Origin of the sequence: Arthrobacter sp. STN4, assembly GCF_024539665.1 — a bacterium.
Lineage (GTDB): Bacteria > Actinomycetota > Actinomycetes > Actinomycetales > Micrococcaceae > Specibacter.
The window spans coordinates 1-54,751 of sequence record NZ_JAKZGX010000024.1 but is presented as its reverse complement, the minus strand read 5'-3'; the positions used below and the strand labels follow the sequence as shown (position 1 = coordinate 54,751).

Below are 54,751 nucleotides of genomic sequence, written 5' to 3'. Positions count from 1 at the left end.
GTCGTCGGCGGGGTGCCCACACCGGCACGGCCCAGCGGCATCACCGCGGCCTCCGGTCAGCGGCCTGACCGATGGCTCAGGGGCCCGGGGCGGGCGCCGCTTCTTAGGCCGCGGCGGCCGGAGCGAAAACTTTTGCCTTCCCGCGGCCCGGCTAAACTGGGCCTGTGAATTACGACGACGAACCCGCCCTTTCCGAGCTGTCCGCCGCTGCGCAGGTGGCCGACGCCCACCCTGTCCTTGACCTGTCCGGCGACGTGGCCGCCCTGACGGCCGCCGTCATGGACATTGAAAGCGTCTCCGGCAATGAGGGTGCGCTCGCGGATGCCGTGGAGGCTGCCCTGCGCGCCCTGCCGCACCTTGAGGTGGTCCGCAACGGCGACGCCGTTGTTGCCCGGACGTCGCTGGGGCGTGCCGAGCGCGTCATCCTGGCCGGGCACATCGACACGGTCCCGTTGCCCACCGTGCCCGGTTCGCGCGGCACCGTGCCCAGTTCCTGGGACGGGGAGGCGTTGTACGGCCGTGGCGCCACGGACATGAAGGGCGGCGTTGCAGTCCAGCTGGCCCTGGCGGCGGCCGTGCGGGAACCCAGCAAGGACATCACCTTCATCTTTTACGACCACGAGGAAGTGGCGGCGGCCAAGAGCGGGCTGGGACGGCTGGTCCGCGAGAACCGCGAACTGCTCGACGCCGACTTCGGCATCCTGCTGGAACCCACCAACGGCACGGTGGAGGGCGGCTGCAACGGCACCATCCGTTTCGAGGCCACCACGCACGGGCTGGCCGCACATTCGGCGCGGGCCTGGATGGGGGAGAACGCCATCCACGCAGCGGCGCCCATCCTGTCCCGGCTGGCCGCCTACGAGCCCGCCACGGTCACCGTGGACGGACTGGACTACCGGGAGTCCATGAACGCCGTGAAGATCCACGGCGGCACGGCCGGCAACGTGATCCCGGATGCCTGCGTGGTCGAAATCAACTACCGCTTCGCCCCGGACAAGACCCCGGATGAGGCGGAGGCCCACGTGCGCGAGCTGCTCTCCGGCTTTGAGCTGGTGCGCACTGACTCCTCCGCCGGCGCCCGGCCGGGGCTCAATGCGCCCGCGGCGGCGTCGTTTGTGGCGGCCGTGGGCCGCGAACCGCTGCCCAAATACGGCTGGACCGATGTGGCGCGGCTGGGCGAGATCGGCATCCCGGCCGTCAACTTTGGCCCGGGCGATCCACTCCTGGCCCACAGCGACAACGAACACGTCGCCGCCGCCGACATCCGCGCCTGCCTGGCCGCACTCGCCCGCTGGCTGGGATAGAAGGCCGGCATGCACAAAGTAGGTCGCAGTTGTTGCGGTGGCAACCGGTTTCCCGGTGCCGAATTCTGCAACTACTGCGACCTACTTGGGGTTTGGGGCGTGGAGCGGGGTGTCAGCCGGCCATGCCGACCTTGGTCTTGACGACCCTGACGCGTGAGGACATCTTGGATTCGACCAGTTTGGCAATGCCGGACAGGATCAGGCACAGGCCCACGTAGACGACGGCCGTGACCATGAGCGCCGGGACCACGGGGGAGCCGTACTGGCCCTGGGAGCCCAGGAAGTTCGCGTAGTACAGGACCTCGTTGTACGTGATCAGGAAGCCGAGCGCGGTGTCCTTGAGGATGACCACCAGCTGCGAGATGATCACCGGCAGCATGGAACGGACAGCCTGCGGCAGCAGGATGATCCACTGCACCTGTCCCTTGGACAGGCCGACGGCGAGCCCCGCCTCGCGCTGGCCCTTGGGCAGCGATTCGATGCCGGCGCGGAACACCTCGGCCAGGACCGAGCCGTTGTACAGGATCAGCCCCACCACGACGGCGATGAACGGCGTGATGCCCTTGACGCCGGCGGACGGCAGGCCGTAGTACATGATCATCATCAGGATCAGGACGGGTATGGCGCGGAACAGCTCGGTGAACCAGTACGCCGGGAGCCGGACCCACGAGGAGTCCGCCAGGCGGCCAAAGGCGAGCACGATGCCCAGGACCAGGCTGCCGACCGCGGCCCAGGCAAACGCAACCAGGGTTGCCCCGATGGCGTTGAGGAATTGCTCCTGGACCCGGGGGAAGGTGAAGATTTCCCACTTCTTGGCCGTGAACTGGCCGGACTCGTAGAACCGGAACAGGATGAAGGCAATGATGCCGACCACCACGATGACGGTGGCGATGTTGAGGTAGGAATTGCGGGTGCGGGCCTTGGGGCCGGGCACGTCAAAGAGCACCGAACTCATCGGGCCACCCTCCACTTCTTCTCGAGGTAGCGTTGCAGCGGTGTCAGGATGCCCAGCACCAGCACCACAAAGATCAGGGCCACCCACAGCAGGCCCGGCAGCAGCGGCTCGCCGCGTTCACTGAGGTAGGCGCGGATGGCGCCGGCCTCAAGCACGGAAAAACCGGCGGCCACGGTTGTGTTTTTCAGCAGGGCGATGAACACGCTGAAAAGGGGCGGGACAACCGAGCGGAAGGCCTGCGGCAGCACGATCAGGGTCAGGGTCTGCATGAACGGCAGGCCGATGGCGCGGGCCGCCTCGGACTGGCCCACCGAGACGGTGTTGATGCCCGAGCGGATGGCCTCGGACACGTATGTTGCCGTATAGAGGGAGAGGCCGATGATGGCGGCGTTCATGAAGCTGATTTCCGGCAGGTCCAGCTTCGGGTAGCCGAGCGCAAAGAAGGCCAGGATCAGCGTCAGCGGCGTATTGCGGACCACGTTGACGTAAAACGTGCCGGCAGCGCGCATCGCAGGCGCGGGGGAAACCCTCATGCCGGCCACAACGGTGCCCAGGATCAGGGCAAAAAACGCCGAGATGGCAAAGAGGATCCCGGTGTTCTTGAACCCCGTCAGGAAGAGGTCGCTGTTGTCAATAATTACATTCACGGTGCGGGATCGCTTTCAGTGAATTGTCGAAAGGAAAAGGGACGGTGGCGGCTCCCCGGCACGGCCGTCAAGGCCCTGCCGGGGCGCCGCCACCGGGACAAGGACGGTTAGGACTGCTCAACCTTCGGCTGCTCAACCTTGGTGCCGGACTTGCCCAGGGTGTCGTCGTAGATCTTCGTCCACGTCGCGCCGCCGTCGGTCAGCGTCTTGTCCAGGAAGGTGCGCATCGCGGTGTCGCCCAGCGGCAGGCCGACGCCGTACTTCTCAACCGTGAAGGGCTTGCCCACGACTTTCAGGCCGTCCTGTGATGAGGCAAAGCCGAGCAGGATCGCCTGGTCCGTGGTGACGGCGTCAACGCTGCCGCTCTTGAGCGCATCGACACACTTGGAATAGATGTCAAACTCCACCGGGATGGCCTTGGGGAAGTTCTGGCGGATGTTCTGGATGGGCGTGGAACCGGTGGCGGAGCACACCTTCTTCCCGTCCAGGTCCTTCTCGCTCTTGATGGACGTGTTGTCCTTCGTCACCAGCAGGCCCTGGCCCGTGATGAAGTAGGGGCCGGCAAAGTCGACCAGCTTCTTGCGCTTGTCCGTGATGGAGTAGGTGCCCACGTAGAGGTCCACGTCGCCGTTGGCCAGGGCCGACTCACGGTTGGCGGAGGGAATGGCCTTGAACTGGATCTTGTCCTTGGGGATGCCGAGCGAGGCCGCCATCCAGGTGGCAATCTCAATGTCGAAGCCGCTGCGCTCGCCCGTTGCGGCATCCAGGTAGCCCAGGCCCGGCTGGTCTTCCTTGACGCCGATGCGGATGCTGCCGGCAGACTTGATCTTGTCATACGTGGGGCTGCCGGTCAGGGCGACGGTCTTGGCGACGTCAAAGTTGGGGCCGGCTGCGGCGTCACTGCTGCTGCCGCCGGCGCCGCCGCCGCCACAGGCGGAGAGGGCCAGGGCCGCAGCTGCGGCAATCGCCGCAACGCTGAGGCTTTTTCGAATGAAGAAGTTCTTCATGGGGTTCCTTTCATAAACGGCCGTCGGGCCGCTGGTGCGAGTGGAATATTGAGTGTGGTGGAACTACCCAAGGGGGAGGGGGCTCAGCCGTTGGTCAGGATCTTGGAGAGGAAGTCCTTGGCACGGGAGCTCTGCGGGTTGGTGAAGAATTCGTCGGGTGTCGCTTCCTCCACGATTTGGCCGTCGGCCATGAACACGACCCGGTCCGCGGCCTTGCGCGCAAACCCCATCTCGTGGGTGACCACCACCATGGTCATGCCTTCCCGGGCCAGTTCCACCATGACGTCCAGGACCTCGTTGATCATTTCCGGGTCCAGGGCGCTGGTGGGCTCGTCAAAGAGCATCACCTTGGGCTTCATGGCCAAGGCACGCGCAATGGCCACGCGCTGCTGCTGCCCGCCGGAAAGCTGGGCGGGCAGCTTGGCCGCCTGGTGGCCCACGCCAACGCGCTCCAACAGCGCAAGGGCCTGCTTCTCGGCGTCGGCCTTGGAAACGCCCTTGACCTTGATGGGGCCCAGGGTCACGTTTTCCAGGATCGTCTTGTGCGCAAACAGGTTGAAGGACTGGAAGACCATGCCGACGTCGGCGCGCAACGCGGCCAAGGCCTTGCCCTCCTTCGGCAGTTCCTCACCTTCAATGGTGATGGAACCGTCGTCGATGGTCTCGAGGCGGTTGATGGTGCGGCAGAGCGTGGATTTTCCCGAGCCGGAAGGCCCAATGACCACCACGACCTCTCCCTTGGTGACCTGCAAGTTGATGTCCTGCAGGACGTGGAGCGGGCCGTAGTGCTTGTTGACGGCCTTAAGCTCCACGAGGGCAGGTGCCTGTACGGGATTAGTCATGAAGTGAATCTATCCAAGATTCCGCGCGCAGGTAAAACTTTTCCACGGTTCGGCGCTGATCGTAACGCGTTTGATACCTGCCTCACATTTTTCCTGCCTGCGCGGGCGCCGGTTTCACGTAGCCTTATGGCATGAGTGCACCCACCGGATCCAGCAGGCCCTCCCGTCCCCTGAAGAAGCGCTTCGGCGCCTGGACGAAAGGCGCGCCCGCAGGGTCCACGGCGGATTCGAGGCTGCTGGCCACCCCGCCAAGCGGCGACTTCACGCACACCGACCCGTGGCGGGTCATGCGGATCCAAAGCGAATTCGTCCAGGGCTTCGACTCCCTGGCGGACATCGGACCGGCCATCAGCGTGTTTGGCTCCGCCCGCACCAAGCCCGACCACCGCCACTACCAGACCGGCGTGGAAGTGGGCCGTCTCCTGGTGGAAGCCGGCGTTGCCGTGATCACCGGCGGCGGACCCGGCTCCATGGAGGCGGCCAACCGCGGTGCCAGCGAGGCCGGCGGGCTGTCCATCGGGCTGGGGATCGAGCTGCCCTTCGAGCAGGGGATGAACCAGTGGGTGGGGCTGGGCGTGGACTTCCGCTACTTTTTCGCCCGCAAGACCATGTTCGTCAAGTACGCGCAGGGGTTCGTGGTCCTGCCCGGCGGCCTGGGCACCCTGGATGAGCTCTTTGAAGCCATGGTCCTGGTGCAGACCAACAAGGTCACCCAGTTTCCGATCGTCCTGGTGGACACGGCCTTCTGGTCGCCGCTGCTGGACTGGATCCGCGACACCATGGTGGCCGAGGGCCTGGTTTCCCCGGGCGACATGGACATCATCCAGCTGGCCGACACCCCCGAGCAGGCCGTGGCCCTGGTCATGGCCGGCGACGCCGGCACGAAGGTCGCCGCGGGCTGAGCCGGCACTGCTGTCCCGGCACTGCTGATCTGGCACTGCTGATCTGGCACCATGGAGGGGTGAGCTATTTCCTGATCTTCCTCGCCGTCATGCTCGCCGCAGCGGTGGCCGTGTATGTGGTGGGGCTCAAGCGGCCGGCCGGTGACATTTACGCGGACGGGCTGGAAGCGCCCGTGTCCGGCCTGCCGCCGGTGCTGCTGCCCGCCGTCCCGGCCCCCGCCGACGTGGACCACGTCCGCTTTGGCCTTGGCCTGCGCGGCTACCGCATGGACCAGGTGGACGAGGTCCTGGACCGGCTGCGGGACGAACTGGCCGCAAGGGACGCGCGGATCGCCGAGCTGGAGGCGGCCGTGCCCGCCGTACAGCACGACGCCGCCGACGGCGGGAACCCCGCCGATGCCCCTTCCGGGGCACCCGCCGACGGCGGCCGGGCCGCCCCGGGGGACGCGTCCGGCGTCGAGCCTGGGAAGGAATCCTGAGCATGGCCAACGTGGTGGTGGGGACGGACGGGAAGGCGCGGTGCGCCTGGGCCGGCATCGAATCCGACGAGCTGTACCAGCGCTACCACGACGAGGAGTGGGGCCGGCCGGTCGCCGGGGAGCGCGAGCTTTTTGAACGGCTCAGCCTGGAGGCCTTCCAGTCGGGCCTGAGCTGGATCACCATCCTGCGCAAGCGTGGCGCCTTCCGGGCAGCCTTTGCCAACTTTGAACCGGCGGCCGTGGCGGGGTTCGGGCCGGCGGACATCGAGCGGCTCATGGCCGACGCGGGCATTGTGCGCAACCTGATGAAGATCAAGGCCACCATCGGCAACGCGCAGGCCATTTTGGCGCTGCCGGACGGCACCACCCTCGGCTCGCTGCTGCAGGCGCACGCCCCGGCCCCGCGGCCGGCGGGCGGGCCGGTTCCGGCGAAAACGGCCGAATCGGCGGCGCTGGCCAAGGCCCTGAAAAAATTGGGCTTTGCCTTCGTGGGGCCCACCACCGCCTACGCCATGATGCAGGCCGTGGGCCTGGCCAACGACCACCAGCCCGGCTGTTGGGTGGCCGAAGCCCTGACGCGGCCGTGACGGCAGGTGCCGGCCGGGCGCTGGTGCAGGGGCGGGGCGGTTCCACGGTCAACGGGCTGATCCACGCCGCGCTGCGCCGGTGGCTGGCACCCCTGCGCCGGGCGCCGTGGTGGGTGAAGGTTTCCCTGCTGTACGGCGCAGCCAGGCTGGTCTCCTTCGGCATCCTGGCCGGGGCCGGATACCACGCCGCGGAATCGCCCTGGTCCGGTGCCCGTCCGGACTACCTCACCTTCATCGACCGCTGGGACGCCGGCTGGTACGAGCGCATCTTCGACGGCGGGTACCCGTCCGGCATCCCGCGCAACCCGGACGGCACGGCCCAGCCCAACCAATGGGCCTTCTACCCCCTGTTCCCCCTGCTGGTGCGCGGGCTCAATGCCGTGACCGCGCTGCCGTGGGCGGTGGCGGGCCCGCTGGTGGCCACCGCCGCCGGGTTCGCCGCGGCCCTGGTCATCTACCGGCTGTTCCGCCGCGTTGCCGCGCCGGCCACGTCCCTGTGGGGCGTGGGGTTCTTTGCCGTGTTCCCGGCGTCGCCTGTTCTGCAGGTGGCCTATGCGGAGTCGCTGGGCACCTTCCTGCTCGCCGCCGCACTTCTGATGCTCACCGGTCGCCGCTACCGTGCGGCCGTGCCCGTGGTGGTGCTGCTGTGCCTGGCGCGGCCGGCAGGGGTGCCGTTTGCCGCCGTCGTCGGTGCCCACCTGGCCCTGCGCTGGGTGCGGCGGCGCCGGGACCCGTTCCCGCCGCGCGAAGCGGCCGCCGGCGTGGTGCTGCTGGCGGTCAGCACGTTCATGGCTTTCGCCTGGATGCTGGCCGCGTGGTGGGCAACGGGGGAGCCCAGCGCCTACACGGACACCGAAACGGCGTGGCGTGGCACCCACCTGGTGCTGTTCAAGCCCTGGTTCGACGCAGGTGTCCAGCTGGCGGGCCCGTTCTGGGGTCCGCTGCTGCCGGTCCTTTTCGTGGCGCTGGCCGCCCTGTACCTTAACTCGCAGGCCGTGCGGCGCCTCGGCACCGAGCTGCGTGTGTGGTGTGCCGTGTACCTGGCCTATCTGCTGGCCGTCCTGGACCCGCAGTCCAGCTCGTTCCGGATGATGCTTCCGCTGTTCCCCCTGGCGCTCGCCGCCGCGTTCATTTCCCGCGCCAGGGCGTACCGCTGGGCCGTGGTGGTGATGTTCACGGCGCTGCAACTTGTGTGGGTTGTGTGGCTGTGGCAGTATTCGGCCGTCAGCAACGGGCAGGCCTGGCCGCCGTGACGAACCATGGCTTTTGCGCGCCGCCCGGGGGACCGCCGATTAGGACCCGGCACCGGAAATACGGAATAATGGGTTGTGAGCGATACAACACGAACCTGCATGTGGGGAATGCCCCGCAGGCCTGTGGGTTCGAACTATGAAAAGGGGAAGTCCTGATGGCGGCCATGAAACCCAGAACCGGCGACGGTCCGATGGAAGTGACCAAGGAAGGGCGAAGCCTGATCCTGCGGCTCCCGCTGGAAGGCGGCGGACGCCTTGTGGTGGAAATGAACGCAGACGAGGCCAGCAGCCTCAAGGAGTGCCTGGTGGGCGTGACCGAATAACGGTGTCAACCACCAACGATTTACCTGCGGGGCGGCCAAGCTGCCCCGCTTGGCGTTTAATGGGGGCGCCGGTCCCGGGTCCCTAGCGTTTGACGGCGAGCAGCAGCCCGTCGCCGGTGGGCAACATTGCCGAGACCAGCCCGTCGTGCTCGCGGACCATCTTGCCGACCTTGCGCAGCACCACGGTGTTGCTTTCGCGGATGGCGGGGTCGGAGACGCGGTCCTTGTCCAGGGCGTCGTTGACCACCAGCAGCCCGCCGGACTTCAGCAGCCGGATGGCCTGCTCGACGTAGTTGGGGAAGCTGGGCTTGTCGGCGTCGATGAAGACCAGGTCGTACGCGGCGTCGGTCAGCCGGGGCAGCACATCCTGGCCGCGGCCCGAGATGGTGCGCGTCCGGTTGGCGGGGGAGCCGGATTCGATGAACGCCTCGCGGGCGGCCTTGAGGTGGTCGACGTCGGGGTCGATCGTGGTCAGCACGGCACGGGGCCCCAGCCCGCGCAGCAGTGAGACGCCCGAAACCCCGGCGCCCGTGCCGACCTCCACGGCCGTCTGCGCCTTGGACGTCGCGGCCAGGACCGTCAGTGCCGCTGCCACGCCGTGGGTGACGGGAAACAAGCCCAGCTCATGCGAGCGTTCGCGGGCGCGGCGCAGGACGTCGTCTTCCACGGGGAGGCCCTCCGCGTAGGACCAACTGGTGGACTTGTCGGCGCTCATGGGTGCTGTTTTCCTAAACTGTTGCGGTGGATTCCTCTAGCCTACTGCCTGCGCCGTGGGCTGAATTTCCCTTTTGCACAGCAAATAGCCAGATTCTTTTGGCACAATATGGTAACCCGGTGGCAATTCGCCGGGGAGGTTTACACAAGCCGCAAGGATAGAGGTGCAGACATGGGTTCCGCCCCCAGCCCCGCCGTTTCTGCTGCCGACCCGCAGTGGACCCCACCGTCGTGGGACGAAGTGGTCACCAACCACTCGGCCAAGGTGTTCCGCCTCGCCTACCGCCTGACCGGCAACAAGTTCGACGCCGAGGACCTCACCCAGGAGGTGTTTGTCCGGGCGTTCCGTTCACTGTCAAAGTTCAAGCCCGGCACCCTGGACGGCTGGCTGCACCGCATCACCACCAACCTGTTCCTGGACCAGGCGCGCCGCAAGCAGCGGATCCGCTTCGACCCCCTGGCCGACGATGCCGAGTCGCGGTTGGCCGGCTCCGACCCGGGGCCCGAACGCACCTTTGAATTCAACAACCTCGACGTGGACATCGCCGCCGCGCTGGAGGCGCTGCCGCCGGACTTCCGCGCCGCCGTCGTGCTGTGCGACATGGAAGGCCTCTCCTACGACGAGGTGGCCCACGCCCTGGACATCAAGCTGGGCACCGTCCGTTCCCGCATCCACCGGGGGCGGGCCATGCTGCGCGAGTCGCTGGCGGATTTGGCGCCGGGACGGGGGCGGGATGTCCGGCAGCCGAAGAAGCCGCTGCTGAAGCTGCCCCGGATCGCCGGTGTCCACTAGGCGCCGTCCCGGGCGCAGGCCGAACGGCGCCCGGGCCACGGGGTGTTCGGAATCGTTGCTTTTAGTCCGGAGAGGGTAATCTTCCTAACGTGTTTGGTATCAATACCCCCGAGCTGCTCCTGATTGTCATTGTGGCAGTCCTAGTGATCGGGCCTAAGCGTCTTCCCGGGTATGTGGAGAAACTGAAGAACCTCATCCGCGAGGTCCGCAGGATGGCTTCCGGCGCGCGTGAAACCATCAAGGAAGAGTCCGGGCTGGACATCGACGAGATTGACTGGAAGAAGCTGGATCCCCGCCAGTACGATCCCCGGCGCATCATCCGCGAGGCGCTCCTGGACGACGACGACATTGATGCCTTCAATTCATTCAAGGCGGCCCCCGGTGCCGCCATTGCCTCGATGATGGGCAAGGACAGCGACGAAAAGCCCGTGGAAGCATCGGCGCCCGCCCGGGTGGTGGAGCGCCTGGCCGAAGGCCAGCGGGCCCCCTTCGACCTGGAAGCCACCTGACCCCACCGACGCTCGGTTGCAACCGGGGGTCTTTTCCCCGGCCCTCCCGCACGATCGGGGGTCTTTTTTCCAACGCTCCCGCACCCGTGGGGCATTTCGTGGGCCGTGCTGCGTGAGGTGGTGTTTCACCTGCCACCTGCCGGACAGCGCTCCCGACGTGGTGCCGTGGCGGACCTGTTTGATTCCCCTGTGGCGGGGGCATTGGCGGTCGAGCGCCGGCGTAGTTCCTGATGGAAGCTGAGGGAGCGCAGGGGCTGGAGCGCTGAACCGGCCATGTGGCGCAATCGTTTCCGGGGCGTCCCGTCGCAGGCTGGGGCATGGAAACGGAACTGCTGGAGGGCCGGGGAAAACACCCCCGGTTGCAACCGGGGGTTGGGGTTAGCGCGGGGTGACGCCCAGGTGCAGGCCGGACAGGCCGCGGGGTCGGACGGCCAGTTTGCCGGCAATGTCCAGCAGTGCCGCGGCGGACGGTGATTCCGGGTTGGCCAGCACGATCGGCGCGCCGATGTCCCCGCCTTCCCGCAGCGCAACATCCAGCGGAATCTGGCCCAGCAGCTCCACCGTGGCGTTGACGGTCTGGCTGAGCCGCGTGGCCAGCACCTCGCCGCCGCCGGAGCCGAACAGTTCCATGGTGCTGCCGTCGGGGAGTGTCAAAAATGACATGTTCTCAACCACGCCGGCCACTTTTTGGCCTGTCTGCACGGCGATCGCCCCGGCCCGCTCGGCGACGTCCGCGGCGGCTGCCTGCGGGGTCGTCACCACCAGGATCTCCGCCCTGGGCAGCAGTTGTGCCACGGAGATTGCCACGTCCCCGGTGCCGGGCGGCAGGTCAAGGAACAGGACGTCGAGGTCACCAAAATAAACGTCGGTCAGGAACTGCTCCAGCGCCCGGTGCAGCATGGGCCCGCGCCAGGCGACGGGCTGGTTGCCGGTGACGAACATGCCGATGGAAATGACCTTGACGTCGTGCGCGACGGGAGGCAGGATCATTTCGTCCACCCGCGTGGGTGCCTGCGTGATGCCCATGAGCGCCGGCACGGAAAAGCCGTAAATGTCCGCATCCACGATGCCCACGCGCAGCCCCTTGGCGGCCAGGGCGCAGGCCAGGTTGACCGTCACCGAGGACTTGCCGACTCCGCCCTTGCCGCTGGCCACGGCATAGACCCGCGTCAGCGACGACTCCTCGTTGAACGGGATGCCGCGCTTGGGGTTGGTGCCCTGGAGCATTTCCTTCAGCCCGGCACGCTGTTCGGCCGTCATGACCGTCAGGTCCACGTCCACGTCCGTGACGCCGTCCACCGCCATCAAGGCGGCGGCCGCGTCCCGGGTGATGGTCCCGCGCAGCGGGCACCCCGCAACGGTGAGCCGGACGACGGCGCGTACCCGGCCGCCGTCGTCCGCCGCCACCGATTCGACCATGCCCAGCTCCGTGATGGGCCGGCGCAGCTCGGGGTCGATGACCGTGGCGAGGGCGGCCTGGAGGGATTCGGGGGACGGGGCGGACATGCGGTGGCGGCCTTAGTTGTTGGTGGTGCGCTTGGCGGGGACGGTCTTGATGGCCTGGGTGGCGGGATTTCGGAAGACGCGGGGCTCGCGGCCCGGCTCCGCGTCGTCGTCGGAGAAGCTGATCAGTTCCTCCAGGAGGCTGCGCAGCTCGGAGCGGACGAAGTCGCGGGTGGCGACCTCGCGCAGGGAGATGCGCAACGCGGCCACCTCCCGGGTCAGGTACTCGGTGTCCGCCAGGTTGCGCTCGTTGCGGGTGCGGTCCTGCTCGATCTGGACGCGGTCCCGGTCATCCTGGCGGTTCTGGGCCAGCAGGATCAGTGGTGCCGCATAGGAGGCCTGGGTGGAGAAAAACAGGTTGAGCAGGATGAACGGGTACGGGTCCCACTTGAGGCCAAACAGCCCCACGACATTCAGCGCAATCCACACCACCACCACGATGGTCATGTACAGCAGGAAATTCGCCGTGCCCATGTAGCGGGCAAAGCGCTCGGCAAAGCGGCCGAAGAGGTCCGGGTCGCCGGCGAGGTTGGGCAGGAGCCGGGACCGCAGCTCCAGGGGCGTGTCGAGGCCGCCGCCCTTGGCGTGGTGCTTTTCAGCCAATGCGGCCTCCCAGCTTTCTGATCGGGGCGCTGTCGTCGTGCGTGCGCCAGTCCTCGGGGAGCAGGTGGTCCAGCAGGTCGTCCACGGTCACGGCGCCCACCAGCCGGCCCTCCTTGCTGACCACCGGCAGGGAGTTGAGGTTGTAGGAGGCCATGGTGTGGCTGACCACGCTGATGTCGTCCTGGTCGGAAACGGGCTCCAGGTTCTTGTCCACGAGCGTGCCCAACTGTTCCGGCGGGGCGCTGCGCAGCAGCTGCTGGATGTGCACCACGCCCAGGAAACGGCCCGTGGGCGTCTCCAGCGGCGGGCGGCAGATGAAGATGGCGGAGGCCAGCGCCGGGGAGAGGTCTTCGCTGCGCACGTGCGCCAGCGCCTCGGCAACCGTGGCCTCAGGGGGAAGGATCACCGGCACCGACGTCATGAGCGCGCCGGCCGTGCCCTCCTCGTACTGCAGCAGGCGCCGGACATCCTTGGCCTCGTCCGGTTCCATCAGCAGCAGCAGTTCCTCCGCCTTGGCCTGGGGGAGGTCGGCCAGGAGGTCGGCGGCGTCGTCGGGGTCCATCTCTTCCAGGACGTCCGCGGCGCGTTCGTTGTCGAGGGCGGAGAGCAGGGTGACCTGGTCTTCCTCCGGCAGTTCGGACATGACGTCAGCGAGCCGTTCGTCCTGCAGCTCGCTGGCCACCTCGACGCGGCGTTTGTCGCTCATTTCCTGCAGGGCGTCGGCGAAGTCTGCCGCCTTGAGGTCTTCATGGGTGGCCACAAAGTGCGTGGCGCCCTGCGGCTCCAGGGCGTCGTCGGGGTGGGCGTCCGCCCAGTCGATGAGCAGGGTGTGCCCGCGCCTCAGGCCGCGCAGCCGGGAGGTCGAGCCGCCCCGGCGCACAAACAGCTTCGTGACCACCCAGTCGCCGTTGCGCTGCTGGTCCATGGCAATGTCTTCAATGACGGCATCGCCGCTGCCGTCCACCAGGGACACCTTGCGGTCGAAGATCCCGCCCACCACCAGCTGTTCGGCGCCGCGCTGTTCAAAGCGGCGCAGGTTGACCAGGCCGGTGCAGATGATCTGGGACTGGTCCATGGACGTCAGGCGGGTCATCGGCACGAACACGCGTTTCTTGCCCGGGACTTCAACCACGATGCCGACGGCGTGCGGGGCCGTGTGCGGCTGGCCGAGGCCCAGCACCACCACATCGCGCAATTTGCCCAGACGGTCGCCCAACGGGTCAAAGACGTCCAGGCCGAGGAGTCGCGCCACAAAGATGCGCGTGGGTTGAGTGCTCACACCTACAGGCTACTTCCCACGCGTGGAATTGACGTAACCTTGGCGCGCCCGGCAGTGCGGGCGCATTTCACTGCCAGCGATACTCCAGCCAATGTGCAGGTAGATGGTGAAGAATGGTTGTATGGCAAACCTCTTTGGACGTACCCGACCAATGGATGAGGCCCGCGTTCTTCCCACCGGGGAGACGATCGGTTCCTACACCTCATATTTGGACGCCCAAAAGGCGGTCGACTACCTGGCGGACGAGAAATTCCCGGTCCAGCACGTCTCGATTGTGGGCAACGACCTGAAGATGGTGGAACGCGTCACCGGCAAGCTCAGCTATCCGCGCGTGGCCCTGTCCGGTGCCATGACCGGTGCCTGGTTTGGCCTGTTCATCGGGGTCCTTCTTTCCTTCTTCGACGGCAATGCCGGTGCGGGCGGGCCCTACCTGAACGTCATGACGGCGGTACTGATGGGCGCCGCGTTCTGGATGCTGTTCGCCATCATCGGCTACGCCGCCCAGCGCGGCAAGCGTGACTTCACCTCCACGAACCAGGTGCTGGCCAGCAACTACGACGTCATTGTTTCCCCGGACCTGGCCATGGACGCGCGCCGCATTCTCGCCCAGCTGCCCATGAAATCCGCCGCGCCCCGCCCCTTCCAGGGGCAGGGCTACCGGCCGCCGGTCCAGCCCCCCGCGCAGCCGCCGGCGCGCCCCGAAGGCTGGCACGACCCCTACGGCACGCCCAAGCAGCCCGTCCCCGACTCGCCCGAGGCCGAGGAAAGCCACGACCGTCCGGGCCAGGCACCCCTGAGCGGGCCGCGCCGCGGGCAGTTCCCCGACCTCCCGGACGGCCGCCCCCAGTACGGCATCCGCGTGGACAACCCGCCGCAGCGGGCCCCCGAGAAGCCCGAAGAGGGCGCGTCGGGGCAGTAGCCCTTTCACCTTTCGTGCCCGACGCCGGTCCCGCCCACCTGCCCCGACCAGGCAGGACGGGGCGGCCGAAGACGCCGATGGGGACTTGTGGGCCTGGATGATCCAGGCCCACAAGTCCCCATCGGCATTCTGCGCAGTGCCGCGGCGCCGGTCAGGGGAGGGCGCCCTCGCCGGCTGCAAAAATCCGGACCCGGACGTGTTCTTCGTTAAGGTCGTGGAGGCGTGCCTTGAGCAGGTCGGATGCCGTGATGGTGCCCACCGGTTCCACGGCGCCGTCGGCCCCGGTCCGGACCACCAGGGCACTGCCCCGCCCGTCCTCCGCGAGGAGGTAGGCCACGTGCCGGGTGGTGGCGCCGTCGTCGACCACCAGGCTGTCCCCGGGGGCGGGGGCCGGCCGGCCCGGGTCCAGGGGCGCCATCACCTGGCGGGCGAAGAAAGTTTCCAGCGGGTCGGTGGAATACTCGCGGGTCAGGTGGAGCCCTCGCCGTGCGATTTTCTCGGTCAGCACGGAGCGCTTGAGCACCAGACTGGACAGCGCGTGGGCCGCCGTGGCCGCGATCAGCAGTGGAAGGATGGCGCTGTAGACGTGGGTCAGCTCCACGGTGAAGATGACGCCGGTCAGGGGCGCGCGCATGACACCGCCCACGACCGCGGCCAGGCCGACCATCGCCCAGAACCCGGGGAAGACGTGGGGGAAGAACAGACCCTCGAGGGCGCCCAGCGCGCCGCCGATCATGAAGATCGGTGCCAGCACGCCGCCGGAGGTCCCGGAACCGAGGGACAGGGACCAGATCAGCGTCTTGACCACCAGGATCCCCACGATCAGGCCCATGGTCGCCCGGCCCGTGAGCAACTGGTCGATCACGTCGTAACCGACGCCCAGCGCGCGGGGCTCGATCAGCCCGCCGGCGCCGATGACCAGCCCGCCGATCGCCGGCCACCACATCCAGTGGACAGGCAGCTTGTGGAACGCATCCTCCGCGCGGTACACCAGCCAGGTGGCCACCACGGCCAACAGGCCGCCCACCACGCCGCCAACCACGGCCAGCGCGTTCACGGAAATCGGGTAGTGCAGGTCCGCGGGGACCGTGACCGGAAAGATCGGGGCCGTGCCCAGGAGCAGGCCGCGGCCGTAAATGGCGACGGCGACGGCGGCCACCACCGGGATGAAGCTGCGCGGGCGCCACTCGAAGAGCAGCAGTTCCACAGCCAGCAGCACGGCTGCCAGCGGCGAGTTGAACGTCGCTGCCATGCCGGCCGCGGCGCCGGCCACCATGAGCGCCTTCCGTTCGTCGGCGCTGAACTTCAGCCCCTGCGCCAGGATGGAGCCCAGGGCGCCGCCGGTCATGATGATGGGGCCCTCGGCACCGAACGGGCCGCCCGTGCCGATGCTGATGGCCGCGGAGATTGGTTTCAGCAGGGCCACCTTCGGGGCCACCACGCTGCCCTGGGTAAGGATGGCCTCGATGGCCTCGGGCATGCCGTGCCCGCGGATCTTCTCCGAGCCAAACCGGGCCATCACGCCGATGACAAGGCCGCCCACCGTCGGGGCGAACAGGACCAGCCACCAGGGATGGTGTGCCCCCGGGGCCACGAGGTCCGTGGCCAGGCGCTGGTAAAAGACCAAGTTGGTGACAAGGCCGATCAGCTTCAGCAGCACGAACGCGGCGGCGGCGCCGGCGGCGCCCACCAGCAGGGCCCAGGCCGTGATCACCAGCACGCGCGGGGTGAGCGTGAAGTCACCCAGCTCCAGCTTCCGCCGCATTCCCGTGCGCCCGCCGGGTGCCAGGGCGCCGATCCCGGCGCTCACAGGGCCACCCGGTTCCAGGCCATCGCGTCGGCGAGGGCGTCGTCGTCGGCGTTGGCCACCGAGGTGTAGAGCAGTTCCAGGGCGTCCACCACGCCGGCCTGGCGGTCCGCGGGGACCGCCGCCAGCATGCGTGCCAGCTGCTGCTTGCGCCACCCGGTCACGCGCTCCACCACCGCCTTGCCAAGCGCGCTCAGCTCCAGGGTCACCACGCTGCGGTGGTGGGTGTCCGAGCCGCGTTCGATGTGCCCGGACGCGGCCAGCCGCTCAGCCAGCCGGGACACGGACGACGGCGCCACCCCCATGGCGGCGGCGGCGCGGGAGGACTGCACCGTGCCCAGCGTGTCCAGGGTCAGGAGCAGCCGGAACTGTGGCCCGGTGAGCGGACCTTCGAGCTCGTTCAGGCTGTGCAGGGTCATGCCGACAACGTCGCGGGCCAGCATTTCAAGGGCGTGCACCCCGCGATCGTGCATGGAGGTGTTGGGTGGGACTGCGGTGGGCCCGGGATCGGGCAAAGGATGTTTCACTTCCAAAGTGTTGCACACCGCAAGAGTTTTACCGAATGGCCCGTAACGTTAAACCGCAACTGGGTCGCACTTGTTACCAATAATCCCCGAAAAATCGGGCGAAAACGGTAACAAGTGCGACCCAGTTGGGAGGGGCGGCGGAGTGCTAGGCGGAGAGGCGGGCCATCCAGGCTTCGACGTCGTCCGGGGTGCGGGGGAGTGCCGCGCTGAGGTTGACGGGTCCGCCGGCGGTGATGAGGATGTCGTCCTCGATCCGCACGCCGTTGCCGCGGTACTCGGCCGGGATGCCCAGGTCCTCGGCCTTGAAGTACAGGCCCGGTTCGATGGTGAAGACCATGCCCTCGGTGATGATGCCGTCCAGGTACAGCTCGGCACGGGCCTGCGCGCAGTCGTGCACGTCAAGGCCCAGGTGGTGGCTCGTGCCGTGTGGCATCCAGCGGCGGTGCTGCTGGCCCTCCGGCGACAGCGCGACGGCGGCCGCGACGGGCAGCAGGCCCCATTCCTCCAGGCGCGCGGCCAGCACCTCCATGGCGGCGTTGTGCACCTCGCGGAACCGGCGGCCCGGGACGGCGACGGCGAACGCAGCGTCCGCCGCGTCAAGCACCGCCTGGTAGATCCGGCGCTGGACCTCGGAGTACCGGCCGTTGACCGGGATGGTGCGCGTGACGTCCGCCGTGTACAGTGAATCCGCCTCGACGCCGGCGTCCACCAGCAGCATTTCGCCGTCGTTCACGGTGCCGGTGTTGTGCGTCCAGTGCAGGATGGTGGCATTGTTCCCGCCGGCGGCGATGGTGTCGTAGCCAAGCTCGTTGCCGTCCTCGCGGGCGCGGGCGAAGAACGCCCCTTCCACCACGCGTTCGCCGCGGCGGTGGGTCACGGCGCGCGGCAGGGCCTTGACGATCTCCTCGAAGCCGGCGGCCGTGGCGGCAATGGCGATCTTCATCTGCTCAATTTCCCACCCGTCCTTGAGGAGGCGCAGCTCGGACAGGGCCTCGGCCAGTTTCGCATCGAGTTCGTCCAGCGCGGCAAAGTCCATGTTCTCCGGGTCGACGGCGGTGTTGTAGCGGGCCGTGTCCACCAGGGCGTCGATGTTCTCGTCAACCTTGCGCACCAGCCGGACGGACACGCCGCCCACGCTGGGTTCGCCCACATTCTTGGTGATGGCCACCTCCAGCTCGGAAATGTCCACGGTGTCCAGGCCCAGCAGCGCCCTGAACTCGGCCAGTGTGGGCCGCGGGCCGATCCAGAACTCGCCGCTGCGGGAGTCGGCGTAGAACTGCTTCATGTCCCGGCCGGCCAGCGGCCGGAAGTACAGCGTCGCGTGGTGGTGGCCGCCGTCGTCCCCCTCGCCGTCGGCAACGGGTTCCAGGACCAGCACGGCGTCCGGCTCGTGGTCGACGCCCAGGCCCGTCAGGTGGGCAAACGCGGAGTGCGGGCGGAAGCGGTAGTCGCAGTCGTTGGAGCGGACCTTCAGGGCGCCGGCCGGGATGACCAGGCGCTCGCCCTTGAACTGTTCGGAAATGGCACAACGGCGGCGCGCGGCATGGTCCGCGACCTCGGCCCGGGCGGGCAGCTGCGTGGACGCGGGAGCCCAATTGGCGGCCATGAAGGCGCGGAACGCGTCCGAGTCGGGGCGGTGCGAACGGTTGTTCACGCGTTCCTCGAGCGGCTGCTGGATGGATTCAGGATGCTGGGTGGGCTGTTCCGTCTGGTTCATCCCCCCAGTCTCTCACCGGGGCTGCGCGCGGACAAAGGCAGGGAGCGCGGTGCCTGGCCCGGCCGGGACGTAGGCTGGGGGAGTGAGGATCGATCTGCACGCGCATTCAAACGTTTCCGACGGCACACAGGCCCCCGCGGGACTCGTGTCCGCGGCCGCTGCGGCGGGGCTGGACGTCCTTGCCCTGACCGACCACGACTCCACCGCCGGCTGGGCCGAGGCGTTGGCGGCGGCCCGCGGGCAGGGGATCGGGCTGGTCCCGGGCATGGAGGTGTCCTGCAAGACGTCCCGCGGGATCAGCGTCCACCTGCTGTGCTACCTGCACGACCCGGCCGACCCCGGGCTGCTGGAGGAAATCACCAAGGCCAAGGACGCCCGCCTGTCCCGCGCCGAACGCATGGTGGAGCGCCTGGCCGAGGACTACCCGCTGAACTGGGACGACGTCAGCGCGCACGTGGCCCCCGGCGCCACGGTCGGCCGGCCGCACATTGCCGACGCCCTGGTGGCGGCCGGGATCGTGGCCGACCGCAACGAGGCCTTTGCCAACATCCTTACCTCACATTCGCGCTACTTTGTCAGCCACTACGCACCGGACCCGGTGCTGGCCGTGGAATTGGTGCGGGCCGCCGGCGGGGTGCCCGTGTTTGCCCACCCGCTCGCGTCCGCCCGGGGGCGGGTGGTGGAGCCGGAAACCTTCCATGACATGATCGACGCCGGACTGCTCGGCCTGGAGGTCGACCACCGGGACAACCCGCCGGAAAACCGCGTCTGGCTGCGCAAGCTGGCGCGCCGGGAAGGGCTGATCGTGACCGGTTCCTCGGACTACCACGGCACCGGGAAACCGAACCTGCTCGGCGAAAACACCACGGCGCCGGAGATGCTCGAACGGATCGTTGACGCCGCGAAGGGTTCGCAGGCGTACCTGCCCTGACCACGGCCGGTGCAGCAATGGTTGTGCCATCATTACCTGCCCGCTCGGTCCATTCGGGCGCGCGGCGGGAGGGCGGCTGGTCGCTTTTTATGGCGGAACCCTCTTGCTGACCTGTTTATTGGGAAAAGGAATGAAAACGCCGACTACGACATGACCGCCGGAAACAAGGTCGGCTTTGGAATTTCCGCCGGCAGCATGACCGCCACGTGGATTTGGGCGTCGTCGATGGACGCCTCGGCCACCTCCGGCTATGCCTACGGCATTTCCGGGCCGATCCACTACGGCCTGTGGGGCGCGTTGATGATTTTGTTCATCCACCCCTTTGGCAAGCGGATCCGCTCCGTGGCGCCCAAGGCCCACACCCTGGCCGAGGCCCTGTACGCCCGGCACGGAAAACCCAGCCAGCTCATGCTGGCCGGCTCCAACATCGCCGGCTCCCTCATCAGCATCACCTCCAACTTCATTGCCGGTGGCATCCTGCTGTACTCCCCGTGGTCCGGTTTCCGTGCCTCCGTGCTGACGGATGCCGCGCAGGTGTTTGCCATGCTGGGCGCCGTGCATTGCCGCGGTGCTGGCCTACGCCATTGGCAACCAGAGCGTTGCCCAGCGCCTGTTTGCCGTGCGTGGGGACCTGATCAAGAAGACCTTCGTGACGGCAACCGGGGGCTATGGCGCCACCATCATCGGCATCGGCATGCTCGGCGTGATGGCGCCGTACACCGGCATTGTGCCGCTGGGCGGGGACACGAACAACCTGATCCCGCAAATGGCCGCGACGTACCCGGGCCCGGTGCTGCTGGGCATCTTCCTGATCATGATCATCGGGGCCCTGTCCTCGACAGCAGACTCGGACCTGTCGGCGCTGTCCGCCATCGTCATGGCCGACATCCATGGGCAGAACATTGCCAGGAAGGGCCAGGGGAACCCGAAGACCATGCTGTTCATCGGGCGCATCACCATGGTGGTTGCCACCGGCGCCGGCCTGTACTTTGCCAGCGGGAAGCTGAACATCCTTGACCTGCTGGTGTTTGTCGGCGCCCTCTGGGGTGCGCTCGTGTTCCCCGTCATCGCCAGCTTCTACTGGGAGAAGGTCACCAACAGGGCCTTCACCGACTCGGTGTTGGCGGCCCCGGCCGCGTTCATCCCCGTCCGCTTCGGCTGGCTGCCGCTGGGCGGCGCCGCCGGAATCGCCGTGGCCATCCTGGCCGTCATTGGAATCGGCGTGGTCCTTGGCCTGATGGCGTTCGGCTTCCTCGGGCTGAAGGTGGCCAAGACCGTGGCAGTGGCGGCGATCATTGCCGCAGCACCGTTTGCCCCCGGCCACCGCCGCGCTGGCACTTGACGAGAAAGCGTAGGACGAATCCATGGACGTTGTGTTCCTGACACTGTACATGCGGGTGTGGCCCGTGATCGTTGCCGTGGTCCTTTAGGTCCTGGGCAAGGCCTTCATCCAGGAAATCCTGACGGCGCGGCGTCAGGGCCGGCCCCTGGTTTAGGGCCCTCCCGGGCACCCAGCGGCAGGCGGCCTTAAGGTCCCGGCACCGTCATGGTTCCAGCACCGTCGTCATGGTTCCAGCACCGTCGCGACGTGGCCCAGCCGTGCCGTCATGACGGCAATCGCCTGGGGGTTGGCGTCAACGCACACAAAACGGCGCCCCAGCTTCGCCGCAACGGCGCCGAGCGTGCCGGAACCGGCGAAGAAGTCCAGCACCCAGTCGCCCTCCCGGGAGGAGGCCGCCACGGCCCGGCGCAGCAGCCCCTCGGGCTTCTGCGTCGGGTAGCCGGTCTTCTCCTTGCCCGTGGGCGAGACGATGGTGTGCCACCAGACATCCGTGGGCAGCTTGCCGCGCTCACGCTTTTCCGGCGTGACCAGGCCGGGGGCCATGTACGGTTCGCGGTCCACCTCGGCGTTGTCGAAGTGGTACTTCTTCGGGTCCTTGACATACACCAGGATGTTGTCGTGCTTGGTGGGCCAGCGGCTTTTGGCCCGCGCACCATAGTCATAGGCCCAGATGATCTCGTTCAGGAAGCATTCCCGGCCAAAGATCGCATCCAGCATGACCTTGGCGTAGTGGACCTCCCGGTAATCGAGGTGCAGGTACAGGGTGCCGTCCTCGGCGAGCAGCCGCCAGGCCTCCACCAGCCGCGGCTCCAGAAACTGCCAGTAGTCCGTGAAGGCGTCGTCATAGCTGTGCAGCGCGCCCTTGACGGTGTCGTAGCTGCGCCCGCCAAAGCCGATGCGGTCGCCGCCGCCGCCGGAATTGCGCACCATGGTGGTCTGCTGCCGGCTCTGCACCCTTCCGGTGTTGAAGGGCGGGTCCACATAAATCAGGGTGAAGGAACCATCCGGGAGGGTGGGGAGGAACTCGGCGTTGTCCGCATGGACCACCAGGTTCGGCCCCGCCCCGTCCGGCTGCCAGGCAGTCGTCGTCATCTGTTGTTGGCTATTCGCCGGCGTCGGGCTTGCCCACGACCTCGCCATTGCGGCGGCGGGTGCGGGTGCGCGTACGCCGCGGACGGGCCGCCGTGCCCTCGCCGGCGGTCTCGGCCGGCCCGTTGTCCCGGGCCTCGTCCCGCTCGCCAGAGGAGGCCCGACGGCGGTTGCGCCCGCCGTCGTTCCGCTCGCCGGCGTGCTTCTCGCCGTGGCGGGCGCCGCTTCGGTTTCCGCCGCGGTTGCCGCCCCGGCCACCCTCACGGCTGTCCTGCTTCGGGGTGTGGCGCTTGCCGGTCTCGCCCAGGTCCTCCAGGACTTCGGCCCCGATCCCGGCGTGGGTGCGCTGGTTGCGCGGCAGGCGGCCCTTGGTGCCTTCCGGGATGTCCAGGTCGGTGTAGAGGTGCGGGGAGGAGGAGTAGGTCTCGACGGGTTCGGGCACGTTCAGGCCCAGGGCCTTGTTGATCAGCGCCCACCGGGGCATGTCGTCCCAGTCCACGAACGTGACGGCCGTGCCCTTGTTGCCGGCGCGGCCCGTGCGGCCCACGCGGTGCAGGTAGATCTTCTCGTCCTCGACGCACTGGTAGTTGACCACGTGCGTGACGTCGTCCACGTCGATGCCGCGGGCGGCGACGTCGGTGGCCACCAGCACGTCGACCTTGTTGTTGCGGAAGGCGCGCAGGGCCTGCTCGCGGGCGCCCTGGCCGAGGTCGCCGTGGATGGCGGCGGCGGCAAAGCCGCGGTCCACGAGTTCCTCGGAGACCTTGGCGGCGGTGCGCTTGGTCTTGGTGAAGATGATGGAGCGGCCGCGGCCGCGCGACTGCAGGATGCGGGCCAGGACCTCGATCTTGTCCAGGTTGTGCGTGCGGTAGATGACCTGGCGGATGTCGCGCTTGGTCAGGCCCTCGTCGTCGGGGTCGGCGGCACGGATGTGCGTGGGCTGCGTCATGTACCGCCGGGCCATGGCGACGACGGGGCCGGGCATGGTGGCGGAGAACAGCATGGTCTGGCGCACGGCCGGGGTGCCGGCGATCAGGGTCTCGACGTCGGGCAGGAAGCCCAGGTCCAGCATCTCGTCGGCCTCGTCGAGGATGACGATCTTGACGTTCTTCAGGTTCAGGTGGCGCTGGCGCAGCAGGTCAATCAGGCGGCCGGGGGTGCCGACCACCACTTCAACGCCCTTTTGCAGGGACTCGATCTGGGGCTCGTAGGCACGGCCGCCGTAAATCGTGGCGATGCGCACGCCGCGGTGCTTGGAGGCCGTGGTGAGGTCGCCGGCGACCTGGACGGCCAGTTCGCGCGTCGGCACGATGACCAGGGCCTGCGGGGCGCCGGGCACGGGCAGCTTGTCATAGCCGTCGTCCTTCGGGCCCACCACGCGCTGCAGCGCGGGGATGCCGAAGCCGAGCGTCTTGCCGGTGCCGGTCTTGGCCTGGCCGATGATGTCGTGCCCGCCGAGTGCGATGGGCAGGGTCATGGCCTGGATCGGGAAGGGATGGGTGATGCCGGCCTCGTTCAGCGACAGCACGATGTCCGCGTGCACGCCGAAGCTGGCGAAGGTGGCCTTCTCTTCCTGGCGGGGAGGCTCGTTGCTGGTCAGGCTGCCGTCAATTTCGACCTTCTCGCTGCTGTCTTCTGCCTGCAGGAGGGAATCTGCTTCAATGCTCAAATTCGTACCGTTCAATTCGTCTATACAGGTGCGCACCCGGTGGCGGCTCAACGCCGGCTTGTCATTGCCGTACGGAACCTGGCGGGGCGCACAAACGGGGGGAAGCCGATCGCGGGCTTACAAAAACGTGGCCTCCCTCCGCCAGGGCGGCGGGCGGGGCGGACCAAAAGAAAGACTCGCGTAGGGGCGGGCTTGTTGAATCAAAAACATCAATCAACGACCGGGCATCCATGTCTACACCCCAAGTCTAGCCGGTCACACCCAATTCCCCTCCGCGGGCCGTCATTTAACGGGGGTGTCGGTGCGCGGCATCCCCGTCTAGCTGCCGTCCTTGCGGGGGGCTGCGGGGACAAACTGGATGGTCCGCCTGGCGATGTCCGCCGTCACGAGCTTCACCCGCACCACGGTGCCCGGTTCCAGCGCGCCTTCGCAGTACCCGGTGACGGCCGGGTCCGCGATCTGGATGGTGCTGCGGGCGGCACCGGCCTTGGTGGTGTGGCCGTTCTGCCGCGGGCCGGCCAGGACGACGGCGTCAAATTCCGTCCCGACCCTGTGGCTGAGCAGCGCCGCCTCCACCGTGTCGATCGCGGCCTTGTCCACCTTGCTGGCGAGCTGGTTGGACGCGGACATGATCTCCGGAAGCCCGTCCAGGGCCTGGACCGCCCAGTCCGGCGCCTCGGAGCCGGAACACAGGGCCGCGCAGATGGCCAGCACAAACCGGTCCACCAGACGGCGCAGCGGCGCGGTGGCGTGGGCGTACGGGGCGGCGACGGCGGCCTGGACCACCTCCTCGGGCACCTCACCGTTAAAGGGTGTGTAGCCGGCGCCGCGGAACAGCGTGGCCGCGGCGTGCATGAGGGCCAGCTGCCTGGGGTCCGAGGTGTCCAGGGTGCGCAGGTAGGCCCCGTACTCCATGCCCTCCTCCCAGGGCTTGCCCAAGGCCACGGTCTGCATCCGGTAGGCGGCCACGGCGCCGTCGTCAGGGGCCGGCATGGTGCGCAGGATGCCCACCTTGCCCTCGAGCATCACCTGGGCGGCGGCCATGCCGGTCAAGAGGGAAATCTGTGCGTTCCAGTCTTCCAGCGGCAGGGCGGGCCGGAACTGCAGGACGTAGCGGCCGTCCACAAACTCCACTTCCTGGGCCGGGACGTTCAGGCTGGCGCCGCCGCGGGCGCGTTCCAGCCCGATCCGCTTCGTCCCGATCTCCCGCAGCAGCTCCAGGGTGCCGGCATAGTCGGCCGGGGCGGTGCCGGCGTCGAGCATGTCCTGGGCCTCGGCATAGCCCAGCTTGGCGATGCTCCGGACGGTGGCGCGGCGGACGCGGGCCGAAAGCTGCGAACCGTCGGCGGCCAGTTCAATCTCCCAGACGAAGGCGGAACGGGGATTGTTGGCGAACAGGCTGGCGGCACCCTCGCTGAGCGGGACAGGGTGCAGGGGGATGCGGTTGCCGGGGGTGTAGAAGGTCTGGCCGCGGCGGCGGGTTTCCGTGTCGAGCGCGCCGCCCGCGGGGACGAAGGAGGGGACGTCGGCGATGGCGTAGTGGACCACGTAGCCGGAGCCCTTGCGCTCCAGGTACATGGCCTGGTCAAGGTCCAGGGAGCCGGGCGGGTCGATGGTGATGAAGGGCAGGGCGGTCAGGTCCGGCTCCGGGAGCGTGTGGCCGGCAATGACCGTCTCCACTTCCGCCAGCACGTCCGGGCCAAATCCGTCGGGCAGGTCAAACTCCACCGACAGGGCTGCCAGGGCCTCGGCCAGTGCCTGCTGCGCGGCGCTGCCTTTGACGCCAATGTGAGAGTACGGCACGCAATCAGCGTAAACGATTCGCCCCGCTACGCAAGGGCGGCGCGGCCCGGCTACGCTGGAGCCTATGAGTACTCCGCCCCCCGCAGCCGAAGAGCCCATTTCCGCCGGAGAGCTGAGCGCACGGTACGACAAATTTGTGGTGGACCTGCTCGGCGGCATTGCCTACGGGGAGCTTTCCGGGTTTGAGCGGCTGTCCTCCGACGCCCGCTACTCGCCAACGCTCAATGACCGCGCCGTGCTGGGCAAGATGGCGGTGGCCGAGTTTGGGCACTACGAGATGGTGTGCGCCAGGCTGCACGCCATGGGCATGGACCCGGAGCTGGCCATGCTGCCGTTCCAGCGCACGATTGACTCCTTCCACGAGCGGACGCGGCCTGCCGACTGGCATGAATCGCTCATGAAGGCCTACGTGGTGGATGCCATCACCGAGGACTTTTATGCAGCCATTGCCGAACGGCTGGACGGCGAAACGCGCGGCATCATTGCCCGGGTGCGCACCAGCAAGGCCCAGACGGAGCTGCTGGAACAGCTGCTGCACAAGATGCTCGCCGAGGACCCCCGGCTGTCCTCACGCCTGGCGTTGTGGGGCCGGCGGCTGGTGGGTGAGGCGCTGACCCAGGCGCAGCAGATCGGCGCACGGCACAGTTTCCTGGTGGGCCTGGGCCCGGACGGCAGGCAGGAGGAGGCCGCCTCGGAGGTGGGAACCATCCTGGCCCAGCTGACGCGCGGGCACTCAAAGCGCATGAGCCGGCTGGGCCTGACGGCCTGAGCCATGCTGCGCAGTTACGGGTGCTGCGCGGCCCGGACATCGGCCACGATCCGGCGGACGGCATCCGCCACGCTGTCCCCGGCCAGGATCGGTCGTTCGGCCACGCCCTCCAGTGCGTTCCAGCCGTGGTACCAGCCCCGCATCTGCTTTTCGCCAAAGTCCGCCAGCTTGTGCGGCCGGGTCTGGTGGCGGCGCAGCGTCTCCTCAAGCGTGAGGTCCCAGGCGTAGAACAGGCTGGGCCCGGCATGCCCGTTGCGCAGCCGGATGAACGTCGCGCTGTACGCCGAGGCGTTGAACATGCCGTCCATGATGACATCCCGCCCGTGCCGCAGTGCCAGCTGGGCCGCGTGTTCAATGAGTTCCACGCTCAAAAGCGAGTAGTTGCCCGTTTCGCCGAGGATGCCGCGGCGGAAGTAGTCCTGTTCAATCCACACCGCACCCAGTTCGTGCTGCAGCGCGCGGGCCACCGTGCTCTTGCCGGAGCCGGAATTGCCGCGCAGCACGATCAAGGTGGACATGCTTCCATCCAAGCACAGGCGCCGCCGCGGCCCCAGCAGCCCTACATGGGCCTGCTTGCTTCGGTGTCACAGGGAGTGGGCCACCAGTTCCTTCATGATCTCGTTCGTGCCGCCGTAAATTTTTTGGACGCGTGCGGCGGCGTAGCGGCGGGCAATGGGGTACTCGGTCATGTAGCCGTATCCGCCAAAGACCTGCAGGCACCGGTCGGTGACCTTGCTTTGCACATCGGTGCACCAGAATTTTGCGAGCGAGGCCGTAGGCGCATCGAGGGCGCCGGCGACGTGCAGGGCAATGCAGTGGTCGACGAGCGTGCGGGCCGCGAGGCTGTCTGCTGCCGACTCCGCGAGCACGAACCGGGTGTTTTGGAAGGACATCAGCTTTTGGCCAAAGGCGTCCCTGTCCTTCGCATACGCCGTTGCCTCGCGAACCGCGTACTCCGACTCCGCGGCAGAGGCCACTGCGATGGCCAGGCGTTCCTGGGGCAGCTGCTGCATGAGTTGGATGAAGCCCCGGCCCTCGATGCCGCCCAGGACGTTTTCGGCCGGAACCCTCATGTCAACGAAGGAGAGTTCGCGGGTGTCCTGCCCGTGCATGCCGATCTTCTCCAGGATGCGGCCGCGTTCGAATCCGGCAAGGCCGGCGGTCTCGGCCACAATGAGTGACAATCCCTTGCCGCCCTTGTCCGCACCCGTCCGGGCGGCGATAATCAGCAGGTCGCAGTCGGTGGCGTTGGAGATGAAGGTCTTGGAGCCGTTGACCACGTACGCGTCGCCGTCGCGCCTGGCCTGGGTGCGGACACTTTGGAGGTCCGAACCTGTCGAGGGTTCGGTCATGGCGATGGCGCCGACAAGGCTGCCGTCCGCCATGCCGGGGAGCCAGCGCTGTTTCTGTGCTTCCGTGCCGAAGGCGGCGATGTAGTGGGCGACAATGGCACTGTGGACGACGTTGGCCCAGGCGGAGTCGGCGATGCGTGCCTGCTCTTCGATGATGACGGCCTCGTGGGCGAAGGTGCCGCCGCCTCCGCCGTATTCCTCGGGGATGCTGATGCACAAAAGGCCTGCCGCGCCGGCCTGACGCCAGAATTCCCTGTCCACGCAGTGCTGTTGGGCCCACCGGGCATGGTGCGGGCGGGAATTCTGGTCCAGGAACGTGCGGGCCAGGTCCCTGAGGTCGTCAAGTTCCTCCGTCAGCCAGGGGGAACGGTGGTTGTCCATGATCACGGTGGTGCTCCTAGTGTCCGGTGAAGTGCGATGTGTGCCGCCCGGTGGCTGCGGCAACGCCTTGGCGGGCATCGGGGGTGCCGACGCCGGGACGGGCCACGGCGGCCAGGGGCAGGTCGTGCGCCAGGCCAAGGGCCGTCCAATACTCCGTGGTGCGGGCCGCGAACCCGCGCGCCAGTTCGTCGCGCGTCCGTCCCACCAATGCGGAGAGCCGGTTGACAAAGTGCGGCTCGAGCGCGGCGACGGCGATGTACCCGTCGGCAGTTTCGTAGATGCCGTACGACGGCGTTGCGCCGCCAAGGACGGACCCGGGGGACGTGAGGCCGTGCCGGACACCGGCGGCCGCGGAGTGGGCCGCGTCATCCAGGGACACCCGCTCGTGGACGTTCCGGGCGCCGTGGTCCCGTTGGCGCAGGGCCGCGAAGGTGGCGGACACGGCCCGCTCGGCGCCCAACAGGTCTGCGACCGGCACGAGCGGCAGGGCCGGGGGAAGAAGTGTGCCGTGAGCGGCCTGGTAGGTGAGGTCATGGCCGGGCTGCTCGGCCAGGGGGCCGTCGTGCCCGACGATCTCGACGAGGGCGGTGTTGTGGAACTGGAGGTCCGCGAGGAGCCGGAGCCGGGCGAAGGCCGAGGGGCGCATGGCCGTGAGCAGCACGTCGGCCTGGGCCAGGCGGGCCAGGAACCCGGACCGTCCCGCCGGGTCCTTCAGGTCGAGCCGGATGACTTCCTGGCCCGTGACGAGTTCGGAATACCATGACGGGGCAGCGCCTTGGAGCGGATCGCCCTGCGGCGGCTCAACCTTGATGACCTTGGCACCCAGCATCGCCAGCCTGGACGCAGCCACGGGTCCGGGAAGGTTGATTGCAAGGGTGACTATGACAACGCCGGCAAGCGGGCTGGACATGGGCTCTCCTCGTGGTGGCGTCTCTGCCGTAATTTGTACAGTTGTACTGTATCCAAAACGTATATTCAATAGTTTGTAGGTTAGTATGGCGGGATGAACGGAAGGGGCGGCGGCGTGGAGAACGCCGGGGGGCAAAAAACGGCGGCACCTCTGGCGCCCTGGTCAGCCGGCGACCTCACGTCCAAGGCGCGAATTCGCAATGCAGCCCTCCGCTTGTTCGCCCAGTACGGCGAGGGCGGCACCTCGATGCGGATGATCGCTGCCGAAGCCGAAGTGACCGTCGGGCTCGTAGCCCACCACTACGGGACCAAGGACCGGCTGCGGGAGGCCGTGGACGAGGCCATCGTCAATCTTTTCGCCGAAACCCTTGCCTCGACCCCGGTGACTGGCACCCCGCACGAGGTTGTCGGCCGCCGGGACGCCGCCGTGGCACAGATGCTGGGGAGCAACCCGGTGGTCCTGGACTACCTGCGCCGTGCCCTGCTTACCGGCCAGGGGCGGCCCGGTGACGTGCTGAGCCAATTGGCGGTGCTGACGGCCAACCAGGTGCGCGCCCTGCGCGAGTCGGGACTGGCCTCAACGGGCCGCAGCGTCACCGAGCAAACAGTGACAACCATCGTCCGCCAGCTTGGACGCCTGCTGCTGCAACCCATGGCCAACCGCATTTTCGAGGAGTTCGGGGAACCGGGCGAGGAAGCCCCCGAACTCGTCGTGGGAGTCAGGACGTAAGGCCGACCGCCGTCGCCCTTTACCCGGTCCCTTGGCGCCTCGTCGTGCGCCCTCCCGCAGGACGTGCGTTCGCTCACAACCGGAATAGCCGCTGCAGCGCGCCCGTTCCCACCATTAACGACTTCAGAGGAGAAGAATGCTGGACGTGGTGATCATCGGTGCCGGACAGGCAGGCCTTTCCGCCGCCTATTACCTGGCCCGTCACGGGCTCATTCCGGAGCGCGACTTTGTGGTCCTCGACGCCAACAGCGGTCCCGGCGGGGCCTGGCGCCACCGCTGGCCGTCCCTCACCCTCGGTGCCGCGCACGCCGTCCACGACCTGCCCGGCATGAAGCTTGGTCCGGCCGATCCCGGTGAACCGGCTTCCGCCGTCGTGGAACGCTACTATGCCCGCTACGAAAAGACCTTTGAGCTGCCCGTGCACCGGCCCGTCAACGTCCTGGCCGTCCGCCACCAGGACACGGACGACGACGGCGTTCCCGGGACCGTGCCCGGCGCCCCCCTGACGGTGGAAACCGACCGCGGCCGGTACGTGACGCGCCTGGTCATCAACGCCACGGGCACCTGGGACAAGCCGCACTGGCCGCACTATCCCGGCCAGGAAACATTCACCGGCCGCCAGCTGCACACCCATGACTTCCAGTCCGCTGCGGACTTTGCCGGGCACCGTGTGATGGTGGTGGGCGGGGGCACCTCCGCGGTGCAGTTCCTGCTGCAGCTGTCCGCGGAAGGCGTGGAAACCGCGTGGTCCACGCGCCGCCCGCCGGAATTCACCACCCGCGGGTTCGACCCGGACTGGGGCCGGGACGTGGAACGGCGCGTCAACGAGCGCACGGCCGCCGGGCTGCCGCCGCTGAGCGTGGTGGGCGTGACCGGACTGCCATTAACACAGCAGTACCAAAACGGGATTGCCGCCGGAACACTGGTCTCCCGCGGCCCGTTGCAGCGGCTCACCCCCATGGGCGCCGAGTTTGAAGACGGCTCCGGCTTCCAGGCCGACACCATACTCTGGGCCACCGGCTTCCGCGCCGCCCTGGACCACCTGGCCCCGCTGAAGCTGCGGGAACCCGGCGGCGGCATCGTCATGGACGGGGTCAAGGTGGCGCGCGAACCGCGGCTGCTGCTGGTGGGGTACGGCGCCTCGGCCTCGACCCTGGGTGCCAACCGGGCCGGCCGGGCCGCAGCGCTCGCCGCCCTGGAACGGCTCAGCGTCCCCGCTGCCGCCTGATACCCGGCGCCACCTGAGCCCCCGGAGCCACCGCTTCCGGTGCCCGGAAATATACCCGTCCCCGGCGCGGTTGCCGCAAGGGAGACCACCTGAAAGGCAAAACCCATGACCCTGCCCCTGTCCATCCTTGACCTCGCCCACATTGGCGACGACGGCGTTGCCGCAAGTTTTTCGGCCTCCGTGGAACTGGCACAAAGGGCCGAGGAATGGGGGTACACGCGGATCTGGTTTGCCGAGCACCACAACATGCCCTCGATCGGCTCCTCGGCCACCAGCGTGCTGATTGCCCACGTGGCCGCGCACACCAAATCGATCCGCCTCGGCGCCGGCGGGATCATGCTGCCCAACCACTCGCCGCTGCAGATCGCCGAGCAGTTCGGCACGCTGGAAACCCTGCACCCGGGGCGCATCGACCTGGGCCTGGGGCGCGCACCCGGCAGCGACCAGAACACCATGCGGGCGCTGCGCCGGGACCCCTCGGCCGCTGACACCTTCCCGCAGGACGTGCAGGAACTCCAGGCGTACTTCGCCGGCCAAACCCGCATCCCCGGCGTGAACGCCTACCCGGGGAAGGACACCAACGTCCCCCTGTACATCCTCGGGTCCTCACTGTTCGGGGCCAGGCTCGCCGCCGCGCTGGGCCTGCCCTACTCCTTTGCCTCGCATTTTGCCCCGCAGGCCCTGGAGGACGCGGTGCGGATCTACCGGCGCGACTTCCAGCCGTCGGCCGCGCTGCCCGAGCCCTACGTCATCGCCGGCGTCAACGCGATCGTGGCGGACACACAGGAGGAGGCCGACGCCCTGTTCCTCACCGCCAAGCGGCGCCGGGTGGCCTCCATGGTGGGCCGCGGCCAGACCTTCACGGACGCGGAAATGGACCTGCTGCTGGACTCCCCGGCGGGCCAGCAGGTGCTGAACATGATGCGCTATTCGGCGGTCGGCACCCCCGCCGTGGCCCGCGAGTACCTGGAAGGCTTTGCCGCGAAGGCCGGCGCGGACGAGCTCATTGTGGCCACCCAGGTCACCGACCGTGCCGCCTGGATCCGCAGCTTTGAGCTGCTCGCGGGGGTTATGGAACTGGCGCCGCAGGGGTAGCCTGCTGGCATGGCAATTGCACGGAATCCCGGGCTGGTCATCGACTGCCCCGACGCGGGCGCCCTGGCGCACTTCTATGGTTCACTGCTCGGCTGGCAGGCCACGGTCCAGCCGGAATGGGTGGAGATCCGGCCCGAGGACGGCAGCAACTGCATTTGCTTCCAACAGGTGGCCGGCTACCGGGCGCCCGCGTGGCCCGGACAGGACCCGCCGCAGCAGATGCACCTGGACCTGGTGGTGGAGGACCTCGACGCCGGCGAGTCCGCGGTGCTGGGACTGGGCGGCACGAAGGCCGGATTCCAGCCCGGCACCACGTTCCGCGTCTTCCTGGACCCGGCCGGGCACCCGTTCTGCCTGTGCCTCTCCTGAAACCCCGGTGCCGGCCCGGCTCAGCTGCCGGACTTCAGGTGTCCCCGGTCTGAGAGGGAGATGCTGGCGGCAGCGACCAGCACCCCGACCACCACGCCCACCAGGGTGTCCGCAACCCGGCTGAACGCCGCATCCGGGCCCAGGTGCGAGCCGAGTCCCGTCATGATCAGCGCCATCGGCGTTATGACAATGGTGGTCAGCGTGTAACTCTTCAGCACCAGCAGCTCGGCCATCACCTGGAACGCCACCACCAGGCCCACGGACGGCCAGAACCCCAACGCGAAGGACAGCAGGACCATGGCCACCACCGCGCCGGCCACGTTTCCCAGCAGCCGCTGGATGCTGCGCTGGACCGTGGTGCCGTAGTTCAACCCCTGCAAGGCCGCCACGGCGCCCATCGAGGCCCACAGCGGATGTTCCAGTCCCAGCCCGACGGCGGCCCAGCCGGACAGTGAAGAGGCGGCGGCCATGCGCAGCGCCTGGCTGCCGCTGGCCCGTGACCGCAGGCCCGTGCGAGCCTGCGCCAGCAAGCCCTGCAGCGACGGCATCCAGCCGGAGTCCGGCGCCGGCAGCTTTGGCCCTGCAAGCTCCGGCACGCCCCTGTTTTTACGCAACATGGCCTCGTGCCGGGACAGGCGCTGCAGTGCGGCAGTCCGCGCAGCGCCATGCAGGGCCTCGGCCGCGGAGGTCTCATCCAGCAGCTGGTTCAGCACCGCCGCCTCGCGCTGCAGGGCGCGCGAACGCCGGCTGCCGGCGCGCAACGGTCCGGCACTGAGGGCCACCGCCTCGCGGGCCCGGCGCAAGGCGGCGGCTGCGGGGTCCTGGTGGGGACCGGCGTCGGCCGTTCCCAGGCGGACGGCCGCGGCGATGGCCCGGGCCACGGCCAGCCGTGCCGGGCCCATCGGCACAACGAGCACGGGTGCCATGGCCACCACCCAGCCCACCACGGCCCCCACGGCGACGGCGCCCAGCACCTGGGGGACGGTGCCCATCGTGTGAGTAAATCCGGTCCCGGCCGAGGCGGCAAAGACCAGGATCACGGCGCCGGGGCCGGTGATGCCACAGGCGGAGAACAGGTGCGCCGCGGCGCCGGCGATGAGGGACAGCACGGCGATCTGGAGCCAGATCGGCACGCCCGCCCCGCCCAGGACTGCGCCCGCCCCCGCCGCCAGGAGGAGGGCGGCCGCGACCAGGACCAGGACGCGTGCCAGGCGCGGGTACGGCTGGTACCGCCCAAAGGCGGAGCAGAGCGCGCCCAGGGACGCCATGCCCGCCAGCTGTTCATGTCCCATCAGCCCGCCGCCCACGAGCACCAGGGAGGCGGCGATGCCGACCTTGATGGCCGGGGCGAAGATGGCGTCGGCCGGGCGGACGGCAAACGATGCCCGCCAGGTGGCCGGGGCAAGGGAATGGGCCAGGGCGGCGCGGGAGAGGCGGACACGGGTCAGGGCGGACATGGTTCCATGCTACAAGATATTTTACTAGTAAAATAGATGTGAACTGTGTGAGCATCCTCTCTAGACTGGGGGAATGGAAACGAATGCGGCAGGCGACTTTGTGGACCGTGCGCGCGCCGGGTGGGAAAGGTCGCGCCCGGGGCTGGACGTCTCCAGCATCGAGGTCATGGGGCGCATCTCCCGCATCGGCGCCCAGGCCTCGCACCGGGTGGAACGCGGCCTTGCCGCCGCTGCGGTTTCGCGGGCCGAGTTCGACGTCCTGTGCGCCCTTGCGCGCAGCGAACGGCCCCTGCGGGCGAGCGAGGTGACGGCGGCAACGATGCTCAGCGGCGCCTCAACCACCAAAAACGTGGACCGGCTGGCCCGGCGCGGGCTCGTGGAGCGGCTGCCGTGGGAACGCGACGGGCGGGTTGTCCTCATGCAATTGACGGCGCTCGGAACCGAACTGGTGGACCGCGAATTTCCGCATCTGCTTGACCTGGACAGGGAAGCGCTGGCAGGGCTCGACGCAGGGGAGCGGGAACTGCTGGCAGCCCTGCTGCGGAAGGTGTCCGCGAAGATGGAGCCGGCGGGCTAGGCCTGTGCGCGCCGCCACTCGACGGTTTCGCCGGCGCCTGCGCCCAGGGCGTGCCATGCAGGCGGCGGCGTGTGTCATTTCACCCGCCCCCGCCGGGATGGCACGCCGTCGGTGTGGCCAGGGGAAGGGCTACCCCAGCGCGGGCAGCCGGGAGAGCAGTTCCTGGGCGGCCGCCGTCGGATCGTCGGCGTCCGTGACGGCGCGGACCACCACAATCCGGGAGGCGCCGGCCGCCACCACGGCGTCCACATTTGTCAGGTCCACGCCGCCGATGGCAAACCACGGCTTGGCGGTCCCCAGCGAGGCGGCGTGCTCCACCAGTCCCAGCCCGACGGCGGACCGGCCCGGCTTGGTGGGCGTGGCCCACAGCGGCCCGACGCAGAAGTAGCCGGCCTCGGGATTCGCTGCGGCGGCCGTGGCCTGGGCGGGGTCGTGGCTGGAGAGCCCGATGGCCACGGAGGGCCCCACCAGGGAGCGCGCGGCAGGCAGGGGCAGGTCCTTTTGGCCCACGTGGAACACCGGCGCCCCGGACAGCCGCGCGATGTCGGCGCGGTCGTTCACGGCCCACAGCCTGCCACATTCCTCCGCCACACCGCGCAGCACGGCGAGCAGTTCCAGCTCCTCGGCAGCCTCGAGCGACTTGTCGCGCAGCTGGATGATGTCGACCCCGCCGGCGTAGGCGGCACGCAGGAATTCCGCAAAGTCGCCGCGTTCCCGGCGGGAATCGGTGCACACGTACAGGCGTGCGTCGGCGATCGGGGGAGCGGGGGCTGGGGGCGTGGCGTCATGGATGGCGGAAGGCAGGCTCATGTCTCATAGACTAGTTCAGTACCGCGGGAGCCGGGCAAGCCGGCTGAGAGGGCACACACCTGTGCCGACCGAAAGGCGCCCACGGGCGCGGAACCTGATCCGGCCCATACCGGCGTAGGGAAGGAGTCACAGCCATGGCGCACACGCCCGATTCAAAAGCCGTGTCCGAGGCCATCACCACCGACGTGGCCGTCATCGGCGGCGGGATCGTGGGCCTGGGGATCGCCTGGGAAGCCCAGCGCAGCGGCCGCAACGTCACCGTCATCGACCCCTCGCCCGCGACCGGCGCCACCTTTGCTGCCGCCGGCATGCTGGCCCCCGTCAGCGAACTGCATTACCAGGAGGAGGGCCTGCTGGAACTGACGCTCGCCTCCGCGGCCCGCTGGCCGGAATTCGTCGCCCCGCTGGTGGCCGCCGGCCATGCCGACACCGGATTCCGCACGACGCCGACCCTGGTCCTGGGTGCCGACGCCGCGGACCGCGCCGCGCTGGCCGACCTCCGGGAGGTCCAGCTCGCGCACGGGCTGGACGTGGAGCAGCTGGGCATCCGCCAGGCCCGCGCCGCGGAGCCGCTGGTGGGGCCGCACATTTCCTGTGCCTACCGCATTGCCCAGGACCACCAGGTGGATCCGCGCGGCGTGGCCACGGCCATCCGTGTCCAGCTCAACGTGGTGGCGGCGGAGCGGGGGCGGCTGCGCGAGGAGCAGACCAGCATCCGGCGCAACGCCGTCGCGCTGCTGCACCAGGACCCGCAGGATTCCCGCTCGCGGGTCACCGGCGTGCGGTTGGAGGACGGCCGCGAGGTGCACGCCGGCGAGGTGGTGGTGGCCAACGGGCTTGGCGCGCCCTTGCTGCAGGGCCTGCCGGAGGGCCTGGAGCTGCCCGTCCGGCCCGTCTACGGGGACATCCTGCGCCTGCGCGTGCCCGCCCACCTGCAGCCGCTGGCCACCGCCACCATCCGCGGACTGGTGCGGGGGCTGCCGGTCTACCTTGTGCCGCGCAACGACAACACGGTGGTCATCGGCGCCACGAGCCGCGAGGACGGCTCGGCGGCCGTCAGCGCCGGGGGAGTGCACCAGCTGCTGCGCGACGCCCAGGTGCTGGTGCCCGCCGTCGCCGAACTGGAACTGCTGGAAACCACGGCGCGGGCCCGCCCCGGCACCCCGGACAACGCCCCGCTGCTGGGCCGGGTTGCCGACGGCGCCGGGCGCGACATTCCCGGGCTCATCATTGCCACCGGCTTCTTCCGGCACGGCGTCCTGCTGACGGCCATCGCCGCACACACCGTCCGCCAACTGCTGGGTGACATCACCGACCTCGCGTGGGAACGCTTCCGCCCCGACCGGTTTTCACCCGCGCTTCGCCCATCCGGCCCCACCCCACAGGAGACACCATGAGCATCATCCAACTCAACGGCGCCGCCGCGCCGCTGGCCGCCGGCACCACCGTCGCCGATCTCGTCGCCGCCGTCACGGGGCGGGCCATCCTGCCCACCGGGCAGCCGGCCGACGGCGGCCGGCTGGGCGTGGCCGTGGCCCGCAACGCGGACATTGTGCCGCGCAGCCAGTGGTCGGCGACCGCGGTGGTTGCCGACGACGACGTCGAGATCGTCACGGCCGTCCAGGGCGGCTAGGCACGGCCTCAGGCCGGGCGCCGGCCCGGCACCCCGCCCGGCACGCGCGCCGGCAAACATACCCTTTTGGAAGAAAGCGAAGCACCATGACTGAAATCCTGACGGAAACCGACCCGTTCACCGTGGCGGGCGTCCCGCTCGGCTCGCGGCTGATCATGGGCACCGGCGGGGCGCCCAGCCTGGACGGCCTGGGAGCGGCACTCGTGGCCTCCGGCACCGAGCTGACCACGGTGGCCATGCGCCGGTACGCCCCCGGCAGCGGGGGCGGCGGTGCCGGCACCAACCTCTTCGAGCTGCTGCTGGAAAACAACATCCGCGTGCTGCCCAACACGGCCGGCTGCTTCACCGCCCGCGAGGCAGTCATGACGGCCGAGCTGGCACGCGAGGCGCTGGAAACCGACTGGGTGAAGCTGGAAGTCATCGCCGACGAGCACACCCTGCTGCCCGACGCCGTCGAACTCGTCGACGCCACCGAACAGCTGGTCAACCGCGGCTTCAAGGTCTTCGCCTACACCAACGACGACCCGGTGGTGGCGCTGCGCCTGGAACAGCTTGGCGCCGCCGCCGTCATGCCGCTGGGCGCCCCCATCGGCACCGGGCTGGGCATCCTGAACCCGCACAACATCGAACTGATCGTCTCCCGGGCCGGCGTGCCCGTGGTGCTCGACGCCGGAATCGGCACCGCGTCCGACGCCGCCCTGGCCATGGAGCTGGGCTGCGACGCCGTCCTGTTGGCCACCGCCGTGACCCGTGCGCAGGACCCGGTCCGCATGGCCGAGGCCTTCAAACACGCGGTGATCGGTGGCAGACTGGCCTCACGGGCGGGGCGCATCCCCAAGCGGGCCCATGCCTTGGCGTCGTCGGCCATGGAGGGCCGCCCGGACCTCTAAAACAAAAACTGAAGGAGCCTGCCATGGCTGCGAACGATGTTTTGACCAGGGACCAGATTGACGCGGAGCTGGCGGTGCTGCCGGACTGGAGGTTCCGCCTGGGCGGGCTGGCGGCGGCGCTGAAGTGCCCGTCGTCGGCCGCGGCACTGGAGCTCTTTGCCGCCATTGGCGCCCTGGCCCAGGAAGCCAACCACCACCCCGATGTGGACTGGCGCTATGACACCTTGTTCGTGGTGCTGACCTCGCACGACGCCGGTTCCAAGGTGACGGCGCGGGACGCGTCCCTGGCAAAGGCCATCTCGGCGGCGGCGCGGCAGGCCGGGGCCGTGGCGCATCCGGAGCTGCTGCGACGCGTTGAAATTGCCATGGACACTGCCGACTTTGCGGCAGTGGCGCCCGTGTGGGCGTCCGCCCTGGGATTCAAGGAGGGGGAGCCGGACGACCTCCGGGACCCGTCGGGCCGGCTGCCCACGCTGTGGTTCCAGCAGACCGAAACGCCCAACCCCAACCGCTTCCACCTCGACATCCATGTGCCGGCCAGCGAGGCGCAGGGCGTGCTTGCGGCCGTGGAGGCGGCAGGCGCCACACTGGACCATGCCAACGCGCCCGCCTTTGTCATCGCCACCGACGCGCAGGGCAACCGGCTGTGCATCTGCACGGAAGAAGGCCGGGACGCCTGACCCGCCTGCGGGCCGGCGCCGGACGCCGGCCTGCGTGGAGCTGCCGCTAATGCATGGCCAGGATCTGGTTGGCCCGTTCCAGCTGGCGGGCATGGCGGGTGCGGCCCACGAAGCCGGCCACGGCCCAGGCCACCGCGCCGCCCACGGCCATGGACAGGATCCACGGAATCCACGCGGTGGCGGCGGAGTTGCCCAGGCCCACGGCCATGGTGACCATCCAGATGACCTCTGCCGCAACCACGGCGGCCCCGGCCGGAAGCAGCGCCCCGAAAGTGGCACGGTACTTATCCACGCCCCAGGCGATGGCGCCAAAGCCGCCTGCCGTCAGGGCAATAATGACCAGTGCAACCATGATGCTTCCTCGTTCCCGGTGGCCGTCAGCGGTGCGACGGCGGTGTCAGTTGTGCGGGGCCCGGCCGGCTACAGTGCGCCGAAACCCACCCGGCGGGCCTCTTCGGCGCCAACCTCGACGTAGCCCAGGGCGTTGCCGGGCACAATGACGATGCGGCCCTTTTCATCCTTCAGGCGCAGCTCGGTTCCCTTGGCCAGGGCTTCGGAGACCTGTGCGGCGACCTCGTCCGCGGACTGCTCGGAGTCAAAGACGATCTCACGGGCGATGTTTTGGATGCCGATCTTGATTTCCACAGGTGTCTCCTCGATGCATGCGTGCAAAAAATATACGTACGGCCAACTCTATGCGGCGGGGCCCTGTGGTTCCTTCGGGAACCGGCTAATTCCGCGCCAAGCTAAACGGTACACAAGATCGCTGGCCACCTCGAGGTCCAGGTCCCCGTTTGCCTCCAGCCAATAGCGGGCGCTGACCTGGGCCATGCCGGCCAGTGCGCGGCCCAGCAGAATGGCCTCCAGCTGACCCAGCAGGGTGTCTTCGGCGATGACGGCGGCCAGCGCGTCTGCCAGCTCGGCATTGAACTGCTCCAGCCGCAGGGCCACGTCGTGGTCGTTGACCAGGTCTGATTCAAAGATCAGCCGGTAGGCCTGGTCGTCGTTGGCCACAAACTGGAAGTAGGCCTTCATGGTGGCCTGGACGCGCAGCTTGTTGTCCGTGGTGGAATTCAAGGCCTCCAACAGCATCTGCTTCAGCGTGGCCAGGTGGTTTTCCAGCAGCGCCACATACAGCTCACGCTTGCTGGGGAAGTGCTGGTAAAGCACCGGCTTGCTGACCTTTGCCGCCTCGGCAATCTCGTCCATGGCAGCGCCGTGGTAACCGTTGTTCACAAACACTTCAAGGGCCGCTTGCAGCAGTTGCGCTCGACGTTCGTCGCGGGGCAGCCGGGCGAGGTGGACACGCCGCGGAGCCCCTTCCCCTGCGCGGGCTTCGGTTGTCATGGTGCGTCCCTTTCTTCAAGCCCCGGCCATTGGTGCTGCATGACTGCGGCTACGGCCATTGTACCGGGCGGTAATAGCCCACATGGCACCGTTCGGGACTAAATTGTTAACCATGGTTTCCCTGATCACTGCCCCCAATGCCCAGCGCCAGCAGCCGTTGCCACCGTTGGTGGAGCCGGGCCCGCCGATGGACGCCGAGGAACTGGAACGGTATTCCCGCCATGCCCTCATCCCCGAGATCGGGCTGGAGGGCCAGCGGCGGCTGCGCAACGCCAAGGTGCTGGTCATTGGCGCGGGCGGGCTGGGTTCCCCGGCCCTGCTTTACCTGGCGGCCGCGGGCGTGGGCACCCTGGGCATCATCGACGACGACACCGTGGAACTGAGCAACCTCCAGCGGCAGGTCATCCACGGGGTCGCGGACATCGGCCGCACGAAGCTGGAGTCTGCCCGGGATTCCATCGCGGCCATCAACCCCGGCGTCAAGGTGGTGCTGCACCAGCTCCGCCTCGACTCCTCCAATGCCCTGGACCTGTTCAGGGGCTATGACGTCATCCTGGACGGCGCGGACAACTTCTCCACCCGCTACCTGGTCAACGATGCGGCCGCCATGCTCGGCAAGCCCTATGTGTGGGGCTCCATCCTGCGCTTCGACGGCCAGGTCAGCGTCTTTTGGGACAAATACGGCCCCAACTACCGCGACCTCTACCCCGAACCGCCCGCCCCCGGCACCGTCCCGTCCTGCGCCGAGGGCGGCGTCTTCGGCATGCTGTGTGCGTCCATCGGGGCCATGATGGTCACCGAGGCGGTCAAGCTCATCACGGGGATCGGGCAGACCCTGCTGGGCCGGCTGCTGATCTTTGACGCGCTGTCCTCGCGCTGGCGCGAGATCCGCATTGCCAAGGACCCGGATGCGGCGCCCATCACCGGGCTGATCGACTACGACTTCTTCTGCGGCATCCTCCCGCCCGCCGATCCCGCGCACGACGCCGGACTCATCACCGTGACCCAGCTCGCCGCCCGGCTGGCGAACCGGGAGCGCGGCGCGGAGGACTTTGTGCTCGTGGACGTACGTGAACCGGTGGAATTTGAAATCTCCCGGATCCCCGGCTCCGTGCTCATCCCGGTGGGCGGCATCAAGGACGGCACCGCGCTGGCGCAAATTCCGCGCAACGTGCCGCTGGTGCTCCACTGCAAGTCGGGGGCCCGCTCGGCCCAGGCGTTGGCGAGCCTGAAGGCGGCGGGCTATGGCGACGTCGTGCACCTTGAGGGCGGGATCGACGCCTGGAACCGTGGCATGGGCCACGGGGCGTAATTCAGCCGCTGCGGCGCCGGTGCCGGCCTGCCCGGGAGGGCTGGTCTAGGCGGTGGCTTCCCGGCCTGCGTCCGGCACGGCGGGGTCCATGGCGCGCAGCCGTGATTCGGCAGCGGCGCCCAGGGCGGCAGGTTCCACCTTCAGCCCGTACAGGGCGTCCAGGGCGGCCAGGTAGCTCTCGGCATCGCCGGCCGCGGCCAGCTCCTTGGCCCGCACGGTGGGGACGTGCAGAAGCTGCTTGACCATGCGGCGCATGGCGAATTCCACCTCTTCGGTGGCGGCCGTGCAGCCGTGCTGCTGGCGGACCTTGGCGATCTCGTCGTCCAGCACGGCCATGGTGTGCCGGCGCAGGGCGACGATGGCGTGGTCCAGGGAGCGGGCGTTTTGGGCCTGTTCAAAGTTGGCGGCGGCGTCGGCCACCAGCGTGGCGGCCTCCACCAGCGTGGCCGATTGCTCGGCGGGCGCGGCCTGCCGGACGGTTTCCAGGGTCAGCAGGTCCACGCCGGGAAGGTCGGCGATGTCCGCGGCGAAGTCGTGCGTCAGGGCCAGGTCAATGACCGTCAACTGGGGGGAGCCGGCGTGGCGCAGCGGGGCGATGTCGGCGGCGGCCACTTGGCCGTCCGAGCCGCTGCAGCCCAGCAGCAGCTGTGCCGCGGCCAGTGCCTCCGGCAGGGTTTCCTCGCTGAGGGCCGTTCCGCCGCGGGAGGCGACGAACGTTTCGGCGCGGCCCGAGCCGGAGTGGACGCGGACGTCCGTGCAGCCGCGCTGCACCAGCTGGGCCATGGCCGCACCGGCATAGGCGCCGGTGCCAAACAGCACGGCCGTCTTGCCGGCCAGGGACGGGGCATCCTGCAGTTCGGCGGCCAGGTCCAGCGCCACGGAGACGATCGACATGCCGCGCCGGCCAAGGGCGGTCTGGGCGCCGACGTCCTTGGCGGTCTTGGATGCGGCCTGGAACAGGCGGACCAGGGCCGGGGTGCTGACGCCGGCTTCCTGGGCGGAACTCAGGGCGCGGCGCACCTGCCCGGCAATTTCGCGTTCGCCCACCACGGCAGATTCCAGGCCGGTGCTGACGGCGAAGAGGTGGCGGGGGACGGCCGGGCCCTGCTGGGTGGCCAGGGCGTTGGAGACCTGCGGCTCGGTCAGGCCCGTGCGGGCGCTGACGGCGGCAACGATGCTGGCGCGTGCGGATTCAACGTCGTCCACGGTGCGGGCCTGGGCGTACAGCTCGTAGCGGTTGCAGGTGGCAAGGGTGACCATGCCCACCACGTCATTGTCTCCGGCCACGACGTCGGCACTGACCCCGGCCGCACCGGCGCTGAGGCGGGCCACGGTTTCGAGGTCAAGGTTTGAGTGCGAGGCAACTAAGGAAAAGAGAACCACAATTCCTCAATGGTAGACCCTAAACGTCCCTCTTTAGGGACAGCTTTGCCTAATCCGTCACCAAAGGCGTGTGATGCTCCTTACCGCGGGCCGGGGGACGGGCCTCCCTACTGCGGCCGTCCGCTCATGTTCCCCTTGAAGTTTTGCTCTGTAGGGTGGTGCCATGACCCTGAGCCAAAGCACCCTGAGCCCGAGCCACCCGCTGGTGGACGGCCGCACCGCCAACTCCCCGTTGATCACCGCCTACCGCGGCGGCAAGCCGAGCCGCCGCCCCGTCTGGTTCATGCGCCAGGCCGGGCGCTCGCTGCCGGAATACCGTGAGCTGCGCGTGGGGACCACCATGCTCGAATCCTGCCTCAAGCCGGCCATGGCCGCCGAAATCACCCTCCAGCCCGTGCGCCGCCACGGTGTGGACGCCGCCATCTTCTTCTCCGACATCGTCATCCCGCTGAAACTGGCCGGCGTCGGCGTGGACATCGTGCCCGGCGTGGGCCCCGTGCTGGACCATCCCATCCGCACGGCCGCGGACGTTGCCGCGCTGCCGGTGCTCACCGATGAATCCCTGGACCCGATCCGCGAGGCCGTGGCGCTGACCGTCAAGGAACTGGGCAGCACCCCGCTCATCGGCTTCGCAGGGGCCCCGTTCACGGTGGCCGCCTACATGGTGGAGGGCCGGCCCTCCCGCGACCACCTGGGCCCGCGCACCATGATGCACGCCGACCCCGAGGTCTGGGCAGCCTTGATGAACTGGGCCGCCGACGCGTCCGGGAAGTTCCTGCGCGCCCAGGTCGAGGCGGGCGCCAGCGCCGCACAGCTCTTCGACTCCTGGGCCGGGTCACTGGGCCTGGACGACTACACCGAACACGTGGCCCCGGCGTCGGCCCGGGCCCTGGACCACGTCCGGGACCTGGAGGTTCCGCTGATCCACTTCGGCACCGGCACCTCGGAACTGCTCGGCGCCATGCTCAACGTGGGCGTGGACGTCATGGGCGTGGATTACCGGCTGCCGCTGGACGAGGCCAACCGCCGCCTGGGCGGGCGCGTGCCGCTGCAGGGCAACATTGACCCGGCGCTGCTGAACGCCCCCTGGCCGGTGCTGGAGGCACACGTCCGCGACGTCATTGCCGCGGGCGCATCCGCCCCCGCGCACGTGCTGAACCTGGGCCACGGGGTCCCCCCGGAGACCGATCCGGCCGTGCTGACCCGCGTGGTTGAATTGATCCACTCGATCGAACCGTAACACCGGCAAGGAGGGCCAGGGAGAGCCATGGAGCAGAACAAGCACACACCGCGGGCCGGCCGCGCCACAGCCGGCAGGCGTGCGGCCGTGGTGGGCGGGGGCGTCTCCGGCCTGTTGGCCGCCATGGACCTCCAGGCCGCCGGCTGGCAGGTGGGCGTGTACGACGCCGCCCCCGCCTGGGGCGGCTGTGTGGGAGTCCATGAGGTGGCCGGGGTGGAGCTGGACAGCGGGGCGGAATCGTTCGCCACGCGCAGCACCGCCGTGGCGGACCTCGCCGCGGAGCTGGGCCTCGCCGAGCGGATTGTGCGCCCGGACCCGGCGGGTGCCTGGGTCTGGCTGCCGGATGGCCCCGTGCCGCTGCCGCGCACCGGGATCCTGGGCATCCCCTCGGACCTCCAGGCGCCCGAGGTGCGCGAGGCGCTGGGTGCCTCCGGCGTCCTGCGCGCCGCTTTGGATGCGAAAATGCCCGCGAGCGTTGGCACCACCGAGGCCCTGTGCAGCGTGGCCGAACTGGTCCGTGCGCGCATGGGCCGCCGCGTCCTGGAGCGGCTCGTGGCCCCAGTGGTGGCCGGCGTGCATTCCGCCGATCCCGAACTCCTGGACGTGGACATGGTGGCCCCCGGCCTGCGAGCCGGCATTCGCGAACACGGCTCGCTCGCGGCCGCCGTGGCGGCGCAGCGCTCCGCAGCCGGCCAGTCCGGCAGCAAACCCGGATCCGCCGTGGCCGGGCTCTCCGGCGGCATGCACACCCTGGTCGCGGCGCTCGTGGACAGGTTGCGGGCAACGGGCGCGGCCCTGCACTCCGGGCACGCCGTCACCGCCATCCGCCGCACGCCCGCAGCCCTCGGCAGGCGGGGTCCGTTCGGGCACGCCGGCGCCCTGCGCGGCGCCGGCGCACCGTCCCGCTGGACCCTTGACTGGACGGCGGGTCCGGACACCGGGAGCGAAACCGTGGACCTGCTGGTGGTCGCCACCGACGGCCCCACCGCCGTGCGGCTGCTGGCCCCCGAACTGCCCGGGCTGTTGCCGTTCGCCCCCGCCCCCGGCCCGGACATCCGCCTGGTCACCCTGGTGGTGGACGTGCCCGAGCTGGACTCCAAGCCGCGCGGCACCGGCATCCTGGTGGCCCCGCAGGCCGAAGGCATCAAGGCCAAGGCGCTCACCCACGCCACGGCCAAGTGGCCGTGGCTGGCGGAAGCCACCGGGCCCGGCACCCACGTCCTGAGGCTTTCCTATGGCCGCGCCGGCGTGGCTGCCGCGGATGCCGTCCGCCTCACGGTCCGCCCCGTGGACGACGGCGAACTGGTCGCCACGGCGCTCGCCGACGCCACCACCCTGCTCGGCGTGCCCGTCACCGGCGACGACGTCCTGGGCGCGGACGTTGTCCGCTGGAAGGGCGCGCTGCCGTTTGCCGCCGTCGGGCACCAGGCCAAGATGGCGCAGATCCACGCCCTGGCGCAGGCGCACCACGGGCTCGTGCTGACGGGCGGCTGGATGTCCGGCAACGGGCTGGCGGCCGTGGTCGCCGGGACGCGCCGGCAGGTCCGCGCCGTGCTGGATGCCGGGCCGGACGCCGTTCCGGAGACCGCTGCCGCCAACGGCCGGGACATGTGACCTTGCCCACTTTCTACAGCTTGTAGAGAACTTGGGTTTCCTGTTTCCATGCCCTTGGGTGCAAACTTGAACCCATGAGCCACACTTCTGCCGAATCTGTCACTAAAACTTCCGAGCCGGCTGACGCCGAGGCCACCCCGTTCACGCTGTGGACCGTCTTCAAGCGCACCGGCTCCTTCGCCGGCGGCGCCGACGCGGTGGCAGCATTTGAAGCATTCACCGCCTCCCTGGCGGCGGAAAACATGACGCTGCGCGGGGCCTACGACGTCTCCGCCATGCGCAGCGACGCCGACATCATGGTCTGGCTCGTCGGACCCAGGCCCGAGGGCCTGCAGCGGGCCGTGCGCAGCATCCGCCGCCTGGAGCTGTTTGCCGACAGCGAGATTTCCTGGTCCGCCATGGGCGTGCACCGCGAGGCGGAGTTTGCCAAGTCCCACGCCCCGTCCTACATGGGGCCCAACGCACCCAAGGGCTGGGTCTGCGTCTACCCGTTCGTGCGTTCCTACGACTGGTACATCCTGCCCGCCGAGGACCGCAGCCGCATGCTCCGCGACCACGGCATGCTGGGCCGCGACTTCCCCGAGGTGCTCTCCAACACCGTCTCCGCGTTCGCCCTGGGCGACTGGGAGTGGCTGCTGGGCCTGGAGGCGGACAACCTCACCGACCTGGTGGACATGATGCGCCACCTGCGCTCCACCGACGCCCGCCTGCACGTGCGCGAGGAAATTCCCTTCTACACCGGCCGCCGGATCAACGCCGGCGAGGTCGCCGAGGTCCTGCGTTGAGTGCCGGACAGCAGGAGGCGGCCGCGGCCGCCTCCACCGCCGTGAACCCGGTGACGGAATCGGGCCGGCCGGCCCCGGCCGACTACGACGCCATCCTGCTGGCCTCCTTCGGCGGGCCCGAGGGCCAGGACGACGTCATCCCGTTCCTGCGCAACGTCACCCGCGGCCGCGGCATCCCGGACGAACGCCTGGAAGAGGTCAGCCACCACTACCGCAAGAACGGCGGCATCAGCCCCATCAACGCCCAAAACCGCGCCCTGAAGGCCGCGCTGGAGGCGGAGCTGGCGGCCCGGGGCATTGACCTGCCCGTGCTGTGGGGCAACCGCAACTGGGCCCCCTACATCCCGCAGACCCTCCAGGACGCGTACGACGCCGGCCACCGCCGGCTCCTGATGGTCACCACCAGCGCCTATTCTTCCTACTCCAGCTGCCGCCAATACCGTGAGGACATTGGCGTGGCCCTGACGGAAAGCGGCCTGGACGGCAAGCTGGCCGTGGACAAGGTGCGCCAGTACTTTGACCACCCCGGCTTCGTGGAACCCTTCATTGAGGGGACGGCCGCCTCGCTGGCCAAGGTCAAGGCGGAGCTCGCCGCAGCCGGAACGCCCGACGCGCCCGTGCGCGTCATGTTCTCCACCCACTCCATCCCCACCCGCGACGCCGAGGCCTCCGGACGTTCCTCCGGGGAACCGCGCCGGTTTGCCGAAAACTCCGCCTATGTGGCGCAGCACCTGGCCGTCGCGGACACCATCATGAAACGCGTTGCCCCGGAGCAGGAATGGTCCCTCGTGTACCAGTCCCGGTCCGGCGCCCCGCACGTGCCGTGGCTGGAACCGGACATCAACGACGCCCTGGCTGAAGCGGCCGCAAAGGGAATCCGCGGTGTGGCAGTGGTCCCGCTCGGCTTTGTCAGCGACCACATGGAAGTCCTATGGGACCTGGACACCGAAGCAGCCGAAACCTGTGCCGGACTGGGCCTGGCCTTTGACCGCGCACCGACCCCGGGGACACACCAAAAGTTTGTCCGCGGCATCGTGGACCTGATCTGCGAACGGACCGCGGCGGACACCATTGCCGACCGCCCGGCCATGACGGAACTGGGCCCCTGGTACGACGTCTGCCGCCCGGGCTGCTGCGCCAACTTCCGCGGCACGAAGCCGGTCATTGCGGAGGCCGGCAGCACCATTGGCCTGTCCGCCGCCGGGGCGGGTTCCTGATGGCCACGTCGGAAAGGTCCGCCACCGTGAAGGTCGGCACCCGCGGAAGCAGGCTGGCCCTGGGCCAGACCGGGCAGATCACCGACGTCCTGACGGCCGTGGGCGGCTTTGCCGCCGAGATTGTCACCGTCCGGACCGACGGCGATGTCCTGACCGGCCCGCTGTCCCAGATGGGCGGCACCGGCGTGTTTGCCGCCGCCCTGCGCGCGGCCGTGCTGGACGGCCGCGTGGACGTGGCCGTGCACTCGCTCAAGGACCTGCCCACGGCCGCCGTGCCGGGCCTGGCCCTGGCCGCCGTGCCCGTACGCGCCGATTCCCGCGACGCCCTGTGCTCGCGCGACGGCGTGACGCTGGCCGGGCTGCCGGCCGGCGCCACCGTGGGCACCGGCTCCCCGCGCCGGGCCGCCCAGCTGCTCGCCGCCCGCCCCGACCTGTCCATCGTGGACATCCGCGGCAACGTCGACACCCGGCTGGGACGGGTGGCGGGGCTGCCCGGCAACGCCCCCGCCGGCGTGGTGCCCGGCAAGACCGGCGACCTTGACGCCGTGGTGCTGGCCGCCGCCGGCCTTTCGCGCATTGGCCGCCTCAACGCCGTCACCGAGTTCCTGGAAGCGGACGTCATGCTGCCGGCACCCGGCCAGGGCGCCCTGGCGCTGGAATGCCGCACCGCGGACACCGACCCGGCCGGGGAACTGGGCCGGGCGCTGGCCGCCGTGGACGACGCCGACACGCGACTGTCCGTCACGGCCGAGAGGGCACTGCTGGCCCGCCTCGAGGCCGGCTGCGCCGCACCCGTCGGAGCCCTGGCCCACCGCAAGGGCTCCATGCTCTACCTGGAGGCAGTGGTCTGCTCCCTTGACGGAACGCGGTCCCTGCGCCTGAAAAAGGCCACCGACGGCCTCACCAACGTCGGCGCCACGCTCCTGGGGATCGAACTGGCCGAGGAACTCCTGGCCGGCGGCGCCGCGGACCTGGCAGACCTGGCCGGCTCGGGCAAGTGATTTCCGGCAAGGCCCCAGGGGTGCACCAGGACCGGACGGGGGACGGGGCCGGCATGTTCCCGGCGGCTCTGGCAGGCCTGCGCGTTGCCGTGACCCGCAGCGCCGACCGCGCCGGGGCGCTGGCCGATGCGTTGGCGGCCGCCGGTGCGGAACCGGTTTTGGTCCCCGTCATTGATTTTGAGATGGCCGACCCCGGCCTCCTGGGCGCGGCCCTCCGCCGCCTCGCCGCGGGGGAGTACGGCTGGCTGGCCATCAGCTCCATCACCACGGTGCGGGCGCTCAAGCAGTGGTGCGAATCCGCGGGGACAACCCTGGCCGGACTCATTCCGGCCGGGACGCGCGTCGCCACGATCGGCCCCACCTCGGTGGCCGTCCTGGCGGCCGAGGGCATCACGGCGGACCTGGCACCCGTTGACGTGCAGTCCGCCGCGGGGCTTGTCGCGTTGTGGCCCGCCACCACGGCGGACGACGGCGCGAAGGCGCGCGTGCTGCTGCCCCAGTCGAACCTGGCGGAGCCGACCCTGGCCGACGGCCTGGCCGCCAAGGGCTGGCAGGCGGAGGCGGTCACGGCCTACCGGACGGTCGACTATCCGGCCGCGCCGGAGCTGCGGCTGACCGCGACGCTGGAACACAGTTCCCCCGATTTGGACAATCCCGGCCGGCCGGGGCCACGGGCCGGCCACGGCGGCTACCCGCTGCTCACCCCGGCCCAGGCGGCGGGGGAGGTGCGCGCAGGGGCGCTCAACGCCGTCGTCCTGGCCTCGGGCAGCGCAGCCCGCAGGGTGGCACACACCATGGGACCGCTGCCGCAGCGGTGCCTAGTCATCGCCATCGGCCAGCCCACCCGGGCGGAGGCTGAGCGGCTCGGCCTGCGCGTCGCCGCCACGGCCGCGCGCCCCACCCCCGACGGGATCGTGGCCGCCCTGGCCGCAGCCGCGGAATCATCCAACCCCAGCAACACAGGAGAGACCAAGTGAGCTTCCCCCACCACCGCCCCCGCCGGCTCCGCACCACCACGGCCATGCGCCGGCTGGTCGCCGAGCACCGGCTGGCGCCGGCCGAGCTGATCCTGCCGGCCTTCATCCGCGAGGACCTCAGCGAACCGGCACCCATCACCTCGATGCCCGGCGTGGTGCAGCACACCACCGAATCGCTCGTGGCCGCCGCCCGCGAGGCCGTGGAGCTGGGGCTCGGCGGCATCATGCTGTTCGGCATCCCCGCCGTCCGCGACGCCGCCGGCACGGCCTCCCTGGACCCCCACGGCGTGCTGAACAAGGCCATCACGGACGTCCGCGCCGCCGTGGGCGACGACCTGGTGGTCATGAGCGACCTCTGCCTGGACGAATTCACCGACCACGGCCACTGCGGCGTGCTGGACGCCCACGGCGTGGTGGACAACGACGCCACGCTGGCCATCTACGCGCAGATGGCCGTGGCGCAGGCCAAGGCCGGCGCACACGTGGTGGCGCCGTCGGGCATGATGGACGGCCAGGTGGGCGTCATCCGGGAGGCCCTCGACGCCGCCGGCTTCACCGACGTTGCGGTCCTCGCCTACGCCGCGAAGTACGCCTCCGCCTTCTACGGCCCCTTCCGCGAGGCCGTTGACTCGCAGCTCGAAGGCGACCGCCGCACCTACCAAATGGACGCCGGCAACCGCCGCGAAGCCCTGCACGAGGTGGAGCTGGACCTGGCCGAAGGCGCCGACATCGTCATGGTGAAGCCGGCCATGAGCTACCTGGACATCCTGGCCGATGTGGCCGAAATGAGCCCCGTGCCCGTGGCCGCATACCAAATCTCCGGCGAATACGCGATGATTGAGGCCGCCGCGGCGAACGGGTGGATCAACCGCCGCGCCGCCATTGAGGAGTCGGTGCTCAGCATCAAGCGGGCCGGGGCCACCATGATCCTGACCTACTGGGCGGCTGAGCTGGCCGGCTGGCTCCGCAGCAACTGACCCCTCCCTCCCCAAGCAAGGACCTACCGATGACCAGTTCACAGGAACTCTTCGACCGCGCCAAGACCCTCATGCCGGGCGGGGTGAACTCGCCCGTGCGCGCGTTCGGCTCCGTGGGCGGCACGCCGCGCTTCATGGTCAACGCCCAGGGCGCCTACCTGACCGACGCCGACGGCCGCGACTACGTGGACCTGGTCTGCTCCTGGGGCCCGGCACTGCTGGGCCACTCTCACCCGGCCGTGCTTGCCGCCGTGCACGCCGCCGTCGACCACGGCCTCAGCTTTGGCGCCTCCACCCCGGCCGAAAGCGAACTGGCCGCCCTGGTGCAGGGACGCGTGTCCGGCGTCGAACGCCTGCGCATGGTCTCCACCGGCACCGAGGCGACCATGACCGCCGTGCGCCTGGCCCGCGGCTTCACGGGCCGGGAGCTCATCATCAAGTTCGCCGGCTGCTACCACGGCCACCTGGACTCGCTGCTGGCCGCCGCCGGCTCCGGCCTGGCCACCCTGGCCTTGCCCGGCTCCGCGGGGGTCACGGCCGCCACGGCCGCCGAAACCCTGGTGCTGCCCTACAACGACCTGGCTGCCGTCGAGGCCGCCTTTGCCGCGCACGGGGACCGGATCGCCGCCGTCATCACCGAGGCCGCGCCGGCCAACATGGGCGTCGTGACCCCGGGCGAGGGCTTCAACGCCGGGCTGTCCCGCATCACCGCCGAACACGGCGCGCTGCTGGTCCTGGACGAGGTCCTGACCGGCTTCCGCGTTGGCGCGGCCGGCTACTGGGGCCTGACCGGCTCCGCGGAAGGCTGGACGCCGGACCTGTTCACCTTTGGCAAGGTCATTGGCGGCGGGCTGCCGACGGCGGCGCTTGGCGGCCGCGCGGAGGTCATGGACTACCTGGCGCCCCTCGGGCCTGTGTACCAGGCCGGGACATTGTCCGGGAACCCGGTGGCCATGGCCGCCGGCGTGGCCACGCTGGGCGCCGCGACGGCCGAGGTGTACGCCACGGTGGATGCCCGCTCGCTGGAACTGTCCGCCGCCGTCTCCACCGCACTGTCCGCCGAGGGCGTTGACCACTCCGTCCAGCGCGCCGGCAGCCTGTTCTCCCTGGCCTTCGGCACCTCCGCCCACGGCGTGCACAACTACGACGACGCACAGGGCCAGGAGGTGTTCCGGTACGCCCCGTTCTTCCACTCCATGCTGGAATCCGGCGTGTACCTGCCGCCGAGCGTGTTCGAGGCCTGGTTCCTTTCCGCGGCGCACGACGACGCCGCCATGAACCGCATCTTCGAGGCCCTCCCGGCCGCGGCGAAGGCGGCAGCTTCCGCGACGCCCTGACCCGCCCTGTCTGTGTTGCAGATAATGGACCAAAATCCGCCAAAAGCGGCTGAATCGGTCCAGTATCTGCAACATGGAACTTAGGGGAGGGGCACGGTGGCGGAGTAGAATTTGCGGCTATAGATTCCTTCCAGCCAAGCCGCGTGGGCCATGCGCAAGCACCTGAATATCCGCCGTTCCAAGTCCGTTGCCATGCTCGCGGCGATCCTGGCGGCGGCAACCCTGATGGGGGCCGCCCCGGTCACCGTGGAGCCCTCATCACTGGGGTGGACCACGCCGGCACAGCACCTGGCCCACATGACGCTGCAGCAGCGGGTGGGGCAGCTGTTCATGGTGGCGGCCGCCGCCACGGGGGCCGGCCAGGCCACGATGAACGTCCTGCACTGGGACCATGTGGGCAACGTCTACCTGTCCGGGCGCAGCTACGCCGGGATCAGTGCAACGGCAGCCGTGGTGCGGCAAATGACCAGCACCGTATCCGCCGCCACCACTGACAACGAATACCTGTCGGTGGGGACGGACCAGGAGGGCGGCTATGTCCAGGTGCTCAACGGCCCCGGGTTTTCCGTGATCCCCACGGCCCTGGCCCAGGGCGGGCTGTCCGCCGCCACCCTGGCGGCGGACGCCAAAAACTGGGGAAACCAGCTGCGCTGGGCCGGCGTGAAGGTGGACCTGGCCCCCGTCCTCGACACTGTCACGCAGGCCTTTGCCCCGTATAACGCCCCGATAGGCTACTACGAACGCGAGTACGGCTACACGCCGCAGACCGTTTCGGCCAAGGGCAATGCGTTCCTGGCGGGAATCAAGGCCGGCTACGTCATGCCTACGGTCAAGCACTTCCCCGGGCTGGGCCGGGTCACCGGCAACACGGACGTTACGGCCAACGTCCACGACACCCAGACCACCATCAACGACCCCAACCTGCTCCCGTTCCAGACCGCCATCAACAACGGCGCCAGATGGGTCATGGTCTCCAGCGCCTACTACGACCTGATTGATTCCCGCCCCGGCAAGATCGCACCGTTCTCCACCGTCGTCATGGGCACCATGCTGCGGCAAAATGCACGGTTCACCGGCATCATCCTCTCCGACGACTTGTGCAGCGCCGCGCAGCTGTCGCCCTGGAGCTGGGCGGTGCGGGCCGAGAACTTCGTCAACGCCGGCGGCACGATGGTCCTGTGCGCCAACCCCAACGCCGTCCCCTACATGTATGCCGGCGTCCTGAAGCTGGCCCAGGAGCGTCCGGACTTCCTGGCCAAGGTCAACGCCGCGGTGCTCACCATCCTCACGGTCAAGCACGGACAATGACCGCCCGGCCGCCAAAAAACTGGTGGAGTGCGTGCCGGCCCTGGTTCCGCCTGGTTTATTCGGCGGCCACGTTGCTCCGAATGGGCAGCCGCTCGCTGATGGCTGCAACGGTGGTGTAGTCGATGGTGAGATTGCCGCCTGCGGCGTCGATGGCGGCACCCATGCTGTTGACGAGCGCCTTCCGTTTGTCCTTCGGGAGGCGGTTGATGCCGCCCGAGGTGGCCGCCTGCCCAAGCCACTCGTCGCGGGTGGCGGTCGCCTGCCACTTGAAGGAGAGCCGCTCGGGCGCGCCGAATGCCCCAGTGGTGCGAAGGCCCGCCGCGGCAGCGTCGATGATTGCCCCATACGGGTCGGCCCCGGCCAAAGCGGCCCAGGGATTGAACGGCAACCCGGTGTGGAGAGCGTCGAAAGCCGTGGCGAACCCCGTGGCGAGTTCTGCAGGCGGGCGTCCAGCGTTCCAGAAGAGCGCCAGGACGCCCCCTGGCCGGAGGAGGCAAGCGGCCTTTGCGGCGCCCGCGGTGGGGTCGACCCAATGCCAGGCCTGTCCGGCGGCTATGGCGTCGAACGTCCGTCCGGCGGCCGGCCAGTCTTCGAATCTGGCGACCTCTACGTTAAATCCCTTGGCCCGTGCAAGCCTGGCCATCTGCGGGTCGGGGTCGATCCCGAGCACGGCGAGTCCGCGGTCGCGGAAGGGCTCTGCGGAGATTCCGGTTCCGATCCCCACGTCGAGGATCGTGTGCCCCCGGATCCGTTCGACGACGGCATCAACGAGTGCTGCCGGGTACCGTGGGCGGGCGTGGTCATAGCTGGCAGCATCCTTGCCAAACGACTCTGCGAGTTCGCGGTGCCGATGCGCAGCGTCTCCGGTGGGCATGATCGGTGGGGCTGGAGGGACCATGCGGCCATTCTAAACAGGCATGCGCCCATTGGGGACAGGACGGCGGCAAGACGCACACTCCCCTCGGATGGCTTTAGCGGTGTCGCCGCACGCTTCCCCGCCCCGAAACGCAGGTGCGATTCGCGGTCCTGCCCTTAGCGCAGATTTGCCGTGCCGAAGGCCTCGCGCGACTTACTGCTGAAGATGGTGACGCTGCGGACTTGGGGCCACACGGGGATCAAATAGCTCAAGTCATAGCTCTGTGTTCCCGTAATGTCCTTCAGTGCCACCACCTGGAACGTGTTCGGGTCCTCCACGACATTGTCCCCGGCCGCGTTGCGTGTCATGGCTCCCGGGTTGAAGTCAATGTACAGGTCCTGCCCGGGACCCGTGGAAAAGTCCGACAACGTCAGGACCAGGCTGCCCGGCTTTTCAGTGATCCGCACCTGCCCTCTCGTCGGGGCCCCTTGCGGGACGAACGTGCCCGAAAGCGTCCATGACGTTGTATGCGTCGCTGTCGGCCCGGAGCCGGCAGCCGTGGGTGTGGGCCTGGGCGGGGTCGGTGCCACGGTGGCGCATCCTGTCGCGGCTGAAACGACAATGACCCCCACGGCAAGCAGGCGCGCAAATCCCATGATCCCCATTTCCAGTGCTTTTACGATTCCCCGCTACTACGTGGTTCCATTGCATACTAGCCCGCTGGGAACCCTGGCAGGCCATCTATTGACGGCCGTCCTGGCCCAAGCCCCATTGCCCGATCAGGACCTGGGGGAGTTGGCCCTCGAAGCGAAATCCGTGTCGCCGCATTCCTGGAAGCCGCGCGCCCACGGCAGGGCCGGCGCGGCAGTGAAAAAACTTTCCGGGCCGGCCGCCAATCCGGTGGGGGTGTTGGTCCGAAGTACTGGTTGACAGTCCGTGGCGTTTCCGGGGTTTTTCGGTGGCGGTGCGGGAAGCATAAAGGGGAGGCCGATGGCTTTCCAGGGCAGGGAGAA

General features: G+C 69.1%; 57 protein-coding genes, 1 pseudogene and 1 riboswitch (1 of these 59 cut by a window edge). Of the genes and pseudogenes, 33 read left to right on the top strand and 25 right to left on the bottom strand.

Annotated elements, in window-relative coordinates; translation table 11 throughout:
- Both MMF96_RS15300 and dapE read left to right on the top strand, forming a co-directional pair.
- Positions 1 to 68, top strand: partial view of a hypothetical protein gene (locus tag MMF96_RS15300; RefSeq protein ID WP_256884018.1) — the 3' end only. 406 nt of this gene lie to the left of the window's left edge; only the last 68 of its 474 coding nucleotides appear in the window; the start codon falls outside the window, past its left edge; its stop codon occupies positions 66 to 68.
- A gap of 147 nt (positions 69 to 215) precedes the next feature.
- On the top strand, positions 216 to 1,304 hold the full coding sequence (gene dapE, locus MMF96_RS15295; RefSeq protein ID WP_256884023.1) for a succinyl-diaminopimelate desuccinylase: 1,089 nt from the start codon (positions 216 to 218) through the stop codon (positions 1,302 to 1,304).
- Positions 1,305 to 1,416: 112 nt separating this feature from the next.
- On the opposite strand, the gene MMF96_RS15290 is transcribed toward dapE, so the two are convergent.
- The 4 genes from MMF96_RS15290 to MMF96_RS15275 form a co-directional block, all read right to left on the bottom strand.
- Entirely contained in the window at positions 1,417 to 2,259 is an 843-nt protein-coding gene (locus MMF96_RS15290; RefSeq protein WP_176617536.1) for an amino acid ABC transporter permease, read from the bottom strand.
- Positions 2,256 to 2,906 carry an amino acid ABC transporter permease gene (locus tag MMF96_RS15285; protein WP_176617537.1) on the bottom strand — a complete coding sequence of 217 codons (651 nt, stop codon included), beginning with the start codon at positions 2,904 to 2,906 and terminating at the stop codon, positions 2,256 to 2,258. The genes MMF96_RS15290 and MMF96_RS15285 overlap by 4 nt, the downstream gene beginning before the upstream one ends.
- A gap of 107 nt (positions 2,907 to 3,013) precedes the next feature.
- Positions 3,014 to 3,913: a glutamate ABC transporter substrate-binding protein gene (locus tag MMF96_RS15280; protein ID WP_176617538.1), complete on the bottom strand. Its 900-nt coding sequence runs from the start codon at positions 3,911 to 3,913 to the stop codon at positions 3,014 to 3,016.
- A gap of 83 nt (positions 3,914 to 3,996) precedes the next feature.
- Complete coding sequence (locus tag MMF96_RS15275; RefSeq protein WP_176617539.1) at positions 3,997 to 4,755, bottom strand: amino acid ABC transporter ATP-binding protein; 759 nt, start codon at positions 4,753 to 4,755, stop codon at positions 3,997 to 3,999.
- A 131-nt stretch (positions 4,756 to 4,886) separates the two neighbouring features.
- On the opposite strand from MMF96_RS15275, the gene MMF96_RS15270 reads away from it, so the two are divergent.
- The 5 genes from MMF96_RS15270 to MMF96_RS15250 all read left to right on the top strand — a co-directional run bounded on the left by MMF96_RS15270 (position 4,887) and on the right by MMF96_RS15250 (position 8,299).
- On the top strand, positions 4,887 to 5,657 hold the full coding sequence (locus MMF96_RS15270; protein WP_176617540.1) for a TIGR00730 family Rossman fold protein: 771 nt from the start codon (positions 4,887 to 4,889) through the stop codon (positions 5,655 to 5,657).
- A gap of 59 nt (positions 5,658 to 5,716) precedes the next feature.
- A complete protein-coding gene (locus MMF96_RS15265) occupies positions 5,717 to 6,136 on the top strand; it encodes a DivIVA domain-containing protein (protein WP_176617541.1) in 420 nt (139 codons plus the stop codon).
- Positions 6,137 to 6,138: 2 nt separating this feature from the next.
- Positions 6,139 to 6,723: a DNA-3-methyladenine glycosylase I gene (locus MMF96_RS15260; RefSeq protein WP_256884017.1), complete on the top strand. Its 585-nt coding sequence runs from the start codon at positions 6,139 to 6,141 to the stop codon at positions 6,721 to 6,723.
- Positions 6,720 to 7,976 carry a hypothetical protein gene (locus MMF96_RS15255; RefSeq protein WP_256884016.1) on the top strand — a complete coding sequence of 419 codons (1,257 nt, stop codon included), beginning with the start codon at positions 6,720 to 6,722 and terminating at the stop codon, positions 7,974 to 7,976. The genes MMF96_RS15260 and MMF96_RS15255 overlap by 4 nt, the downstream gene beginning before the upstream one ends.
- 155 nt (positions 7,977 to 8,131) lie before the next feature.
- On the top strand, positions 8,132 to 8,299 hold the full coding sequence (locus MMF96_RS15250) for a DUF3117 domain-containing protein (protein WP_082369385.1): 168 nt from the start codon (positions 8,132 to 8,134) through the stop codon (positions 8,297 to 8,299).
- Positions 8,300 to 8,381: 82 nt separating this feature from the next.
- On the opposite strand, the gene MMF96_RS15245 is transcribed toward MMF96_RS15250, so the two are convergent.
- Complete coding sequence (locus tag MMF96_RS15245) at positions 8,382 to 9,014, bottom strand: O-methyltransferase (protein WP_176617543.1); 633 nt, start codon at positions 9,012 to 9,014, stop codon at positions 8,382 to 8,384.
- Positions 9,015 to 9,185: 171 nt separating this feature from the next.
- Between MMF96_RS15245 and sigE the strand changes: the two genes are divergently transcribed.
- Together sigE and MMF96_RS15235 are read left to right on the top strand one after the other, a co-directional pair.
- On the top strand, positions 9,186 to 9,806 hold the full coding sequence (gene sigE / locus MMF96_RS15240; protein ID WP_176617544.1) for an RNA polymerase sigma factor SigE: 621 nt from the start codon (positions 9,186 to 9,188) through the stop codon (positions 9,804 to 9,806).
- 89 nt (positions 9,807 to 9,895) lie between these two features.
- Positions 9,896 to 10,315, top strand: coding sequence for a twin-arginine translocase TatA/TatE family subunit (locus MMF96_RS15235; protein ID WP_176617545.1), 420 nt, complete (start codon positions 9,896 to 9,898; stop codon positions 10,313 to 10,315).
- Positions 10,316 to 10,693: 378 nt separating this feature from the next.
- On the opposite strand, the gene MMF96_RS15230 is transcribed toward MMF96_RS15235, so the two are convergent.
- Genes MMF96_RS15230 through MMF96_RS15220 form a run of 3 tightly spaced genes read right to left on the bottom strand, consistent with a single transcriptional unit; the run spans position 10,694 to position 13,700 of the window.
- Positions 10,694 to 11,821, bottom strand: coding sequence for an Mrp/NBP35 family ATP-binding protein (locus MMF96_RS15230; protein WP_256884015.1), 1,128 nt, complete (start codon positions 11,819 to 11,821; stop codon positions 10,694 to 10,696).
- A gap of 12 nt (positions 11,822 to 11,833) precedes the next feature.
- Positions 11,834 to 12,421, bottom strand: coding sequence for a DUF1003 domain-containing protein (locus MMF96_RS15225; protein ID WP_256884014.1), 588 nt, complete (start codon positions 12,419 to 12,421; stop codon positions 11,834 to 11,836).
- On the bottom strand, positions 12,414 to 13,700 hold the full coding sequence (locus MMF96_RS15220) for a magnesium transporter MgtE N-terminal domain-containing protein (RefSeq protein ID WP_256884013.1): 1,287 nt from the start codon (positions 13,698 to 13,700) through the stop codon (positions 12,414 to 12,416). The genes MMF96_RS15225 and MMF96_RS15220 overlap by 8 nt, the downstream gene beginning before the upstream one ends.
- Positions 13,701 to 13,821: 121 nt before the next feature.
- Here MMF96_RS15220 and MMF96_RS15215 point away from each other — a divergent pair, with 121 nt between their 5' ends.
- Positions 13,822 to 14,619 carry a general stress protein gene (locus MMF96_RS15215; RefSeq protein WP_176617549.1) on the top strand — a complete coding sequence of 266 codons (798 nt, stop codon included), beginning with the start codon at positions 13,822 to 13,824 and terminating at the stop codon, positions 14,617 to 14,619.
- Positions 14,620 to 14,770: 151 nt separating this feature from the next.
- On the opposite strand, the gene MMF96_RS15210 is transcribed toward MMF96_RS15215, so the two are convergent.
- The 3 genes from MMF96_RS15210 to MMF96_RS15200 all read right to left on the bottom strand — a co-directional run bounded on the left by MMF96_RS15210 (position 14,771) and on the right by MMF96_RS15200 (position 18,670).
- Positions 14,771 to 16,429, bottom strand: a complete 1,659-nt coding sequence (locus tag MMF96_RS15210; RefSeq protein ID WP_256884012.1) for a chloride channel protein — start codon at positions 16,427 to 16,429, stop codon at positions 14,771 to 14,773.
- On the bottom strand, positions 16,426 to 16,953 hold the full coding sequence (locus MMF96_RS15205; RefSeq protein ID WP_256884011.1) for a MarR family winged helix-turn-helix transcriptional regulator: 528 nt from the start codon (positions 16,951 to 16,953) through the stop codon (positions 16,426 to 16,428). Before MMF96_RS15205 ends, MMF96_RS15210 begins: the two co-directional genes overlap by 4 nt.
- A 145-nt stretch (positions 16,954 to 17,098) precedes the next feature.
- Positions 17,099 to 18,670, bottom strand: a complete 1,572-nt coding sequence (locus MMF96_RS15200) for an aminopeptidase P family protein (RefSeq protein WP_256884010.1) — start codon at positions 18,668 to 18,670, stop codon at positions 17,099 to 17,101.
- An 82-nt stretch (positions 18,671 to 18,752) separates the two neighbouring features.
- Between MMF96_RS15200 and MMF96_RS15195 the strand changes: the two genes are divergently transcribed.
- Both MMF96_RS15195 and MMF96_RS15190 read left to right on the top strand, forming a co-directional pair.
- A complete protein-coding gene (locus MMF96_RS15195; RefSeq protein ID WP_176617552.1) occupies positions 18,753 to 19,601 on the top strand; it encodes a PHP domain-containing protein in 849 nt (282 codons plus the stop codon).
- A 31-nt stretch (positions 19,602 to 19,632) separates the two neighbouring features.
- Positions 19,633 to 20,922, top strand: a pseudogene (locus MMF96_RS15190) (sodium:proline symporter); the annotation flags it as partial.
- Positions 20,923 to 21,165: 243 nt separating this feature from the next.
- Here MMF96_RS15190 and MMF96_RS15185 read toward each other — a convergent pair.
- From MMF96_RS15185 to MMF96_RS15175, 3 genes are all read right to left on the bottom strand, one after another.
- A complete protein-coding gene (locus MMF96_RS15185) occupies positions 21,166 to 22,035 on the bottom strand; it encodes a site-specific DNA-methyltransferase (protein WP_176617553.1) in 870 nt (289 codons plus the stop codon).
- Positions 22,036 to 22,045: 10 nt separating this feature from the next.
- The gene (locus MMF96_RS15180) at positions 22,046 to 23,644 is read right to left on the bottom strand and encodes a DEAD/DEAH box helicase (protein WP_371131012.1); all 1,599 of its coding nucleotides are present in this window, start codon (positions 23,642 to 23,644) and stop codon (positions 22,046 to 22,048) included.
- Positions 23,645 to 24,019: 375 nt separating this feature from the next.
- Positions 24,020 to 25,504 (bottom strand): RNB domain-containing ribonuclease, encoded by a 1,485-nt coding sequence (locus MMF96_RS15175; RefSeq protein ID WP_256884009.1) that lies wholly within the window; start codon positions 25,502 to 25,504, stop codon positions 24,020 to 24,022.
- A gap of 64 nt (positions 25,505 to 25,568) precedes the next feature.
- On the opposite strand from MMF96_RS15175, the gene MMF96_RS15170 reads away from it, so the two are divergent.
- The gene (locus MMF96_RS15170) at positions 25,569 to 26,273 is read left to right on the top strand and encodes a ferritin-like fold-containing protein (protein ID WP_256884008.1); all 705 of its coding nucleotides are present in this window, start codon (positions 25,569 to 25,571) and stop codon (positions 26,271 to 26,273) included.
- 14 nt (positions 26,274 to 26,287) lie between these two features.
- Here the strand turns inward: MMF96_RS15170 and MMF96_RS15165 are convergent, their stop codons facing one another.
- From MMF96_RS15165 to MMF96_RS15155, 3 genes are all read right to left on the bottom strand, one after another.
- Positions 26,288 to 26,791: an AAA family ATPase gene (locus MMF96_RS15165; RefSeq protein WP_176617557.1), complete on the bottom strand. Its 504-nt coding sequence runs from the start codon at positions 26,789 to 26,791 to the stop codon at positions 26,288 to 26,290.
- A gap of 66 nt (positions 26,792 to 26,857) precedes the next feature.
- On the bottom strand, positions 26,858 to 28,012 hold the full coding sequence (locus MMF96_RS15160) for an acyl-CoA dehydrogenase family protein (RefSeq protein WP_375141449.1): 1,155 nt from the start codon (positions 28,010 to 28,012) through the stop codon (positions 26,858 to 26,860).
- 10 nt (positions 28,013 to 28,022) lie between these two features.
- Complete coding sequence (locus tag MMF96_RS15155) at positions 28,023 to 28,916, bottom strand: CoA transferase (protein ID WP_256884007.1); 894 nt, start codon at positions 28,914 to 28,916, stop codon at positions 28,023 to 28,025.
- Positions 28,917 to 29,009: 93 nt separating this feature from the next.
- Between MMF96_RS15155 and MMF96_RS15150 the strand changes: the two genes are divergently transcribed.
- The 4 genes from MMF96_RS15150 to MMF96_RS15135 all read left to right on the top strand — a co-directional run bounded on the left by MMF96_RS15150 (position 29,010) and on the right by MMF96_RS15135 (position 32,337).
- A complete protein-coding gene (locus MMF96_RS15150) occupies positions 29,010 to 29,645 on the top strand; it encodes a TetR/AcrR family transcriptional regulator (RefSeq protein WP_218063195.1) in 636 nt (211 codons plus the stop codon).
- A gap of 136 nt (positions 29,646 to 29,781) precedes the next feature.
- Entirely contained in the window at positions 29,782 to 30,873 is a 1,092-nt protein-coding gene (locus MMF96_RS15145) for an FAD-dependent oxidoreductase (RefSeq protein WP_256884006.1), read from the top strand.
- Positions 30,874 to 30,978: 105 nt separating this feature from the next.
- Positions 30,979 to 31,968: an LLM class flavin-dependent oxidoreductase gene (locus MMF96_RS15140; RefSeq protein WP_256884005.1), complete on the top strand. Its 990-nt coding sequence runs from the start codon at positions 30,979 to 30,981 to the stop codon at positions 31,966 to 31,968.
- A gap of 9 nt (positions 31,969 to 31,977) precedes the next feature.
- Complete coding sequence (locus MMF96_RS15135; RefSeq protein ID WP_176617561.1) at positions 31,978 to 32,337, top strand: VOC family protein; 360 nt, start codon at positions 31,978 to 31,980, stop codon at positions 32,335 to 32,337.
- 20 nt (positions 32,338 to 32,357) lie between these two features.
- On the opposite strand, the gene MMF96_RS15130 is transcribed toward MMF96_RS15135, so the two are convergent.
- Positions 32,358 to 33,794 carry an FUSC family protein gene (locus MMF96_RS15130; protein WP_256884004.1) on the bottom strand — a complete coding sequence of 479 codons (1,437 nt, stop codon included), beginning with the start codon at positions 33,792 to 33,794 and terminating at the stop codon, positions 32,358 to 32,360.
- A 73-nt stretch (positions 33,795 to 33,867) separates the two neighbouring features.
- Here MMF96_RS15130 and MMF96_RS15125 point away from each other — a divergent pair, with 73 nt between their 5' ends.
- The gene (locus MMF96_RS15125) at positions 33,868 to 34,371 is read left to right on the top strand and encodes a MarR family winged helix-turn-helix transcriptional regulator (RefSeq protein ID WP_176617562.1); all 504 of its coding nucleotides are present in this window, start codon (positions 33,868 to 33,870) and stop codon (positions 34,369 to 34,371) included.
- A gap of 129 nt (positions 34,372 to 34,500) precedes the next feature.
- On the opposite strand, the gene thiE is transcribed toward MMF96_RS15125, so the two are convergent.
- Positions 34,501 to 35,181, bottom strand: a complete 681-nt coding sequence (gene thiE, locus MMF96_RS15120) for a thiamine phosphate synthase (RefSeq protein ID WP_176617563.1) — start codon at positions 35,179 to 35,181, stop codon at positions 34,501 to 34,503.
- A gap of 14 nt (positions 35,182 to 35,195) precedes the next feature.
- A riboswitch (TPP riboswitch) is annotated at positions 35,196 to 35,319 on the top strand.
- Between thiE and thiO the strand changes: the two genes are divergently transcribed.
- From thiO to MMF96_RS15100, 4 genes are all read left to right on the top strand, one after another.
- Entirely contained in the window at positions 35,316 to 36,578 is a 1,263-nt protein-coding gene (gene thiO, locus MMF96_RS15115; RefSeq protein ID WP_256884003.1) for a glycine oxidase ThiO, read from the top strand. Its footprint overlaps the riboswitch before it by 4 nt.
- A complete protein-coding gene (thiS, locus tag MMF96_RS15110) occupies positions 36,575 to 36,814 on the top strand; it encodes a sulfur carrier protein ThiS (protein WP_176617565.1) in 240 nt (79 codons plus the stop codon). The genes thiO and thiS overlap by 4 nt, the downstream gene beginning before the upstream one ends.
- A gap of 86 nt (positions 36,815 to 36,900) precedes the next feature.
- Positions 36,901 to 37,704 carry a thiazole synthase gene (locus MMF96_RS15105; protein WP_256884002.1) on the top strand — a complete coding sequence of 268 codons (804 nt, stop codon included), beginning with the start codon at positions 36,901 to 36,903 and terminating at the stop codon, positions 37,702 to 37,704.
- Between the two features lie 23 nt (positions 37,705 to 37,727).
- Positions 37,728 to 38,384: a 4a-hydroxytetrahydrobiopterin dehydratase gene (locus tag MMF96_RS15100; RefSeq protein ID WP_256884001.1), complete on the top strand. Its 657-nt coding sequence runs from the start codon at positions 37,728 to 37,730 to the stop codon at positions 38,382 to 38,384.
- A gap of 46 nt (positions 38,385 to 38,430) precedes the next feature.
- Here the strand turns inward: MMF96_RS15100 and MMF96_RS15095 are convergent, their stop codons facing one another.
- The 3 genes from MMF96_RS15095 to MMF96_RS15085 all read right to left on the bottom strand — a co-directional run bounded on the left by MMF96_RS15095 (position 38,431) and on the right by MMF96_RS15085 (position 39,731).
- The gene (locus MMF96_RS15095) at positions 38,431 to 38,736 is read right to left on the bottom strand and encodes a hypothetical protein (protein WP_176617568.1); all 306 of its coding nucleotides are present in this window, start codon (positions 38,734 to 38,736) and stop codon (positions 38,431 to 38,433) included.
- Between the two features lie 68 nt (positions 38,737 to 38,804).
- Entirely contained in the window at positions 38,805 to 39,029 is a 225-nt protein-coding gene (locus tag MMF96_RS15090) for a DUF3107 domain-containing protein (protein ID WP_176617569.1), read from the bottom strand.
- 48 nt (positions 39,030 to 39,077) lie between these two features.
- Positions 39,078 to 39,731, bottom strand: a complete 654-nt coding sequence (locus MMF96_RS15085; RefSeq protein ID WP_176617570.1) for a TetR/AcrR family transcriptional regulator — start codon at positions 39,729 to 39,731, stop codon at positions 39,078 to 39,080.
- 112 nt (positions 39,732 to 39,843) lie between these two features.
- Here MMF96_RS15085 and moeB point away from each other — a divergent pair, with 112 nt between their 5' ends.
- Positions 39,844 to 41,043 (top strand): molybdopterin-synthase adenylyltransferase MoeB, encoded by a 1,200-nt coding sequence (moeB, locus tag MMF96_RS15080; RefSeq protein WP_256884000.1) that lies wholly within the window; start codon positions 39,844 to 39,846, stop codon positions 41,041 to 41,043.
- Positions 41,044 to 41,088: 45 nt separating this feature from the next.
- On the opposite strand, the gene MMF96_RS15075 is transcribed toward moeB, so the two are convergent.
- On the bottom strand, positions 41,089 to 42,426 hold the full coding sequence (locus tag MMF96_RS15075; protein ID WP_256883999.1) for a glutamyl-tRNA reductase: 1,338 nt from the start codon (positions 42,424 to 42,426) through the stop codon (positions 41,089 to 41,091).
- Between the two features lie 163 nt (positions 42,427 to 42,589).
- Between MMF96_RS15075 and hemE the strand changes: the two genes are divergently transcribed.
- The 9 genes from hemE (at position 42,590) to MMF96_RS15030 (ending at position 52,882) form a co-directional block, all read left to right on the top strand.
- Entirely contained in the window at positions 42,590 to 43,666 is a 1,077-nt protein-coding gene (gene hemE, locus MMF96_RS15070) for a uroporphyrinogen decarboxylase (RefSeq protein WP_176617573.1), read from the top strand.
- A gap of 27 nt (positions 43,667 to 43,693) precedes the next feature.
- Positions 43,694 to 45,280: a protoporphyrinogen oxidase gene (gene hemG, locus MMF96_RS15065; protein WP_256883998.1), complete on the top strand. Its 1,587-nt coding sequence runs from the start codon at positions 43,694 to 43,696 to the stop codon at positions 45,278 to 45,280.
- Positions 45,281 to 45,354: 74 nt separating this feature from the next.
- Positions 45,355 to 46,065: a hydrogen peroxide-dependent heme synthase gene (gene hemQ, locus MMF96_RS15060; protein WP_256883997.1), complete on the top strand. Its 711-nt coding sequence runs from the start codon at positions 45,355 to 45,357 to the stop codon at positions 46,063 to 46,065.
- A complete protein-coding gene (locus MMF96_RS15055; protein ID WP_306295920.1) occupies positions 46,062 to 47,282 on the top strand; it encodes a ferrochelatase in 1,221 nt (406 codons plus the stop codon). Before hemQ ends, MMF96_RS15055 begins: the two co-directional genes overlap by 4 nt.
- Complete coding sequence (hemC, locus tag MMF96_RS15050) at positions 47,282 to 48,283, top strand: hydroxymethylbilane synthase (protein WP_256883996.1); 1,002 nt, start codon at positions 47,282 to 47,284, stop codon at positions 48,281 to 48,283. Before MMF96_RS15055 ends, hemC begins: the two co-directional genes overlap by 1 nt.
- A gap of 20 nt (positions 48,284 to 48,303) precedes the next feature.
- Positions 48,304 to 49,260 carry a uroporphyrinogen-III synthase gene (locus tag MMF96_RS15045; RefSeq protein ID WP_256883995.1) on the top strand — a complete coding sequence of 319 codons (957 nt, stop codon included), beginning with the start codon at positions 48,304 to 48,306 and terminating at the stop codon, positions 49,258 to 49,260.
- A complete protein-coding gene (gene hemB, locus MMF96_RS15040) occupies positions 49,257 to 50,237 on the top strand; it encodes a porphobilinogen synthase (protein WP_256883994.1) in 981 nt (326 codons plus the stop codon). Before MMF96_RS15045 ends, hemB begins: the two co-directional genes overlap by 4 nt.
- Before the next feature lie 29 nt (positions 50,238 to 50,266).
- Positions 50,267 to 51,574, top strand: a complete 1,308-nt coding sequence (hemL, locus tag MMF96_RS15035) for a glutamate-1-semialdehyde 2,1-aminomutase (protein WP_176617578.1) — start codon at positions 50,267 to 50,269, stop codon at positions 51,572 to 51,574.
- Positions 51,575 to 51,724: 150 nt separating this feature from the next.
- Entirely contained in the window at positions 51,725 to 52,882 is a 1,158-nt protein-coding gene (locus tag MMF96_RS15030; RefSeq protein ID WP_256883993.1) for a glycoside hydrolase family 3 N-terminal domain-containing protein, read from the top strand.
- 55 nt (positions 52,883 to 52,937) lie between these two features.
- On the opposite strand, the gene MMF96_RS15025 is transcribed toward MMF96_RS15030, so the two are convergent.
- Positions 52,938 to 53,780, bottom strand: coding sequence for a class I SAM-dependent methyltransferase (locus MMF96_RS15025; RefSeq protein ID WP_256883992.1), 843 nt, complete (start codon positions 53,778 to 53,780; stop codon positions 52,938 to 52,940).
- A gap of 134 nt (positions 53,781 to 53,914) precedes the next feature.
- Complete coding sequence (locus MMF96_RS15020; RefSeq protein WP_256883991.1) at positions 53,915 to 54,394, bottom strand: DM13 domain-containing protein; 480 nt, start codon at positions 54,392 to 54,394, stop codon at positions 53,915 to 53,917.
- Between MMF96_RS15020 and MMF96_RS15015 the strand changes: the two genes are divergently transcribed.
- Positions 54,393 to 54,668 carry a hypothetical protein gene (locus tag MMF96_RS15015; protein WP_256884024.1) on the top strand — a complete coding sequence of 92 codons (276 nt, stop codon included), beginning with the start codon at positions 54,393 to 54,395 and terminating at the stop codon, positions 54,666 to 54,668. The two genes, MMF96_RS15020 and MMF96_RS15015, sit on opposite strands and share 2 nt — an antisense overlap.
- The last annotated feature ends 83 nt before the right edge of the window (positions 54,669 to 54,751 follow it).

What these genes read in the sequence shown, in the direction of transcription:
- MMF96_RS15290 (WP_176617536.1), bottom strand. Translation starts at nt 2,259, where the DNA reads ATGAGTTCGGTGCTCTTTGACGTGCCCGGCCCCAAGGCCCGCACCCGC.
- MMF96_RS15280 (WP_176617538.1), bottom strand. Translation starts at nt 3,913, where the DNA reads ATGAAGAACTTCTTCATTCGAAAAAGCCTCAGCGTTGCGGCGATTGCC.
- MMF96_RS15275 (WP_176617539.1), bottom strand. Translation starts at nt 4,755, where the DNA reads ATGACTAATCCCGTACAGGCACCTGCCCTCGTGGAGCTTAAGGCCGTC.
- MMF96_RS15270 (WP_176617540.1), top strand. Translation starts at nt 4,887, where the DNA reads ATGAGTGCACCCACCGGATCCAGCAGGCCCTCCCGTCCCCTGAAGAAG.
- MMF96_RS15260 (WP_256884017.1), top strand. Translation starts at nt 6,139, where the DNA reads ATGGCCAACGTGGTGGTGGGGACGGACGGGAAGGCGCGGTGCGCCTGG.
- MMF96_RS15250 (WP_082369385.1), top strand. Translation starts at nt 8,132, where the DNA reads ATGGCGGCCATGAAACCCAGAACCGGCGACGGTCCGATGGAAGTGACC.
- MMF96_RS15245 (WP_176617543.1), bottom strand. Translation starts at nt 9,014, where the DNA reads ATGAGCGCCGACAAGTCCACCAGTTGGTCCTACGCGGAGGGCCTCCCC.
- sigE (WP_176617544.1), top strand. Translation starts at nt 9,186, where the DNA reads ATGGGTTCCGCCCCCAGCCCCGCCGTTTCTGCTGCCGACCCGCAGTGG.
- MMF96_RS15230 (WP_256884015.1), bottom strand. Translation starts at nt 11,821, where the DNA reads ATGTCCGCCCCGTCCCCCGAATCCCTCCAGGCCGCCCTCGCCACGGTC.
- MMF96_RS15215 (WP_176617549.1), top strand. Translation starts at nt 13,822, where the DNA reads ATGGCAAACCTCTTTGGACGTACCCGACCAATGGATGAGGCCCGCGTT.
- MMF96_RS15200 (WP_256884010.1), bottom strand. Translation starts at nt 18,670, where the DNA reads ATGAACCAGACGGAACAGCCCACCCAGCATCCTGAATCCATCCAGCAG.
- MMF96_RS15185 (WP_176617553.1), bottom strand. Translation starts at nt 22,035, where the DNA reads ATGACGACGACTGCCTGGCAGCCGGACGGGGCGGGGCCGAACCTGGTG.
- MMF96_RS15170 (WP_256884008.1), top strand. Translation starts at nt 25,569, where the DNA reads ATGAGTACTCCGCCCCCCGCAGCCGAAGAGCCCATTTCCGCCGGAGAG.
- MMF96_RS15165 (WP_176617557.1), bottom strand. Translation starts at nt 26,791, where the DNA reads ATGTCCACCTTGATCGTGCTGCGCGGCAATTCCGGCTCCGGCAAGAGC.
- MMF96_RS15155 (WP_256884007.1), bottom strand. Translation starts at nt 28,916, where the DNA reads ATGTCCAGCCCGCTTGCCGGCGTTGTCATAGTCACCCTTGCAATCAAC.
- MMF96_RS15150 (WP_218063195.1), top strand. Translation starts at nt 29,010, where the DNA reads ATGAACGGAAGGGGCGGCGGCGTGGAGAACGCCGGGGGGCAAAAAACG.
- MMF96_RS15145 (WP_256884006.1), top strand. Translation starts at nt 29,782, where the DNA reads ATGCTGGACGTGGTGATCATCGGTGCCGGACAGGCAGGCCTTTCCGCC.
- MMF96_RS15140 (WP_256884005.1), top strand. Translation starts at nt 30,979, where the DNA reads ATGACCCTGCCCCTGTCCATCCTTGACCTCGCCCACATTGGCGACGAC.
- MMF96_RS15135 (WP_176617561.1), top strand. Translation starts at nt 31,978, where the DNA reads ATGGCAATTGCACGGAATCCCGGGCTGGTCATCGACTGCCCCGACGCG.
- MMF96_RS15130 (WP_256884004.1), bottom strand. Translation starts at nt 33,794, where the DNA reads ATGTCCGCCCTGACCCGTGTCCGCCTCTCCCGCGCCGCCCTGGCCCAT.
- MMF96_RS15125 (WP_176617562.1), top strand. Translation starts at nt 33,868, where the DNA reads ATGGAAACGAATGCGGCAGGCGACTTTGTGGACCGTGCGCGCGCCGGG.
- thiE (WP_176617563.1), bottom strand. Translation starts at nt 35,181, where the DNA reads ATGAGCCTGCCTTCCGCCATCCATGACGCCACGCCCCCAGCCCCCGCT.
- thiO (WP_256884003.1), top strand. Translation starts at nt 35,316, where the DNA reads ATGGCGCACACGCCCGATTCAAAAGCCGTGTCCGAGGCCATCACCACC.
- thiS (WP_176617565.1), top strand. Translation starts at nt 36,575, where the DNA reads ATGAGCATCATCCAACTCAACGGCGCCGCCGCGCCGCTGGCCGCCGGC.
- MMF96_RS15105 (WP_256884002.1), top strand. Translation starts at nt 36,901, where the DNA reads ATGACTGAAATCCTGACGGAAACCGACCCGTTCACCGTGGCGGGCGTC.
- MMF96_RS15100 (WP_256884001.1), top strand. Translation starts at nt 37,728, where the DNA reads ATGGCTGCGAACGATGTTTTGACCAGGGACCAGATTGACGCGGAGCTG.
- MMF96_RS15095 (WP_176617568.1), bottom strand. Translation starts at nt 38,736, where the DNA reads ATGGTTGCACTGGTCATTATTGCCCTGACGGCAGGCGGCTTTGGCGCC.
- MMF96_RS15085 (WP_176617570.1), bottom strand. Translation starts at nt 39,731, where the DNA reads ATGACAACCGAAGCCCGCGCAGGGGAAGGGGCTCCGCGGCGTGTCCAC.
- moeB (WP_256884000.1), top strand. Translation starts at nt 39,844, where the DNA reads ATGGTTTCCCTGATCACTGCCCCCAATGCCCAGCGCCAGCAGCCGTTG.
- hemE (WP_176617573.1), top strand. Translation starts at nt 42,590, where the DNA reads ATGACCCTGAGCCAAAGCACCCTGAGCCCGAGCCACCCGCTGGTGGAC.
- hemG (WP_256883998.1), top strand. Translation starts at nt 43,694, where the DNA reads ATGGAGCAGAACAAGCACACACCGCGGGCCGGCCGCGCCACAGCCGGC.
- hemQ (WP_256883997.1), top strand. Translation starts at nt 45,355, where the DNA reads ATGAGCCACACTTCTGCCGAATCTGTCACTAAAACTTCCGAGCCGGCT.
- hemC (WP_256883996.1), top strand. Translation starts at nt 47,282, where the DNA reads ATGGCCACGTCGGAAAGGTCCGCCACCGTGAAGGTCGGCACCCGCGGA.
- hemL (WP_176617578.1), top strand. Translation starts at nt 50,267, where the DNA reads ATGACCAGTTCACAGGAACTCTTCGACCGCGCCAAGACCCTCATGCCG.
- MMF96_RS15030 (WP_256883993.1), top strand. Translation starts at nt 51,725, where the DNA reads ATGCGCAAGCACCTGAATATCCGCCGTTCCAAGTCCGTTGCCATGCTC.
- MMF96_RS15025 (WP_256883992.1), bottom strand. Translation starts at nt 53,780, where the DNA reads ATGGTCCCTCCAGCCCCACCGATCATGCCCACCGGAGACGCTGCGCAT.
- MMF96_RS15015 (WP_256884024.1), top strand. Translation starts at nt 54,393, where the DNA reads ATGATCCCCATTTCCAGTGCTTTTACGATTCCCCGCTACTACGTGGTT.
- MMF96_RS15020 (WP_256883991.1), bottom strand. Translation starts at nt 54,394, where the DNA reads ATGGGATTTGCGCGCCTGCTTGCCGTGGGGGTCATTGTCGTTTCAGCC.